Source organism: Nonomuraea longicatena (assembly GCF_039525605.1).
GTDB classification, from domain to species: Bacteria; Actinomycetota; Actinomycetes; order Streptosporangiales; family Streptosporangiaceae; genus Nonomuraea; species Nonomuraea longicatena.
This window is the reverse complement of the sequence record NZ_BAAAHQ010000039.1, coordinates 26,778-84,448: the sequence shown is the minus strand read 5'-3', so window position 1 is coordinate 84,448 and position 57,671 is coordinate 26,778. Positions and strand designations below refer to the sequence as shown.

Sequence of the window (57,671 nt, the reverse complement as noted above, 5' to 3'; positions counted from 1 at the left end):
GTCTCCCGCTCCCTGCGCGGCCGGGCCGTTCCGGCTGACCAGCAGCAGGTCGGTGACGCCGTGCACACGGACAAGGTGCCTGGCGAAAAATGCGCCCAGCGCGCCGGTCCCACCGGTGATCAGCACCGTGCCGCCCGGCCGCCACGGTGACGCCGCGCGCCCTGGCGCGAGCCGGGCCAGCCTGGGCACGGCCACCGAGCCCGCGCGCACGGCCAGTTGCGCCTCCCCCGTGGCGATCGCGGCGGGCAGCGCCGACATCGACGCCGGGTCGTCGTCGATGTCGATCAGCCGGAACCGGCCGGGCATCTCCGACTGCGCGGAGCGCAGCAGGCCCCAGACCGGAGCCGCGGCCAGGTCGATCGGCGTATCGGCGGCGTCGATCGCGCGCCGGGTCAGGAAGATCAGCGGGACCTCGGCGGAGCGCTCGTCGTCGTTCCAGGCGCGTACCAGTTCCAACGCTTGCAGGACGGCGGTCTGGGCCCGGTCGGCGACCGTGCCCGCCGCGTCGTCCTCTACGTCGTCCTCTGTGGCGAACATCAGCGGCGCGACCAGGCCGGTGAACGTCCCGGCGGCGGACAGCGCCTCGCCGACCCCGGCGAACCGCAGCGGCCACGGCAGGCCGCCGTGGCCGGTCTCCAACACGGCCGGCCCGGCCCGGCCGGTCATCCCGGCCGGGATGACCGGGGTCCACGCCACGCGGAACAGCGCCTCACCTGGACGGGCCAGTGCGGCGCCGACCTCGTCCTCGCTCGCGCGTCGGGTGACCACGGCCTCCGCACTGGCCAGCGGGGCGCCCGACGCGTCGGCCAGCAGCACCGACACCGCGCCGTTCCCGGCCGGGGTGACCCGCACTCTGGCGGCGGTGGCGCCCACCGCGTGCACGGTCACGCCACGCCACTCCGCCACGACGCCGGGGCGCCCGGTGAGCAGCGCGGCGGGGTGCAGCGCGGCGTCGAGCAACGCGGGGTGCACGCTGAACCCGTCCGCGTCGGTGTCGGCGGGCAGCCGTACCTCCGCGAACAGCTCGCCGTCGCGCCGCCACGCGGCCGGCAGCCCTGAGAAGATCGGGCCGAGGGCGAACCCGGCGTCGGCGCGGTGCCGCAGCAGCAGGTCGGCGTCCAGTGGCTCGGCGCCGGGCGGCGGCCACTCGCTCAGGTCTTCCTCGGCGTTCCGGCGGGGACTGAGCACCCCGTGGGCGGCCGGCGTCCACACGGGGCGATCCTCGTCCGCGCCGGTGTGCACGCTGATCCGCCGTCTGCCCGCGCCGTCCGGGGCGTCCACGGTGAGCTGCACGCGCAGCCTGGCCCGCTCCGGCAGCACCACCTGCTCGCACATCACCAGCTCTTCGACGTGCGGGCAGCCGACCTCGTCCCCGGCCCGCACCACCATCTCCAGCAACACCGAGGATGGGACGACCTGGCTGCCGAACAGGCGATGCTCACCCAGCCACGGCGCGACGGACGTCGACAGCGCGCCGGAGATCAGAACCTCGTCCCGGCCGGCGACCTCGACCGGGTCCCCCAGCAGCGGATGGTCCGACACCGGCCCGGCCGGGTCGTCGCCCCGCATCGCGGCGGGCGCCAGCCAGTAGCGCCGGCGCTGGAACGCGTAGCTGGGCAGCGGGCCTGCCGTCGCACCGGCCGGGGCCAGGTAGGCGGCCCAGTCGACCGCGATCCCCGCCGCCCACAGCCGGCCCACCGCGTCGACCAGCTCCAGAGGCTCGGAACCGCTGGTCCGGGTGCCGGCGACCGCCGTGACCCCGGCCCTGCCGTCGAGGCCGTCGCCGACCAGCGCGGTCAGTGCGGCTCCAGGGCCGACCTCCAGCGTCGCCGTGACACCCTGGTCGGCGAGGCGGTGCACGGCATCGAGGAAGCGCACCGGCCTGCGCGCCTGGTCGATCCAGTACTCGGGGGAGCACAGCGTGTCCGCGTCCGCGACCTCACCGGTGACCGTGGAGATGATCGGGATGGCCGGCGCGGTGAAGGTGACCGCGCGCACGACTTCGCCGAACTCGGCCAGCATCGGCTCCATCAGGGGGGAGTGGAAGGCGTGGCTGACGGCGAGCCGCTTGGTCGAGCGGCCCCAGGACGCCACAGTGGCGGCGATCCCGGTGACCACGTCCTCGTCTCCGGAAACGACTACAGCCGACGGCCCGTTGACCGCGGCGATGCCGACGCGGCTCTCGTAGCCCTTCAGCAGCGGCGAGACCTCGTCCGGGGTGGCCCGCAGCGCGACCATGACCCCGCCGGCGGGCAGCCGCTGCATCAGCCTGCCCCGTGCGGTGACCACAGCGGCGCCGTCGTGCAGCGACAGCACCCCGGCCAGGTGCGCGGCGGCCAGCTCGCCGATGGAATGGCCGACCAGCACGCCCGGCCGCATCCCCCACGACATCACCAGCCGTGCGGTGGCCACCTCGAAGGCGAACAGCGCCGGTTGGGCGTAGCGGGTCTCGCCGAGCCGGTCGCCTTCGGCGATCACCTGCCGCAGCGGGCGGTCCAGGTGCGGGTCGACGGCGGCGCACACCGCGTCGAACGCCTCGGCGAACACCGGGAACGCCGCGCACAGCTCCAGACCCATGCCGGCGCGCTGCGACCCCTGGCCGGTGAACAGCAGCCCGAGCCCGCCCTGGCGCGCGGACGCCACCGGAACGGTCTCCGTGTCCCCGGCCAGCGCGCGCAGCCCGGTCAGCAGGCCCTCGCGGTCGGTGCCCACCACGACCGCGCGATGGTCCAGCGCGGCGCGGGTCGTGGCCAGCGACTGCGCGATCCGCTCGGCCGACAGCGCCGGGTTCCGCTCGGCGAACGACAGCAGCCGCTCCGCCTGGGCCCTGGTCGCGCGCGGGGACTTCGCCGACAGCGGCCACGGCACCACCGGCAGGGGCGCCTCCCGCCCGGGCTCCCCGCCGCTGTCCGGCGCCTGCTCCAGGATCACGTGCGCGTTGGTGCCGCTGACCCCGAAGGACGACACCGCCGCTCGGCGCGGCCTGCCCGTCTCCGGCCACGGCCGCTGCTCGGTGAGCAGCTCGACGCCGCCGCGGGCCCAGTCGACCAGCGGCGTGGGCTCGTCGACGTGCATCGTCCTGGGCAGCACCCCGTGCCGGATCGCCTGCACGATCTTGATGACGCCGCCGATGCCGGACGCGGCCACAGCGTGGCCGATGTTGGACTTCAGCGACCCCAGCCACAGCGGCCGGGCCGCGTCGTGCGCGGCACCGTAGGTGGCCAGCAACGCCTGCGCCTCGATCGGGTCGCCCAGCCTGGTCCCGGTGCCGTGCGCCTCCACCGCGTCGACATCGGACGCCGTCAGCCGGGCCTCGGCCAGCGCCCTGCGGATGACCCGCTCCTGCGACGGCCCGTTGGGCGCGGTGAGCCCGTTGGACGCGCCGTCCTGGTTGATCGCGGAGCCGCGCAGCACCGCAAGTACCCGGTGCCCGTTGCGCTCGGCGTCCGACAGCCGCTCCAGCAGGACCAGGCCGACACCCTCGGACCAACTGGTGCCGTCGGCCGCCGCGGCGAACGACTTGCACCGGCCGTCGGCGGCGAGGCCGCGCTGGCGGGAGAAATCCACGAACCCGCCGGGGGTCGCGCTGATCGTCACGCCGCCCGCCAGCGCCAGGCTCGACTCACCGGAGCGCACGGACTGGGCGGCGATGTGCAGCGCGACCAGTGACGACGAGCACGCGGTGTCGACGGTGACCGCGGGTCCCTCGAAACCGAACGAGTACGCGACCCGGCCGGACACCACGCTGGTGAGCTTCCCGGTGATCAGGTAGCCCTCCAGCTCGGCCGGTCCACGCAGGCCGAGGTAGGTCTGCTCGACCGCGCCGACGAACACGCCGACGTCGTCGCCCTTGAGCCCGGTCGGGTCGATGCCCGCCGCCTCGAAGGTTTCCCACGCGGCCTCCAGCACCACCCGCTGCTGCGGGTCCATCGACACCGCCTCGCGCGGGGAGATCCCGAAGAACTCCGCGTCGAACTCGGTGGCGCCGTCGAGGAACCCGCCCGAGCGGGTGTAGGTCGTGCCGGGGGCTTCCGGGTCCTCGTCGAACAGCCGGTCCAGGTCCCAGCCCCGGTCGGTCGGGAACTCCGAGATCGCGTCCCGGCCGTCGAGCACGAGCTGCCAGAGGTCGTCGGCCGATGCGATCCCGCCGGGGTAGCGACAGGCCATACCCACGATCGCCACCGGCTCCTGCCGTCCGGACTCCAGCTCGGTGATGCGGTGTCGCGCCTTCTGCAAGTCCGCCGTGACCCATTTCAGGTAATCGGCGAGCTTCTTCTCATCCGCCATGGTCTTCTCTCAACCTTTCGTCAGGACGCGATCAGCCGTCGGCTCTGCCCAGTTGGTTGTCGATGAACGCCAGCAGCTCCTCGGTGGACGCCTCCTCGATGGCCGTGTCCGATACGGTGGCGGCGATCCCGGAGCTGTCGGACGACTCCATCCATCGGGAGAGGATCGTCTGCAGGCGCACGGTGATCGTGTCCCTGCGCCCGTCGTCCTGACCGACGGAGAACAGCACGTCCTCCAGCGTGTCCAGCTCCGCGAGCACCGGCGATGCGAGCTGCGCCGCGCTGTCCGGGGCGATCGCGTCGAGCAGGAACGCGGTCAGCGCGGCGGGCGTCGGGTGGTCGAACACGACCGTGGCGGGCAGCCGCACGCCCACCGCCGCGCTGAGCCGGTTGCGCAGCTCGACCGCGGTCAGCGAGTCGAAGCCCAGCTCCAGGAACGGCCGCCTGGGATCGACGGCGTCCGCGTCGCGGAGGCCGAGAACCACCGCCACCTGGCTGCCGACCAGTCTCTGGACGGTCGCCTCGTGCCTTTCGGCGGGCAGCCCTGCCAGCCGCTCGGCCAGGGACATCCCGTCGTCGTCGCCGGCCCGCTGAGCTTGAGCGGCGGGCGGGACCAGACCGCGCAGCAGCGGGGCCACGTCGTCGCCGGAGCGCAGTGCGTCCAGGTCGAAGGGGCTCGCGGTCAGCGCGGCGTCGGGCAGTCCGAGCGCGGCGTCGAGCACGGCCAGCCCGTGCTCGACCCCGACCGGGACGAACCCGTCGCGGCGGAAGCGGGCCAGGTCGGCGTCGGTCACCCCGGAGCCGATGCCGCCGTCGACCTCCCACAGGCCCCAGCCCAGCGCGGTCGCCCGCAGGCCGCGGGCCACCCGGTGCCGGGCCAGGCCGTCCAGGAACGCGTTGGCCGCGGCGTAGTTGGCCTGCCCCGCACCGCCGAACACGCCGAGGAGCGAGGAGAAGAGGACGAACGCGGACAACTCCATGCCCTCGGTCAGCTCGTGCAGGTGCCATGCGCCGTCCACCTTGGACCGCAGTACGTACTCCAGTTGGCTGGGTTCCAGCGCGGTCACCAGGTTGCTGTCCAGCACTCCGGCCGCGTGCACCACAGCGGTCAGCGGGTGCTCGGCCGGGATGTCCGCCAGCAGCGCGGCCAGCGCGTCGCGGTCGGCGACGTCGCACGCGACGATCTCCACGAACGCGCCGTGCCCGGCCAGCGCGCGCCGCAGCGGCTCGGCGCCCGCGGCGTCCGGACCGGACCGGCTCACCAGCAGCAGGCGCCGCACGCCGTGCTCGGCCACGAGGTGGCGGGCGACCTCCGCGCCCAGCGCCCCGGTGCCTCCGGTGATCAGCACCGTACCCGAGGTCGTCCAGGCGCCCTGGCCGCCGTCCGGGGCACCGCCGTCGACCCGGCCCAGGCGGGGCGCCAGGACCTGGCCGCTGCGCAGGGCGACGGCGGGCTCGTCGGTGTCGAGCAGCGCGGCCAGCAGCGCGAGGTCTGCGGTTCCGGTGTCGGTGTCCACCAGGACGATCCGGCCCCGGTTCTCCGACTGGGCCGAGCGGACCAGACCCCACAGCGCGGCGGTGGCCGGGTCGCAGCGGTCGGACCCGGCCGCGGCCACGGCCCCCCGTGTGAGCACCACCAGCCGGGTCTCGGCCAACCGCTGGTCGGCCAGCCACGTGCGCAGCGACGCCAGTACGCCCGACGTGACCGCGTGCGTCCGCGCCGCGACGTCGTCGCCGGCCTCGGCCTCGGCGCTCAGCAGCAGCACCTCGGCGGGCAGGCCGGAGTCGGCGAAAGCGGCGATGTCGGCGAACACCGGCAGGTCGGTCCGAGTGCCGCCGACGGCGGCCCAGGTGACCGGCGGCGTGCCAGAGGTCAGCGGCAGCGCGATCCACTCCAGACGGTGCAGCGACCGTGCCGGGCCGGGGCCGCCGATCAGGTCGGCGGATGTCCGGTCGCGCCAGATGACCGAGTCCACACCGGCGACCGGGTCCCCGCCGGCGTCGGTCAGCAGCACCGATGCGCTGTTCTCCCCGGTCGGTGTGACCAGCGCCCGCACCACCGTGGCGCCGGTGGCGTACAGCCGCACCCCGCGCCACGCCGAGGCCAGGTGGCCACGGGTGACGCCCGCGAGCGACAGGGCCTCGTGCAGCAGGGTCGGGTGCAGGCAGAACCCGCCCGCGTCCCGGGTGTGCTCGTCGGCGAGCCGCACTTCGACCGCGGTCGCGGCGTCGATGTGCTGTTGCGAGCTCACCGCTGCGGGTTTGGCGGCGAGCAGACCGGTCGCCACCGTGACCCACTCCTCATCGGTGGCTTTGGCGTGCACGGACACCGCGCGCGCGCCGTTCTCGTCCGCCTCGCCGACGCGGGCCTGCACCGACGCGAAGCCCGACTCCGGCACCGCCAGCTCGGCCGGCACCGTCAGCTCGGTCACGACCGGGCAGCCGACCTCACGACCGGCCCAGGCGACCGCCTCCACCAGGGCTGACGCGGGCAGCACCACGGCGTCGGACACGGTGTGCTCGGCCAGCCACGGGTGCGTCCCCAGTGAGACCTCACCGGTGAACAGCACCTCGTCGGTGTCGGCCAACGAGACGGCCGCGCCCAGCAGCGGGTGGTCGCCCGGCCTCGGGCCGTACGCCGCCGGCCCGCCGGCGGCCTCCAGCCAGTAGCGCTCACGCTGGAACGGGTACGTGGGCAGGTCGACGACCTTCGCCCCGATCCCGGCGAAGAACGCCGCCCAGTCCACCCGTACGCCCCTGGTGTGCAGCAGACCCAGCGTCCCGACCAGGGTGCGCGGCTCGTCGTGGCCGTTGCGCATGGCCGGGACCGGCACCGCGTGCTCCACCCCGGCTGCGGCCATCGCCGTCAGCACCCCGTCCGGGCCCAGCTCCAGCATCGTGCTGACGCCCTTGGCCTCCAGCGTGCGCACGGCGTCCAGGAACCTCACGGGCAGGCGCACCTGGTCCACCCAGTAGTCGGTGGTGGACCACCGGTCGCCGGACTCGACCTCGCCGGTCACCGTCGACACGATCCGGATGTTCGGGCGGTGGAAGGTCAGTCCCTGGGCGATGGCCCGGAACTCCTCCAACATCGGGTCCATCCTCGGCGAGTGCGACGCGCGGCTGATGGCCAGCCGCTTGGTGTTGCGCCCGCGCGCCTTCCAGAGCGCGGCGACGGCCTCCGTGGCGTCGGTGTCGCCGGAGACGACGACCGACCGAGGGCTGTTGATGGTGCCGATGACCGCCCTGCCGGACGCCGGCAGCGTCTCGGCGATCTCCTGCTCCGTGGCCTGGATCGCGATCATCGCGCCGCCCTCGGGCAGACCGCGCATGAGCCGACCGCGCGAGGTGACCAGTGTCGCCGCGTCCGGCAGGGACAGCACCCCGGCGACGTGCGCGGCGATCAGCTCGCCTGCGGAGTGGCCGACGACGAAGTCCGGGTGCACGCCCCACGCCGCGAGCTGACGGAACAGCGCGACCCCGACGGCGAACAGTGCGGCCAGCGTGTAGTCGATCTGGTCCAGCTCGTCGCCGGTCTCGATGACCTCCCTCAACGGCCTGGGCAGGCCCTTGTCCAACTCGTCGGCCACCTCGTGGAACGCGTCCCGGAACACCGGGAACGCCGCGCAGAGCTGCTTGGCCATGCCCACGCGCTGCGCGCCGCCGCCGGTGAACATGAATGCGGTCAGGCCCTCGGCGCGGACCCCGCGCACCGCGTTGGGGCCGTCGGTGGCCAGCTCGGACAGGCCGCGCAGCAGCTCGTCGCGGTCGGCGGCCACGACCACGCCCCGGTGAGTGAGAGCGGACCGGGTGGTGGCCAGGGACAGGGCGACGTCGAGCCGGTCGACGTCGCCCTCGGCCAGCAGTTCGCCGATCTGGGCCGCGTGGGCGCGCAGACCCGCGACAGAGCTGCCCGAAAGCAGCCACGGCAGCACCGGCGGCTCGATCACGGGCACGCCGGCCGGGACCGGGGCATCGGTGTCGACCGGGGCCGGCTGCTCGATGATCACATGCGCGTTGGTGCCGCTGATGCCGAACGACGACACCGCCGCCCGGCGCGGCCGGCTCCCACGCTCCCACACCCGCTGCTCGGTCAGCAGCGCGAGCGCGCCCGACGACCAGTCCACGTGCGGGGACGGCGTCTCGGCGTGCAGCGTGCGCGGCAGCGTCCCGTGCCGCATCGCCTCGACCATCTTGATGACGCCGCCGACCCCGGCCGCCGCCTGGGAGTGGCCGATGTTGGACTTCAGCGACCCCAGCCACAGCGGCCGGGCCGCGTCGTGCGCGGCACCGTAGGTGGCCAGCAACGCCTGCGCCTCGATCGGGTCGCCCAACGGGGTGCCGGTGCCGTGTGCCTCGACGACGTCGATGTCGGCCGGATCCAGGCCCGCGTTCGCCAGCGCCTGCTGGATCACGCGCTCCTGCGACGGCCCGTTGGGCGCGGTGAGCCCGTTGGACGCGCCGTCCTGGTTGATCGCGGAGCCGCGCAGCACCGCAAGTACCCGGTGCCCGTTGCGCTCGGCGTCCGACAGCCGCTCCAGCAGCAGCAGGCCGACCCCCTCGCTCCACACCGTGCCGTCGGCGTCGGCGGAGAACGACTTGCACCGGCCGGAGGGAGACAGCCCGCGCTGCCTGCTGAACTCGACGAACGAGCCGGGCCCGGCCATCACCGTCACCCCGCCCGCCAGCACCAGGTCCGACTCGCCCGAGCGCAGCGCCTGCCCGGCCAGGTGCAGGGCCACCAGCGAGGACGAGCACGCCGTGTCGACGGTGACCGCGGGGCCTTCCAGCCCGTAGGTGTAGGCCAGGCGACCGGAGATCACGCTGGAGGTGTTGCCCACCAGCAGGAAGCCCTCGTACTCGGGTGGCACGGACGGCAGGTGCGCGGCGTAGTCGTCGTACATCGCCCCGACGAACACGCCGGTGTTGCTGCCGCGCAGGGTCGCCGGGTCGATCGCGGCGCTCTCGAAGGCGTTCCACGCCGTCTCCAGCAGCAACCGCTGCTGCGGGTCGGTGGCGGTGGCCTCGCGCGGGGAGATGCCGAAGAAGTCGCGGTCGAACAGGTCGGCTTCGTGCAGGAAGCCGCCTTCCCTGACGTAGGAGCTGCCGGTCGCCTCCGGGTCGGGGTCGTAGAGCCGTTCGAGATCCCAGCCCCGGTTGGTCGGGAACCCGCTGATGGCGTCGGTGCCGTCGGCGACCAGCCGCCACAGGTCCGCAGGCGAGCGGACCCCGCCCGGGTAGTGGCATGCCATTCCGATGATCGCGATCGGATCGTCGTCGGCGACGGTGGCCCTGATGCCGGCACCGGCCGCACCGGTGCCGCCCATCTGACCCAGCAGGTACGCGGTCAGCGCTTCCGGGCTCGGGTGGTCGAACACGACGGTGGACGGCAGCCGCACCCCTGTCGCGGCGCCGAGCTGGTTTCGCAGCTCGACGGCGGTCAGTGAGTCGAAGCCCTGGTCCTTGAACGCCCGAGCCGACTCGACGGCCGAGCCGGAGGCGTGGCCCAGTGCCAGCGCCGCCGTGCCCCGCACCAGCTCCAGCACAGCCGGTGCCCGCTCGCCTTCGGGCAGCGCGGCGATCCGTGCGGCCCAGTCGTCCTGGGCCATCCGGCGTTCCACCCGCCTGGGCCGGACCAGGCCGTGCCAGAGGCGCGGGCGATCGCCGCCGCCCGCCAGGTCCAGCGCGGCGGGCACGATCAGGGGGTCGGCCGAGCCGAGCACCTCGTCGAACATCGCCAAGCCCTGCGCCCGCGTCAGCGGGACCACACCGGAACGGGTCCAGCGCAGTACGTCCGCCTCGGACAGGGCCGCGCCCATGCCCTCCGCGTCCGCGCCCCACAGGCCCCAGGCCAGCGAGGTCGCGGCCAGCCCGTCGGCGGCCCGGTGTGCCGCCAGCGCGTCGAGATAGGTGTTCGCGGCGGCGTAGTTGCCCTGTCCGGCCGTGCCCATGATCCCGGAGACCGACGAGAACAGGACGAACGCGGCCAGGTCGTCGTCGGCGGTCAGGGTGTGCAGGTTCCACGCGCCGTCGACCTTGGGCCGCAGCACGGTCGTGATCTGCTCATCGGTCAGTGCCGTGATCGTCGCGTCGTCCAGGACGCCCGCGGTGTGCACCACGGCGGTCAGCGGGTGCTCGGCCGGGACCAGGGCCAGGGCGGCGGCGAGTGCGTCCCGGTCGGCGGCGTCGGCCGAGGCGACCCGGACCCGCGCGCCCAGCGCCGTCAGGTCGTCGACCAGCGCGGCGCAGCCGGGACTGTCCTCGCCGCGCCTGCTGACCAGCAGCAGGTGCCGCACGTCGTGTGCGGCGACCAGGTGCCGGGCCACCAGGGCGCCCAGCCCGCCGGTGCCTCCGGTGATCAGGACGGTGCCGTCGCGGTCGATCACCCGCCCGGTCCGGGTGCCCGCGGTCCTGGACAGGCGGGCGGCGTGCAACCTGCCCGAGCGAATGGCCACCTGCGGTTCCCCGCTCGCCGCCGCCGCGAGGACGAGGGCGTCGTCCGAGCCGTCCGTGTCGACCAGCACCAGGCGGCCGGGGTGCTCCGTCTGCGCCGAGCGGACCAGGCCCCACACTGGCGCGTGCGCCAGGTCGTCGACCCGGTCGCCGGGCAGCGCGGCGACCGCGCCGCTGGTCACCAGCACCAGCGTGGCGTCGGCGAACCGCTGGTCGGCCAGCCACTCCCGCACCAGCGCCAGTGCCACGGCGGTGGCCTCGTGCGCGTCGGCCGGGGAGTCGCCACCGGCGGTCAGCGTGGTGACGACGACGTCGGCGCGTTCGGTGGCGGCCAGCGTGGCGGCCAGGTCGGCTCGGGTCAGCGCCGGGGTGTCAGAGGTCGCGATCGCGGGCCAGGTGACGCCGAACAGCGAGGTGCCCTTGCCCGCCTTGCCGATCACGGCGCGGGAAACCCCGCGCAGGGTCAGTGACTCGACGGTGACCACCGGCGCGCCGGTGGTGTCGGTCAGCTCCAGCCGGACGGTGTCCCTGCCGACCGGCGACACCCGTACCCGTGCCGCGGTGGCCCCGCTGGTGTGCAGGGTGACACCTTCCCAGGTGAACGGCAGTCGGATCTCGTCACGGTCGCGTGCCGCGCCGGGCAACAGCGGGTGCAGCGCCGCGTCGAACAGCGCGGGGTGCAGTCCGAACCGGTCGTCGCGGTCGGCGTCCGGCAGCACGATCTCGGCCAGGACGTCCGTTCCCGCCCGCCACACCGACCGCAGCCCTCGGAACACCGGGCCGTAGTCGTAGCCGAGTTCGGCCAGCGCCGGGTAGGCGTCGTCGACCGGCTCGGCCACCGCGCCCGCAGGCGGCCAGGAGAGCACTGCTGCGGCAGGGCTCTCCTGGGCGGGTCCCAGCAGGCCCGTGGCGTGCTCGGTCCACGCGGCGGCCGGGTCGTCGCCGTTCGGCCGGGCGTGGACGGTGACCCGGTGGGAGCCGGATTCGCCCGCGGCGGCCACCCTGACCTGCACCCGTACCGGCTCTCCCTCGGGCAGCGGCAGCGGAGCCCGCAGCGTCAGCTCCGCGACCCGCTCGGCGCCCGTGTGCTCGCAGGCGGCGAACGCCAGCTCCAGGAACGCGGTCGCGGGCAACAGGGCCACACCCTCGATGACGTGGTCGGCGAGCCACGGGTGCGTCTTGGCCGAGAGCACGCCGGTCAGTACCACGCTCTCGTCGTCGGCCACCTCCACCAGGCCGCCGAGCAGCGGGTGCCCGGCCGGGTCGAGGCCGAGACCGCGCGCGTCGGGGCGCGAGCCCGAGGTCAGCCAGAAGTGCTCGCGTTGGAACGCGTACGTCGGCAGGCCGACGGGGACGGCCTCCGGGAAGAACGGTGTGAGGTCGAGTCGGGGACCGGCGACGTGTACGCCCGCCAGCCCGGCGACGAAGGTGTCGACCTCCGGCTTGTCCGTGCGTGCCAGTGGCACGGCGATCGCGGTGGCACCGGCGGCCTCGACGGTCTCCCGTGCCAGCGCGCTCAGCACCGCGTCCGGGCCGATCTCGGCGAACACCGTCGCGCCCAGGCCGGTCGCCGTCAGCACGGCGTCGTGGAACCGCACCGCCGAGCGGATCTGGTCGACCCAGTAGCCGGCGGTCGTGATCCGTTCCGGCGTCACGACCGCGCCGGTGACGGCGGAGATGACCGGGATGGCGGGGGCGTGGAACGTCAGGCTCTCGGCGACCGCGCGGAACTCGTCGAGGATGCCGTCCATGTGCGGCGAGTGGAACGCGTGGCTGACCCGCAGCGGGCGCACCCGGTGGCCCCTGTCCTTCCACTGCCGGGCGACGCGGCTCGCGACCTCCGCGTCACCCGCGATCACCACCGCCCTCGGGCCGTTCACCGCGGCGATGTCGACCAGCCCGGCGTGGTCGGCGATCGAGGCGGAGACGGCGTCGGGCTCGGCCTCGATGGCGATCATCGCGCCGTCCGGCCGCGCGGCCTGCATCAGCCGGCCCCTGGCGGCGACCAGCGTCGCGGCGTCCTCGGCGGAGAGCACCCCGGCCACATGCGCGGCGGCCAGTTCGCCGATCGAGTGCCCGACCACCAGGTCCGGCACCAGGCCGTGGTGAGCGGCCAGGCGGTGAAGCGCCACCTCGAACGCGAACAGGGCGGGCTGGGTGTAGCCGGTCTGGTCCAGGTCCTTCCCGCTCCCGATGACCTCGCGCAGCCGGCGGTCCAGGTGCGGGTCGAGGTGCGCGGCGATCTCGTCGAACGCTTCGGCGAACACCGGGAACGCGGCGCGCAGCTCCTCGCCCATGCCGACTCGCTGGGCGCCCTGGCCGGTGAACATCAGCAGGGTCTTGCCGGGCAGCGCTGTGCCGCGCACCACGGTGGGCGCGGCCTGCCCGCCCGCGAGGGCGGCCAGCCCGTCGAGCCGGTCCGGTCCGGTCGAACCGAGCACCACCGCGCGGTGGGCGAACGGGGTGCGCGTGGTCGCCAGCGCGAGACCGATGTCGGCCGGGTGCGCGTCCGGCCGCGTGAGCACGAACTCGCGCAGCCGTGCGGCCTGGGCGCGCAGGCCCTCGCCGGTCGGCGCGGACAGGACCCACGGCGCCCTCGACGCGTCACCGCCGCCCGGCCGGTCCGCCTCCGGCTCCACCTCGATGATGGCGTGGGCGTTGGTGCCGCTGATCCCGAACGACGACACCGCCGCGCGGCGCGGCCCCCCCGTCACCGGCCAGGCGCGGTTCGCGGTGACCACCGAGACCGCGCCCGACGACCAGTCCACGCGCGGGGTCGGCTCGTCGACGTGCAGGGTGGCCGGGACGACGCCGTGGCGCATCGCCTGCACCAGCTTGATCACACCGCCGACACCGGCCGCGGCCTGAGCGTGGCCGATGTTGGACTTGAGCGACCCGAGCAGTACCGGCTCCCGGCCACCCCGGTCGGCGCCGTAGGTCGCCAGCAGCGCCGCCGCCTCGATCGGGTCGCCCAGGCTGGTGCCGGTGCCGTGCGCCTCGACCACGTCGACGTCGGCGCCGGTCAGGCGGGCGTCGGCGAGGGCCTGGCGGATCACCCGCCGCTGCGCCAGGCCGCTCGGTGCGGTCAGTCCGTTGGAGGCACCATCGGAGTTGACCGCCGAGCCGCGCACCACGGCGAGCACCTGGTGCCCGTTGCGGCGGGCATCGGACAGCCGCTCGACCACGAGCAGGCCGACACCCTCGGCCCACGCGGTGCCGTCGGCGGCGGCGGCGAAGGCCTTGCAGCGGCCGTCGGCAGCGAGGCCCTGCTGCCGGGAGAACTCCAGGAACATGCCCGGCGTCGACATCACCGCCACACCGCCCGCGATCGCCAGCGACGTCTCGCCCCGGCGCAGCGACTGAACGGCCAGGTGCAGCGCCACCAGGGACGACGAGCACGCGGTGTCCACCGTGATGGCGGGACCGAGCAACCCCAGCTGGTAGGCGATACGGCCGGACATGACGCTGGCCGTCCCGCCGGTCAGCAGGTGCCCCTCCACGCTCGCCGGCGCGTCGTCCATCCGGGGGCCGTAGTCGAACGTCGTGGCGCCGATGAAGACCCCGGTCCGGGAGCCACGCAGGTCACGAGGGAGAAGACCGGCCCGCTCCAGCGCTTCCCACGTGGTCTCCAGCAGCAGCCGCTGTTGCGGGTCCATCGCCTGCGCCTCGCGCGGGGAGATGTCGAAGAACCTGGCGTCGAAGCGGCCCGCGTCGTGCAGGAAACCGCCCTCGCGCACCGAACTCTTGCCGGACGCGCCGGGGTCGGGGTCGACGAGGTCCTCGGCCCAGCCCCGGTCGGTGGGGAAACCGGAGATGGCGTCGCCGTTGCCGACGACCAGCCCCCACAGGTCGTCGGGCGAGGCGACCCCGCCGGGGTAGCGGCACGCCATCCCGACGATCGCGATCGGCTCGTCGTCCGAGCCGACGGTGACGACCTCATCGACGTCGGTGTCCCCGCCACTGAGCCGGGCGTCGAGGTGAGCGGCCAGCGCGGTCGGCGTGGGGTGGTCGAACAGGGTGCTCGACGGCAGGCTCAGCCCGGTGGCCTCCGCGAGGCCGTCACTGAGTTCCACGGTCATCAGCGAGCTGAAGCCGAGGTCACGGAAAGGCAGGTCGACCTCGACCGCCTTGCCGGGGGCCAGGCCCAGGACGGCGGCGACGTGCGCGGTCACCAGGTCGGCCGTGTGGCTGATCGGGCGGCTGGTCGGGCCGGTGGTCGGGCTGGTGGTCGGGCTGGTGACCGGGCGCGCGGCAGGCGCGCGGCTGACGCGCGGCGCGGCGGGGGCGGCGCTGTCGGCCACGCCGTCGGTGACCCAGTGGTGCTCGCGCTGGAAGGCATAGGTGGGCAGGTCGAGCCGGCGGGCCCTCGTGCCCGCGAAGACCGAGTCCCACTCCAACTCGACCCCGGACACGACCAGCCGGGAGACCGAGGCCATGACGGTACGAGCCTCCGGCCTGCCCTTGCGCAGCACCGACCCCGCCCGCACCGCCGACCGGTCGACGACGCTGTCGGCGACCAGGGCCGAGCACACGTCGTCCGGGCCGAACTCGATGACCGTGCGCACCCCCGCCGCCTCCAGGGCGCGCGCGGCGTCGCTGAAGCGGACGGTCGCGCGGACCTGCTCCACCCAGTACTCCGGGGACGCCAGCAGTTCGGCGGGGGCGACCTGTCCGGTCACCGTGGAGACCACCGTGATCCGTGGCGGATGGAACTCCAGGCCGGACACGACATCGCGGAAGGCGTCGAGCATCGCGTCCATGCGGTGGGAGTGGAAGGCGTGGCTCACCGAGAGCCGCTTGGTCTTGTGCCCGGCCTGCCGCAGCCGCGTGGCGGCGTGGAGCACGGCGTCCTCGTCACCGGAGAGCACGACCGCGTCCGGGCCGTTGACGGCGGCGAGCGCCACGGTGTCGGACAGGTACTCGGCGACCTGCTGCTCCGTCGCCCCCACGGCAACCATCGCGCCGCCGTCGGGCAGTGCCTGCATCATGCGTCCGCGTGCGGAGACGAGGGCGGCGGCGTCGGACAGGGACAGCACGCCCGCGACGTGGGCGGCGGCGATCTCGCCGATGGAGTGACCCATCACGAGGTCTGGTCGCAGGTTCCACGACTCGAACAGCCGGAACAGCGCCACCTCGACCGCGAACAGCGCGGGCTGGGTGTAGCCGGTCTGGTCCAGGTCCGTTCCGCTCTCGATCACCTCGCGCAACGGGCGGTCCAGGTGCGGGTCGATGAGCGCCGCGACCTCGTCGAAAGACCGCGCGTAGACCGGGAACGCGGCGTGCAGCTCCATGCCCATGCCGACCCGCTGGGCGCCCTGACCGGTGAACACGGCCGCAGTCGTGCCCCCCGACGTGACGCCGGTGACGAGCCCGGCGGCAGGGGTGTCCGCCGCCAGCGCACGCAGACCGGCGAGCAGTTCCTCGCGGTCCGCGGCGACGACGGCGGCGCGGTGGGGGAACCGGGTGCGCGTGGTCAGGGCGGACCAGCCGACGGACGCGACGTCGGCGTCGCCCGCCTCGACGGCGGCCCTGAGCCGCTCGGCCTGCGCGCGGAGCGCCTGCGGGGTGCGGCCGGAGACGACCACCGGCAGCGGTGCCGCGACGCCGGGCTCGCCGGGCCGGGCGGGCTCGGCGGTCGGCGCCTCCGCGACGACGACGTGGCAGTTCGTGCCGCCCATCCCGAAGGAACTGACCCCCGCGACGAGCCTGCGGTCCGGGTGCGGCCAGGGGGAGTGGCTCGTGACGACGGAGATGTTCAGCTCGCCGAACGGGATGGCCGGGTTCGGCGTCTCGTGGTTGAGGCTCGCGGGCAGCTCCCGGTTGCTGATCGCCAGCACGGTCTTCACCAGGCCGGTGATGCCCGCCGCGGCCTCCAGGTGGCCGATGTTGGTCTTCACCGAGCCGACGATCAGCGGGTCGCCGGACAGCTTGCGCGTGCCGATCGACGCTCCCAGCGCGGTGGCCTCGATCGGGTCACCCACCGGGGTACCGGTCCCGTGCAGCTCGACGTACTGCACGTCGTCGGGGGACACGCCCGCTCTGCGGTGCGCCGTCCGCACCACCTGCTCCTGTGCGAGCGCGCTCGGCACCGTCAGACCGGAGGTCGCGCCGTCGTTGTTCACCGCGCTGCCCAGCAGCACGCCGTGCACCCGGTCGCCATCGGCGATGGCCGCCCGCAGCGGTTTGAGCACGACCACGGCGGCCCCCTCGCCGCGCGCGTAGCCGTTGGCCCTGGCGTCGAAGGTGTGGCAGCGGCCGTCGGGGGACAGCCCGCCGAACCGCTCGGCGCCGAGCACGGTCTCGGCCAGGATGTTGAGGTTCACACCTGCGGCCAGCGCCAGTGCGGAGTCCCCCGAGCGCAGGGACTCGCAGGCCAGGTGCACCGCGACCAGTGACGACGACTGGCTGGTGTCGACGGTCAGGCTCGCGCCGCGCAGACCGAGGGCGTAGGAGATGCGGTTGGCGATGACGCCCCGGTGCACGCCCGCGTTGGTGTGCTGGGTGATCGCGGGCGAGCCCTGGCGGTAGACCAGAGCGGCGTAGTCCTCGCGCGCGGTGCCGACGTAGACCGAGGTCGGGCTGCCCTCCAGGTCGGCGGCGACGATTCCGGCGTCCTCCAGTGCGGACCAGGCCAACTCCAGCAGCAGGCGCTGCTGCGGGTCCATGACCCGCGCTTCGCGTGGCGAGATACCGAAGAAGGCGGCGTCGAAATCGGCTACCGAGTCCAGGAAACCGCCTCTGCGCACCGGGTCGCCCGCGTCGGCGGAGATCGGTTCCCAGCGATGCTCGGGCATGTCGGTCAGCGCGTCGCGCCCGGACCGCAGCAGGTCCCAGAACGCGGCGATGTCAGGTGCCCCTGGTAGCAGGCAGGACATCCCGACGACCGCGATCGCCTCGTCTTCTTGAGTGCCGTGGAATTGCTGACCACTCGTCATGGAAATCGGCTGCCCTCCGCTTGCCGGAAACCGGACGGGTTTTCCCAACCCAAACCCGTACGACACTAGCCACAGCGGGCGGTTTACGACCCACTGCCGGTCTTCTGCCGGTAAGGGGCTGATTGAACAATCGGTTACCGGGGGTTTCGCGAACACGACCCCGTAGAGCGACCGATAAATTCCCGGCAGGAATTCTTCATGTCGGCCGTAGCGCCGGCTATTACCGGAGCTAGACCAGATATAGGCCGTGATTCACCGGACGTTGGTTACGGTCGCCTCCGAGAACCTCACGTGGACAGGGGACGAAGATGAATCCAGTGGCCGACAAGCCCGAGCTGGCCGAGCCGTACATGTTCGCCTGGCTGGCATCTCTGGGACTCGGTGTCGAATACACCAGGTCGAAGAAGGACTCCCTGTACTACCGCGACGCCGGTGGTGCCGAGATTGAGGTGCTCGACCTCGTCGGCGGCTATGGGTCGACCATTCTCGGGCACAACAACCCGGAGCTCATCGAGTACACGAAATCACTGCTGGACAGCGATACCCCGATCCACGCACAGTTTTCCCGGCATCCTTACGCGAACAATCTCGCGTGGACGCTGAACACCATCGCGCACCGCGAGTTCGACACCGACGAGAACTACGCGGTGATCTTCGCCAACAGCGGGGCCGAGGCCAACGAGGTCGCCATCAAGCACGCCGAGATGGACCGCATGCTCAAGATCGGTGAGGCGCTCGCCGAGGTCGAAGCCCACATCGAGGCCGCCGTCGCGGCGGTGGCCTCCGGCGCGACCGTGGACGCCTCCCCCCTGCGGGGGTCGGACATCGACGAGGTCGTCGCCGCCCTGCGCGCCGCCAACGCCGAGCGCGCCGCCACGCCGCCGGTCTACCTGGCTCCCGTGGGCTCCTTCCACGGCAAGCTCGCGGGCACGATTCAGCTCACCCACAACTTCGCCTACCGCACACCGTTCATCGCCATGGCCGCGCAGTGCCGGTTCGTGCCGCTCGACCAGCCCGACGTCATCTCGGACGCGATCGCCGCCGAGAGCCGGACCCTGTTCGACCTCGCCGTCGACGGCGACGCCATCCGGGTCGTCGAGCGTCCGCTGCCGGTGATCAGCGCGTTCGTCCTGGAGCCCATCCAGGGTGAGGCGGGCATCCGCATCCTGGACGCCGGCGCCGTCGCCCGCCTGCGTGAGCTGCTCGACGCCGCCGACATCCCCGTCATCGTGGACGAGGTGCAGAGCGGCATGGGCCGCTCTGGCGCGTTCTTCGCCGCGTCACATCTGGGACTGCGCGGCGACTACATCACTCTGGCGAAGAGCTTGGGCGGCGGTATCGCCAAGGCGGCGGTCACACTGATCCGGTCGTCGCGCTACCGCGCCGACTTCGAGCTGGTGCACACCTCGACGTTCGCCAAGGACAGCCTTTCCACCCTCATCGCCCTGCGCGCCGTGGAACTGCTGGAGGCCGACGGCGGCGCGGTGTACCGGCTGGCGGCCCAGCGGGGAGACAAGCTGCTCGCCATGCTGCGCGCGCTGCGCGACGAGTTCGGCGACGTCGTCAAGGACGTCCGAGGCAAGGGGCTGATGGTGGGTCTGGAGTTCCACGACCTGTCCGGTTCGGCCTCCGAAATCCTCGCCGAGCAGGCCAGAGGCGGTCTGATCGGCTACATGTTCTCCGGCTACCTCCTGCGCGAACACAACATGCGCGTCTTCCCCACCGCCAGTGCCACCAGCACCCTGCGCTTCGAACCGTCCGTCTACATCACCGACGAGGAGATCACCCGCACGGAGAAAGGTCTGCGCGCGCTGATCACCCTGATTCGGGCCGAGGACGGCAAGACCCTGCTCGGCTGAAGCGCTGCGCCGGTGCCTGGGGCGGTCGCCGTGGGGGAGGTGTCCGAACTGGCGGTCTCCCATCTGGCCGACCGGCGACCCACGGATTCGGGCGATCAAGGAACTGGCAGGTAGAAGGCCCGGTTTCGAGTAGGGCGGGTGGGACTTGAACCCACGACCCACGGATTATGAGTCCGATGCTCTGACCGGCTGAGCTACCGCCCCTGGATTCAGTTGTGACGTGCGATCGGCGCCGGAGACGGCCGATGAGCACCCTTAGCGTAGAGCATCGGGTGCGTCCGTGGCCCGTACACCGGAGAAGACCGGCCCCGGGCCCGGGCGGGGGCCACGGACGCCCAGGCGGTCAGCCCAGGTCGGCCGGGTCCACGGCGTTGGCCATCGCGCGGTATCCGGCGTCGTTGAGGTGCAGCCGGTCGGCGGCCAGGTAGTCGGGGTTGACCTGGTCCTCGTCGGCCGGAGAGGCCAGTGCCCGGTCCAGGTCCACGACCGCGTCGTACGCCCCGGACGTCCGGATCCAGGCGTTCACCGCCTCCCGCTTCGCCTCGGTGGTCGGCGTGTGGTAGCGCGAGCCCTTCGTGGGCGGCAGCGTGGCGCCCAGCACGCGCAGCCCCTTGGTCTTGGCCTGGCGGATCAGGTCGCGGTGCCCGGCGATGATCTGGTCGGCGGAGACCTCGGTGAACGGCGCGTTGATGGGCGCCTGGACCTCGCTCATGCCGATGTCGTTGAGCCCCTCCAGGATGATGACCGTCCGTACGCCGGGCTGGCCGAGGACGTCGCGCCGGAAGCGGGAGACCCCCTTGTCGCCCAGGCGCGCGGAGTCGACGGTGACGCGGTTGCCGCCGATGCCCTGGTTCACCACGCCTCGCGGCTTACCGGCCGCGGCCAGGCGCTCGGCCAGTTCGTCGGGGTAGCGGTTGTCGGAACCGGGGGTGGAGCCGTACCCGTCGGTCAGTGAGTCGCCGAAGGCGACGACGGTGCCGCGGCGGGAGGCCGCGCCGATGACGTCGACCCCGCTCAGGTAGTACCAGGAGACGGTGGTCTGGGTGAAGGCGGCGGCCGAGGGGTCGGCGCGGTGGTCGGTGGCGATGGCCTGGGCGTGGTAGGTCGCGGGGCCGGTGGGCGCGGACAGGTAGAGGGTGACGGCGACGGAGTCCAGGTCGGACAGCTTGATCGGGACGGCGTCGGTGGCGAGTTCCGCGCCGGCGGGCACGGTGAAGGCGCGCTTGCCGCCGGAGGTGAGGTGCCGCAGCGTCGAGCCCTGTACGGCGGCGCCCCCCGAGGCGCGGGCGACGGTGGCGCCGGCGATCTTCAGCGGGGTGCTGCCGAAGACGTTGGACAGCCGGATCCTGGCCGTCGAGCCGCCCGCGCTGATGCGTACCACCTGGCGGATCGTCTGGTCGGCGAAGCCCTCCTCCGCCCAGTTCGGCGTGTAGCTGGTGCTGGGACGCTGCGGGGAGGCGGTCCAGGTGGCGCTCCATCCTCCGGGCTTGGCCGCCGCCGGGTTCGGGGCGGCCAGCAGGACGGCGAGGCCGACGGCGAGGACGGACGACAGCCGAGGTATGACTTTCATGAAACTTCTCCTGAGTCGGGTGGGACAGGAGAGCATCGTCGCCGTTCAGGCGGTGTGCCGCGTCGTACGCGGGTGTTGTCTTTCTCCTACGGCGGAGGGTGTAGACGCTGGGGTGGAAATACTTCTACCCGTGGACTTGTGAGCTGCGGAATCCTGACTCGGCCTGCGGGTACGGTCATGACCATGGCCGTCAAACTGGTGTATGAGACGCATGCGACGTCGGTGGACAACGAGGCTGGAGTCGCGACGGGCTGGCTGCCCGGCGAGTTGTCACCGCTCGGCAGGGAGCAGGCTGTCGAGTTGGGCCGCAGACGACGCGACGTCGACCACGTGTACTGCTCCGACCTGCGCCGCGCCGCCCAGACGGCCGAGATCGCCTTCGACGGCGTCAAGGAGGTCCGGCAGGACTCGCGGCTGCGCGAGTGCGACTACGGCGTCTACAACGGGCGGCCGGTCTCGGAACTCGCCGCGCTGCGCGGCGCGCATGTGGACCTGCCGTGGCCGGGCGGCCAGAGCTACCGGCAGGTGGTCGCCGAGATGGCCGCCTTCCTGGAGGAGGTGATGAAGCGCTGGCCGGGCGCGACGGTGCTGGTGGTGGCGCACACCGCCAACCTGTGGGCGCTGGAGAACCTGCTCATGGGTACGCCGCTGGAGGACCTGGTGACGATTCCCTTCGAGTGGCGGCCGGGCTGGGTGTTCGACCTGGCCTAGTGAGCCGGGCTCCGCGCGATCGGCCCGGGGAGCGGGCTCACGGAGCGGTGCCGAAGCCCGGATTCCTGACGAGCCAGTCCTGGTAGAGCGAGCTGTGCCGTACTGCCTCGGCGTGGGCCGCCTTGGCCTGCGCGAGCACCCACGCCGCGTCAGGGGCGGTGGGGTGGCGGCCGAGGAACTGCCGCCAGCGTAACGGGACGTCCACGAGCGGCACCATGACCAGCCCGGCGGGCGCCTGGTGGGTCGCCTGGCACAGGACGACCGCCCGGCCGACCTGCGCGAGGTGGGCGCAGGTGGACATGTCGGTCTCGTAGATCGTTCCGGGGGTGAACCCGGCGCGGGCGCACGCCATGGCGAAGCAGTCGGCGAAGCACCCGTCGCCGGGCGTCATCGCCCACTGCTCGCCGGCGAGTTCGGCGAGCTTGACCTCCTTCTCCCCGGCGAGGTGGTGACCGGGCCCGAGCAGCACGAACACCGGGTCGGTGCTCACGGTCTCCCACTCCAGCGTGCCGCCGGGCACGCCGGTGTCGCCGCAGGCGCCGACCAGGACGTAGTCGAGGCGGCCGAGTTCGGCCATCCCACTCAGCTCGTACGCCGACAGCGACGTGTGCGTGGTGACGGGACGCTCGGCCGCCAGCCGGTCGACCAGTCCGCCGAGCACGCAGCCGTTGGTGGCGCCGACCCGGTAGCGGATCGAGGGGGAGGTGGCGAAGCGCAGCGCCTCCTCCTGCAGTTCCCTGGCGGCGGGCAGGAGCACGCGGGCGCGGTCGAGCACGAGCTCGCCGAGCTGGGTGGGCCTGGCGCCCCGCCGATCGCGTTCGAACAGGGCGCCGCCGAGCGCCCGTTCGATGCGTTTGAGCTGGGCGGTGAGTGCGGGCTGGGCCAGACCGAGGAAGTTCGCCGCCTTGCTCACGCTACCCGCGTCGGCGACGGCGCGGACGATTCTGAGGTGCCTGAGCTCAAGGTCCATACGGGGACGGTAAGACGAGGGTTCCGGACGAGCAATGGGGATAAGTCAGGAAATATGACAGATATTGTCGGACGGAAGTCGGGTAGGGGACCTTCATGACGATGATGGGCATTGATCCGCGCACGCTCACAGAGGAAGACCTGCTGCGTGAGCTGCGCCACCTTCACAAGACTCGCCACGAGACCTTCCTGCACGGACCCGACGACGCGCTCGCCCACCACACCTCGCGCACCAGCGTGCTGGAGGCGGAGTACCTGCGCCGCCATCCGGTCCGCGACATCGACCCGAACAGGCTGCGACCATGAACATCCACGACGTCCACGCGATGTCCGGCGCCGACACCGTCGTCTACGAGGCGGTCGCGGCCCTCACGGTCGAGGGCCGCAGCGCCGACCTCGAAGCGGTCACGCACGCCACGGGGCTGGCAGAGGACGTGGTCCGCGAGAGCCTCGCCCACCTGGTGGCCCACGGCCACGTGCTGCCGGCGGGCGAGGCGTACACGCTCGGCCGCCACGACTTCGAGGTCGACTACTGAGCGACGCCGCCGTGACGTCGAGGTCGCCTACCGAGCGATGCCGCCACGACGTTGAAGTCGACTGCTGAGCGACGCCGCCTTGATTTCCCAATCGGCTACCGAGCGACCGCGAGCGACCGCGCCAGGTGCCTGCCCGTGTGCGTGGCCGTCCGCGCCAGCTCCGCCGGCGTGCCGGTGAAGACCACCCGCCCCCTCGCCGCCAGCCTCATCGCCGGGTCGTCACCCAGCAACTGGCCAACGAGCCCGGCGCCACCTACGAAAGCGGCACCTTTACCCGGTTGGTGCCCCGCCTGCCCGCGCTGCTCGCGGCGGCATACCCGCCGCGCTGAGCTGCGCCTCCAGATCCGGCGCCCCGCGCCGGTTGTCGATCTCCAGATGAGGTACGGCCGGCGGCTCGTCCACCCGCACCGCCGAGAGGAACCCCGCGAAGTCGGCCAGCTTGCCCGCGTCGCGCTCCAGCCCCCTCGCGACCAGCCGCTCCCGCAGCGTCGGGCCGTCCGAACGCACCCACACCAGGCGCACCGGCGGCCCGCCCAGCGCCCGCACCCACTCCCGCCACAGCGTCGCCGAGTGCACCTGCGAGGTGAACGGCCCGTCGAGCACCACCGGGCACCCGTGCGCGCGGATCTGCCCGGCCAGCGCGCTCAGCCCGGCGTACTCGTGGTGCTTGACATGCGCGTCGTACCACGGGCCCTCGCGTTCACCCGGCGGGCGCCCGTACGCTCGCAGGATCTCGGCGACGATCCCGCCGTACACGCCGTCCTTGTCGAGCAGCGCGGGCACCGGCGACAGCCGTGCGAGCAGCGCGGCGGCCACGGTCGACTTGCCCGCGCCAGGCGGGCCGCTGATCACCCAGACTGGAACCACAAGGTCTGAGCGTACGCGGATCCGCGTACACCGCAGCCGCTCCCGGTCGGACGTGCGCGGGGCCCCCGCCGAGCAGACTCAGGCGCATGCTCTCCGTCGTCTCTCGCGTGTTCCGCGCCCCGGACCTGCGCAGGAAGATCCTCTTCACGCTCGGGATCGTGGTCCTTTTCCGCTTCGGGCAGATACTGCCCTCACCCGGCGTGGACGTGGCGGCGGTGAAACGCTGCCTCGGCGGCACCCGGGGCGGGCTCGCCGAGATGGTGCAACTGCTCAGCGGCGGCGCGATGCTGCAGCTCTCGGTGTTCGCGCTCGGCGTCATGCCCTACATCACGGCCAGCATCATCATGCAGCTCATGGCCGTCACCGTGCCCCGGCTGGAGGCGCTGCGCAAAGAGGGCAAGCAATCGCAGATCACCCAGTACACCCGCTACCTCACCGTCGCCCTCGCCGTCCTCAACGCCACCACCGTCGTCGCACTGGCCAGGACCGGGCAGCTGTTCCCCGGCTGCGCCGAGCGGGTGCTGCGCGATGAGAGCCTGCTCGGCGTCGGCGTGCTCGTGGCCGTCATGGTCGCCGGGTCCTGCGTGGTCATGTGGCTCGGCGAACTGGTCACCGACCGGGGCATCGGCAACGGCATGTCCATCCTGATCTTCACCCAGGTGGTCGCGGTCTTCCCGTCGTACATGTCGACGATCTTCACGATCAGCCCGGCCGGCGGCGTGGTCATGCTCGTCACCGGCGTCTTCCTCGTGGCCGTCGTGGTCTTCGTCGAGCAGGCGCAGCGGCGGGTGCCCGTCCAGTACGCCAAGCGCCTGGTCGGCCGCCGTTCCTATGGCGGCACCAGCACCTACATCCCGTTCAAGGTCAACCAGGCGGGCATCGTGCCGGTCATCTTCACCACCTCGCTGCTGTTCGTGCCGACGCTGTTCGCCAACCAGCTGCCGTGGCTGGCGCCGTACCTCACCGGTGACCACCCGCTCTACATGACCGTCTTCTTCCTCCTCGTCGTCGGATTCACCTACTTCTACGTCTCGATCACTGCGAACCCGGTCGAGATGGCCGACAACATCAAGCGGTACGGCGGATTCGTCCCCGGAGTACGGCCCGGCCGGGCGACCGCGCAGTACCTGGGCTTCGTGCTGTCCCGGCTGACCGCGCCCGGAGCCCTCTACCTCGGCGTGCTGGCGCTGCTGCCGCTCATCGCCTTCGCACTGCTGCGCGACCCCTCGACCCAGCAGAACTTCCCCTTCGGCGGGGCCAGCATCCTGATCATGGTGAGCGTCGGGCTGGAGACCGTGAAGCAGATCGAGGCGCAGCTCCAGCAGCGCAACTACGAGGGACTGCTGCGCTAGCTCAGATCGCCAGGCCCGCGCGCATCGCGAACACCACGAGCTGGGCGCGGTCGCGGGCGTGCAGCTTGACCATGGCCCGGCTGACGTGCGTGCGGACCGTCTCCGGGCTGATCACCAGCTCTTTGGCGATCTCCTCGTTGGACATCCCCGTCGCCACCCACGCGGCCAGTTCGCGCTCGCGCGGCGTCAGCGTCTCGATGCCGGGGACCGGTTCCGCGCTCGCGTGCCTGCCGAAGCGGGAGATGACCGTACGGGTGACCGACGGCGACAGCAGCGCCTCACCGGCGGCGACCACGCGGATCGCGGACACCAGCTCGTCGGGGGCGCTGTCCTTCAGCAGGAAGCCGCTCGCGCCCGCCTGGAGGGCGGCGAAGACGTACTCGTCCACCGCGAACGTCGTCACCACCACGATCCGCACGCCGCGCAGGCTCTCGTCGGCCGCTATGGCGCGCAGGGTCTGGAGACCGTCCATGCCGGGCATCCGGATGTCGAGCAGCAGTACGTCGGGGCGGGTGGCGGCGATCAGCCGCAGGGCGGCGGCGCCGTCCTGCGCCTCGCCCACGAAGGCGAGGCCGGGTTCGCGCTCGACGAGCGCCCGCAGGCCCATCCGCACCACGGCCTGGTCGTCGGCCACGGCGACCCGGATCGGGGGCGCCGCCCCGGTCGCCGGTTCCGTCACGTGCGCTCGACGTGGGGGAAGCGGGCCACCACCCGGAAACCGCCGCCCTCGCGCGGGCCCGCCGCGAACGCGCCTCCGGCGGCGGTGACCCGGGCGCGCATGGTGCTCAGGCCGCGTCCCTCCCGGGCGCCGTTCCATCCGGCGCCCCGGTCGGCCACCTCCACCACGAACGCGCGGGGGTCGCTGGCCACGCGTACCGACGCCCTGGTCGGGCCCGCGTGGCGCAGCACGTTCGTGAGCGACTCGCGGACCACCCGGTAGACCGCGCCCTCCAGATGGGCGGGCACGTCGGGGTCGGCGGGCTCGACGTCGACGGGCAGGCCCGCCGCCCGCACCCCGTCGAGCAGCGCGGGCAGGTCGCTCGGCGGGCCGCCCTCGATGCCGTCGAGCGCGGTGCGCAGGTGGGTGAGCGCCTTGCGGCTGGTCTCCTTGATGGCCAGCAGGGACGCCCTGGCCTGCTCGGGGTCGTCGTCGAGGGCGACGAGCGCGAGCCCGGCCTGCATGGCGATGGCCGCCAGCCCGTGTCCGGCGGCGTCGTGCACCTCCCCGGCGATCCTGGCGCGTTCGGCGGCCAGCATCTCGGCGGCGAGCCGATGCGCTCCACCCGGGCCGCCGGGCGGGGTGAGGTCGCAGGGCCCGCCTTCGAGGGCGCCGGGCGGGTCGAGGCGGCAGGAGACGTCGGGGCCCACCGGTGTGCCCCAGTAGCCGGACAGGTCCGAATGGTCGTACCGGATCGAGCGTGCCTCGGACGGCCGCCGCTCCTCGGCGTGCGCGGGCGTGAGGTCGGCGGGCGGAAGCGCCGCCTCGGCAGCCTCGGCCGCGGCGGCGCGGGCCTGCGCCAGACCGCTGAACGACCAGGGGACGGCCAGCCACCCCGCCCACGCGAGCATGAAGACGACCGGGATGTCGCTCAGGCGCGAGAGTCCGGACTGCTTGCTCACACGGCGATCCTAGCCCGTGCGCCCGGCCTGGGAAGAGCCGTGCGGGCCGGTGGGATCAGGCCGTGAGCCAGCGCAGCGGGTTGACCTGGGTGATCTTGCGGAACGTCTCGTCGCCGACACCCGCCGCCCGCAGCAGCGGCGGCAGCGCGTCGAGCGCGTGGGAGTACCCGTGGCCGTCGTAGCGCCGCAACTGCGCCACCCGGCTCACTCCCGAACTGACCAGCACCCGGTCGGCATGTCCGTCCTCGATCAGCCCGGCCACCGTCCGCGCCGCCTGCCCGGCCCCTTGCGGCAGGGTGCAGACGCTCACGTACGCCCCGGCCTCGGCGATCTTGCGGGCCGCCCCGGGATCGGTGCCCGCGTAGCCCACGCTCACCCGGCCGGGGTCGAGCCCCTCGGACAGCAGGATCTCCAGCAGCGCCGTACCGTTGACGCCGTGCGTCGCGACCGGCAGCCGCGACGACAGGGAGGCGCGGGCGGCGGCGCGCAGGCAGCGCTCCTCGGCGGCCGTGGGCTCCTCGCCCCAGGTGCCGACCTCGCCGATCACTCCGGGCAGCGCTCCGGACTCGTCGAGTCCCGAGGTGATCTCGTCCATCAGCCGCCGCGTCAGTTCCTCGACGCTCGCCGTGCCGACCTGGGCGAACGGCTCGGCGAACAGCCCGGTGGCGGCGATGACGGGCACCCGGCTGCCCGCCGCCATACGGGCGAGGGCGGCGGTGTCGCGGCCCATGCCGGTGCAGGTCAGGTCGACCACGAGGCCGACACCGTGGTCCTGGCGCAGCGCGCGCAGTTCGTCGGTGACCGGGCGCTCCTCGTCGAGCCACCGGTAGGGATCGGAGTCGATTCCGACGGCCCAGCGCAGGTCGGTGCGCAGGTGTTCGTGGGGGAGCACGGCACCGGTGACCGCTGCGGCACGCATGGGGCCGGTTACGGTACGAAGCATTACCTCGGGCATGTGCGACATTAACCGATTTTTGCCCGCTGATGCCGCTCTACCGGCGAAGATCTACCCGAAGTGTTCGCCGGAGTCTTCCTCCGGACGCCGTATCCTGGTGGCGTCCGTCAACAGCCCACGGGGGGATCGTGGCCATCCACAACTCAGAGACCGGCGACGCCGACGAGCTCAAGGGCGCGGCGGAGGAGCGGTCCGGCATGCCGCCGCGAGGCGGCATCCACGGGTGGCTGGACGGCATCAGGTCGACCCGCACCGGCGCGCTCACCCTGAAGATCGTCATCGGCGTGCTGGGCGGCGTCATGGTGATCGGCGGGCTCATCATGGTGCCCTTCCCCGGCCCCGGGTGGCTGGTGGTGTTCGCGGGGCTCGCGGTGCTCGCCACGGAGTTCCACTGGGCGCACAAGGTGCTGGAGTTCGGCAAGCGCACCCTGCACGCCTGGACCGAGTGGTACAAGCGGCAGGGCTGGACCGTCCGCATCCTGGTGCTGGTCGTGACCGTGATCGCGGCCACCGTGATCGTCTACGTCGGCATGCGGAGCATCGGCATCGACCTCATCGAGACGGCCAGGGGGCTGATCTACAGATAGAGGCCGGTGCCGTGGTCGGTCTCCTGGGTGGCCACGGCGTGCAGGTCGCGCTCGCGCACCACCAGGTAGGTCTGGGAGTGGAGATCGACCTCCAGCCGGTCCTCGGGGCTGAGCAGCACCTTGTCGCCGAGCTTCACGCCGCGCACGTTGGCGCCCACTCCGCAGACCTCGCCCCACACCAGGCGGTTCTCGTCCTTGACCGTCGCGGGGATCACGATGCCGGAGCCGCTGCGCCGTTCCTCGACCGTGGTCTCCAGCCGGATCAGCACCCGGTCGTGGAGCATCTGGATCTCGAACTTTGGTTCTACCACACCGGAAGTTTACGTCCATCGCGCGTGCGGGTGGCACGGTAGGCGCGCGTTCCCCATGATGGGGCGCCCATGACCGGCCATCGGGAAGCGCCCGACATTTCATGTTAAAAACGGCTGCTTTTCCTGGGTCGTCGCAGGTCGGAACCATGTCGCGGCAATCCTTCGCCGGATGTCGGCGGGGTCGGCTATAAATTCACTGGCGCGGTGCGGCGCCGCCGTTGCGAAACCGGAATAAGAGGGTGGTCTGACATGGGAAATGGCATGCGGTGACGGTGATTCCGAGCGGCCGGACCTGGACCTCCGGGCTGCCGCCGTACGTCGCCAGGAGCGGGGTCCGGCTGGTCGAGGTGGGCGACATCGCGGTCGGTACCTGCGTGCCCGCCTACTTCCGGCTCGATCGCGCGCAATCCTGGCGCCGGCTGCTCGCCGAACCTCCCCGGATGGTCGTGCTCGACCTCGGCGAGCATCGCGACCCCGGCTACCGGCCGGTGATCGCGGGCCTCGCGGCGGCCGGGAGCGAGGTGCTGGCGCGGGTCGACACCGACTTCGGCCTGCGGCCCGTCGCCGACGTACGCGCCGACCTGCGCAGAGCGCACGCCTGGTACGGCCTGCGCGGCGCCTTCCTCGACCAGGTCGCCGCCGGAGCCGGGCGCCTCGACCACTACCGCAGGCTCGTCGACGGCGCGAGCGGCACGGTCGTGCTCAACCCCGGCGTCTACCCCGACCCCGGGTACGCCGCGCTGGCCGACGTGCTGGTGACCTTCGAGGGGCCGCTGGCGGCCTACCGCGCCATCCGCGAGCCGTCGTGGGCCAGGGCGCTGGCCAGGAGCAGGTTCTGCCATCTGATCCACGGGGTGGCAGAGCGCGCCAGGGCCGTCACCCTGCGCAAGGCGGCCCGTCTCGCCGGAACCGTCCACCTGAGCGACAACCCCGGCTGGGCCGAACTGCCCGCCTATTACGGCCGTCCGATCGCGGGCGGACGAACGTCATGACCCCCGGGACGGCGGCCTCGGAGGGCACCCCGGCAGCCGGGCGTTCCTGACGCCAGGGACGCGGGCGCGTCCCGGCAGCCGAGTGACGCCGGGGCGCTCGGTCACCGGAACCGGAGCGACGCGAACACCGGGCGGTGGTCCGAGCCCCCGACGTCGTGCGCGGAGAAGCCGGTGACGGCGAGCTCCGGAGAGGCGAGCACGTGGTCGATGGCGACCCTCGGCAGGAACTCCCAGTCGCCCCGGGTCGGCCACGTCGGCTCGAACCCCTTGCCGGTGGCGTCGGCCGCGTCCCGGTACCCGCTGTCGAGCAGCGCCCGCAGCCGTCCGTGGTCGAGGGTCGCGTTGAAGTCGCCCGCCAGCACCCGGGGCATCCCGCCCGCGCGCGGCAGCGCGTCCAGCCCCTGCGCCCAGCACGGCACCGGCGCCGACGGATTGGGCGCGCACGGGTGCACGGACACGACCTCGACCTCGCGCCCGCCCGGCGTCGTGAACACGGCCCGCGCCTGCCGGAAACCGAACTCGATCACCGGCAGCTCCCGCAGCGGCCCCGCCGCGTAGAGCCCGGAGCCTCCGGCGCGCGGCGCGGAACGGTCGACGGTGTGCGGCAGCAGCGTGCGCAGCCCGGCCCGGTCGAGCCTGCCGAGGGCGCCCGGGGTGAGCTCCTGCAGCGTCAGCACGTGCGGTCGCATCCGCCGTACCAGCGCGACGACCTCGCCGGCGTCGGCCTGGCCGAAGGCGAGGTTGACGGCCAGCACCCGCAGTTCCTCGCCTCCGGCGGCGGGCCCGCCGCCGGGGAAGGCACGCGGCAGCACCGCGACCCCCAGCGCGAGCACGCTCGCGGCGGCGACCGCCGTCGCCGCCCGGCGCCGCAGGAACGCCGCCACCACGAGCGGGACGAGCGCGACGACCAAGACATACGGCGTGTACGCCACCAGGGGCGTCCACAACCAGTGCGGATCGGCCCCGGTCAGCCGGAGCAACGCCCACAGCGCGAACGGTACGACGAGAGCCCAGATCATGATCCCGACCATGACACTGTATTGTCACCGGACCCGGATACGGTTCACGCATGCGCGATGTGGAAGCCCTCGTCCTCGACGCGATCGACGACGCCGAGACCGTGGCCCTGCTGGCCGACCTGGTCCGCGTGCCGAGCGTGACCGGCACGGCCGCCGAGTCCGAACTGCAGCACGTTCTCGCCGGTCACCTCGCGCAGGCGGGCCTCGACGTCGACCTGTGGCGCCTCGACCTCGACGACCTGCGCGGCCGTCCCGGCTTCCCCGGCACGGAGGCGCCCAGGCAGGAAGGCTACGGTCTGGTCGCCGTGACACCGGGCGAGGGCAGGCCCGCGCTGATCCTTCAGGGCCACGTGGACGTGGTGCCGACCGGCGACCCGGCCGGATGGCGGGGCGAGGACCCGTTCGCCGCCCGGATCAGCGGCGACGTCCTGCACGGGCGCGGCGCCTGCGACATGAAGGCGGGGCTCGCGGCCAACATCGCCGTCGTCCGGGCGCTGCGGCGCGCGGGCGTGCGCCTGGCCCGGCCGCTCGCGCTGCACTGCGTGGCCGGTGAGGAGGACGGCGGCCTCGGTGCCTTCGCCACCCTCGCCAGAGGCCACACCGGCGCGGCGGCGGTGATCACCGAGCCGACCGGCGGCACCGTGATCACCGCCAACGCGGGCGCGCTCACCTTCCGGCTGGAGATCGCCGGGCGGGCCGCCCACGGCGCCACCCGCCACGAGGGGGTGAGCGCGATCGAGGCGTTCCTGCCGGTGTTCGCGGCGCTCAGGCGGCTGGAGGCCGAACGCAACCGCGACCTGCCCGCCCTGTTCGACGGCAACCCGCTGCCCTACCCGATCGAGGTCGGCACCGTTCGCGCGGGCGACTGGGCGAGCACCGTGCCCGACCTGCTCGTCGCCGAGGGGCGGCTCGGGGTTCGCCTCGACGAGGATCCGCCGGCGGCACGGGCCGCCCTCGAACAGGCCCTGGCCGAGACCGGCGACCCGTGGCTGCGCGCGCACCCGGCGACGCTCACCTGGCCGGGCGGGCAGTTCGCCAGTGGTCGGCTGCCCGACGGGCACCCGCTGCTCGCCGAGGTCGGCGCGGCCGTGGCCGACGTACGCGGGAGCACACCCGCGCAGGCGGCGGCGCCGTACGGGAGCGACCTTCGCCTCTACGCCGCAGGCGGCATCCCCACCCTCCACTACGGTCCCGGCGACGTGGCCTTCGCGCACGCGCCGCGCGAGCAGGTGGCGCTGGCCGAGCTGCGCGAGGTCACCCGCGCCCTGGCGCTCCTGGCCGTCAGACGGTGTGAGGCCCACGTGTAGACGCGGCGCGGTGTCAGACGGCGCCTGCGTCTGCGGTGACAGCCGTGCCTAAGGCGACGCGCGCACCTCGACGATCTCGGCCAGTGGGAACTCCAGATAGTCGCCCGCTTCCTCGCACCACGCGTCCAGCACGCCGCCGCGCAGTTCGCCGTGGCTGATGGTCGCGGTCAGTCCGTCGGCGAGCGTGACCCCGGCCCGCACCCCCCGGTCGACCACGAACCCGAGCAGCGACTGCTGCGCCGTCGGCAGCCGGGTGGCCAGCCGTCCGATGATCGCCCAGGTGCGCCCGCTGCGGTCGGCGGGCTCGGCCGCCTCGATCAGCCGCCTGGCGTGCTCGCGCGGGTCGGGCACGGGCTCGGCGAGCACGTGCGCGGGCACGTCCGGATCGGGCAGTTCGGCCACCTGCCCGCCGGGCAGCAGGATGAGCCTGCCGTTCGCGGGCTCCTCGCCCCGGGTGCGCCTGATCGCGATCTCCCCGGTGTCGGCGACGGGCACGGGGGAGTAGCCGTGCTCGCGCAGCGTCGACAGGGTGCGCTCGGGCGGCGCCGAACTGACCAGCACGGTCGGGGCGAGCAGCCGCAGCCCGAGCCGGTTCAGCCGCCGGTGCGCGGCCAGCTCCGCCAGCAGCGCCGAGTCGGCGGCCTGCACCACGCAGCCGACCGAGACGACCGTCACCTCGCCGTGTCGGCGGGCGACGTCGCGTACGAGGTATTCGAGGGTCTGCGGGACCGTTCCGACCTCGGACAGCTCACCGAGGAGCTCGTCGGCGTCGTAGCCCCGGTCGAGCGCCCGCCGCAGGCTCTCGGGGGTGAAGCGCCACACGGAGGCGGCGCCGCGCGACTCGCGCTCGGCCGTCCGGTCGAGCAGCGCGGCGAGCTCGGCCGAGGGCGGGCCGGTGACCACGGCGGTCAGGTCGGGGCCGAACAACGCGCTCCTGCGCACGCTGGCCAGCGCCCGGGTGGACACCTCGACCAACTGCGGGTCGTGCTCGACCCGCGGGACCGTGTCGTCGTTCTCGTCACCGGCGCATCCGGACAGATCGGCCAGCGCCCGGCCGAGGTCGGTGAGCGCGTCGCCCGCCAGCAGCCCGAGCAGCCGGGCCTCGTCGAGGACGGCGCCCGCGCACTCGGCCAGCAGCGCCCGGTCGAGCAGCGGGGCGTGCCAGTGCACGTCGCGCACCAGGCCCGCCCGGTCGGCGAAGGCGGTGCCGGACGGCAGGTGGGCCAGGCAGGACAGCACCGCCCTGCGCACCCGGGCGACGGACCCGCCCGCCTGGTCGTCGCCGAGGACGGTGCCGTAGCGGCCGTCGGTCCTGCGCAGGGACGAGCGCTCCATGCGCCACCACGCCGACAGCAGCGCGCGCAGCCGGGCCGAGCCCTCGTCGAGCCGCCAGCGGTCGAAGCGCTCGGTGGGCACCAGCCCGCTCGACGCCTCGTCCCAGGCCAGCAGCCGCGCCACCGCGCAGATCTCCAGCAGCAGCCGGGTCTCGTCCTCGTCGCAGCCGGTCTCCTTGGCCACCCGGCGTACCTCGCGCACGCCGACGCCGCCGGTCTTCAGCAGCGGCAGCGGCGACTTGGAGGCGTTGTCGAGCAGGGCCGCGCAGCGTTCGACCACGTGCGGGGCGGCGAGCGTCATGAGGTGGTCGACCTCGGCCGGATCGACCGGGAGGGTCGCGACCTCGGGCGGGCGCGGGGTGAAGGACGGCCGGTAGCCGGGCCCGCGCACGGCCAGCGCCACCTCGCGGGGCATCTCGGCGACGTTCCAGTTGGGGCGGTAGAGGAGCCCGTGGTCGGCGGCCCACTTCTCGGCGCTGCCCGGGATGACGAAGCGGTTGCCGTCGACGTCGCGGACCGGGCCGTCCCAGGCGAAGGAGTCGAGCAGGTCCCGCGCGCCCGAGGGGGCCTCGGCGAGCACGGCGGTCAGGTGTGCGGGGTCGGACAGGACCTCGCTCGCCCGCGCGATCGTGCGGCGCTTGTTGCCGTTGTACGGCACGCCCAGCTTGCGGGCCAGGGCGCGTAGCGCGTCGTTGCTGATGGTCCAGGCGTTGAGGTAGTGCTCCAGCCGCTCGCCGAGCCCGAGCGGGGCCGCCCACCAGCGGGCGGCCGCCTCGGACAGGTGGATCACGCCGCGCTCGTCCGGCCAGGCGAGGGCGTGGTCGTAGAGGTGGTCGAGCCAGTCGAGCGTGTCCTTCTCCGGCACACCGAGGAAGCTGGCCAGCCTGCCGGGCGTGGGTTCCGCGACGACCAGGCAGACCTCGGCCAGTTGCAGGCACGGCAGAGGCAGGGCGCGCAGCGCCTCCATCGCGGCGAAGCCGTTGCCCAGCCGCTGCGCCAGCGTGCCCAGCCGCCGAGGCCAGGGGGCCGCGAGGGCGTCGGGCCGGTTGGCGAGCACGCGGCCGAGGCGGTCTTCGTCGAGTGTCCGCAGCCAGCCGAGGAGGTGATCATCCATCTGTCAGCACTCTCATGGGGGTCGCGCGGGACTCACCGTGAGCCATGACCAACCACGGTAGTGCAGATGACACTCCGTCAGGAGAGGACTGCCCAGACGATCTTTCCGTGTGGTGCGAGCGCCGACCAGCCCCACCGACGGCTGAGCGAGTCGACGATGTGGAGGCCGAGTCCGCCCGCGTCCAGGGGGCCCGGGTAGCGCAGCACCGGCACCGAGGCGCCGGGGTCGGTGAACGCGCAGGTCACCAGGTGCCCTCGGCGTACGAGGGACATGTGGACGGGACGCTGGCAGCCCGGCTCGCCGAGGCGCAGACCGTGGCGGAGGGCGTTGGTGGCCAGCTCGGACACCACGAGCTCCATGTTCTCCGCGAGCTCGCACAGTCCCCAGCCCGACAGGGTGCCGAGCGTGAAGCTGCGTGCGCTGTGCACGGACGGCGCGGTGGGAGGTAACACAAACGTGGCGCTCGCGTGGGGGCCTGGGACCAGTAGGTCACGAGCGGCGTCCGGCCACCATCCAAGGGGCGGCCACCAGTCGAACGTGGTCCACTGGCCGTGCGCCAGGGTGGAATGCACGGTGATCATTCTGGGGCAAACTCGCGTGCAGGTGCAAGGGCGAATGCACGTGCAGAAGCCCCATGCACGCGCTACCGTTAGGTCATCAAATGGTCAATCACCATGAAAGGGGATCTTGTCTGCGGCCCATGATCTTTCGGCCGCGAAGTGACAGACTGTGTGACAAGAGTCGACCAAGGAGCAGCACGTGTCCATCGATCCGCCGGGTTCAGCCTCCACAGTTCGGCGCATCATGCTCGGTGCCAGCCTCAGGCGCCTTCGCGAGGCCAGCGGGCTCGACCGCGGCCAGGCCGGGTTCCACATCAGGGCCTCGGAGTCGAAGATCAGCCGGATGGAGCTGGGTCGCGTCGGATTCAAGACACGTGACGTCGAGGACCTGCTCACGCTGTACGGCGTCAGCGACGACGCCGAACGGAGAGCGCTGCTGGAAATGGTCCGCGAGGCCAACACCCCCGGGTGGTGGCACAAGTACTCGTCCGTTCTGCCCGGCTGGTTCACCACGTACGTGGGGCTGGAGGAGGCCGCCAGCGTGATCCGCACCTATGAGGTGCAGCACGTGCCCGGCTTGTTGCAGACGGCGAACTACGCGCGGTCCGTGTACCGGCTCGGCAACCCGGATGCGACCCCCGATGACATCGAAAGCCGCGTGCATCTGCGCATGCAGCGGCAGGAGCGTTTCACGCAGAAGGACGGGCCGCGCCTGTGGGCGGTCATCGACGAGGCGACGCTCAAGAGGACCATCGGGGGCAGAGGCATCATGGCCGAGCAGCTTCAGCACCTGCTGGAAGTGGCCGCCCTCCCCAACATCACGATCCAGGTGATGCCCTTCAGGTTCGGTATGCACGCCGCAGAAGGGGGCGCGTTCAGCATCCTGCGGTTTCCCGAGTCCGACCTGTCGGACGTCGTTTACGTCGAGCAGCTCTGGGGTGCTCTGTACCTCGACAAGCGTGAGGACGTCGATCCGTACCTCACCGCCATGGAGCAGCTGTGCGTGGAGAGCACCACGCCAGGGGGCACTGTGGAGCTTCTCGGCGGTCTTCTCAGAAAGATCTAGATGAAGCACACCTACAACGGCATGTCCGCCGCCGACCTCACCCAGGTCGCCTGGCGCAAGAGCCGCTACAGCAATTCGCAGGGCAACTGCGTGGAGCTCGCCGAGCTCCCGGACGGGGGGATTGCCGTTCGCAACTCGCGCTTTCCCAACGGCCCGGCCCTTATCTACACCCGCGACGAGATCCGGGCGCTGATGCTCGGGGTGAAGGCCGGAGAATTCGACGGCCTGCTGGTGTAACGCCGTGTTCACCCCCGGCGCGGCCGCGTAACAGCGACGCGCCGGGGGCGAAATCACCGGGATTCTTCTTGCTGTGACGATCGGGTCATGCTCGATCAGCTGACCCTCTATCCGATCGCGGACGACGTGCTCCTCGCCCCAGGCGGCAGAGTCGTCGTCCGCACGTACGGCGTCGCGCCCGCCGACGGGCGTGTCGCCTACCGGACCTGGGTGACCGGGATCCGCGAGCAGCCGCGCTACTGGCGCTGGAGCCGTTTCGAGGAGGCCGCCGCCGGCCACCGCAGGGTGCTCGAATGGCTCACCGGCCGGGGCCCGCTGCCGGTCTGAACCTCACGAGGCGTTCCGGCCCGGGATCGGCCGGGGTGTGAATCTCACACATGGGCGTTCCGGCTCAGGACCGGCTCGGGTCCGCGCCTCACACTGGGGCGTTCCAGCTCAGCAACACCGGCTCGGCGTGTTCGAAGCCGAGCCGCGAGTACGTGCCGGTGTCCAGGCGGAAGAACCGGCCGTCCTCGGGCGCCAGCCCCAGCCAGCGGGCGGCCAGCACCCGCAGGAAATGGCCGTGCGCCACCAGCGCCACCTCGCCCTCGGCGGCCCGCGCCCGCGCGATCACCCGGTCGGCCCGGGCGCCCACCTGCTCGGCGCTCTCACCCGGATGCTCGGCGTCGCCGGGGATCACCCCGTCGCGCCACAGGTACCAGCCGGGCCGGTCCTGCCGGATCACCGGCGTGGTGATGCCCTCGTAGCCGCCGTAGTCCCACTCCCACAGGTCCGCGTCCACCTCGTAGTCCGTCAGCCCGGCCGACTCGGCGGTCCTGCGCGCCCGCTGGGCGGGGCTCACCAGCACCAGGTCGAACGTCTTGCCCTTCACCAGCGGGGCGAGGGCGGCGGCCTGGGCCTCGCCGTACGGGGTCAGGGGCAGGTCGGTGCGGCCGGTGTGCCTGCCGTTCTTGCTCCACTCGGTCTCGCCGTGCCTGAGCAGCAACATCTCCTTCACCCCGCCATCCTTCCAGGTGCCGTCCGGTCGTCTTCTCCCCGGCCGGACCAGGACTGCCGGTCAAGCCGGTTAAATGGTGGCCATGAAGCCTATTCGCGTTGGTTTGGTGGGAGCGGGCCCGTGGGCGGAGACGGCGCACGCGCCGATGCTCGCCAAGAGCCCCGACCTCGAGTTCGCCGGAGTGTGGGCGCGCAGGCCGGAGGCCGCCGCCGCCCTCGGGGCGCCGGTGTACGAGCGGGTCGAGGAACTGTTCGACGCCTGCGACGCGGTCTGCTTCTGCGTGCCCCCCGGCGTACAGGCCGAACTGGCCGTCAAGGCGGCGCGGGCGGGCAAGGCGCTGCTGCTGGAGAAGCCGCTCGCCGACAGCCTTGAGGCGGCCGAACGCGTCGCCGCCGCCGTCGCCGAGGCCGGAGTCCCGTCCCAGATGATCCTCACCATGCGCTACGGCCGCAGCACCCGAGACTTCCTCGACCGGTGCGCCGCGATCCGGCCGTTCGGCGGGCACGCGCTCGCCGTCAGCGACGTGATCACCGCCGACGGGCACCCGTTCGGCACTCCGTGGCGGTTGCGGCGCGGGGCCCTGCTCGACCTCGGGCCGCACGTCGTCGACCTGCTCGACGCCGCGCTCGGCCGGGTCGTGTCGGTGCGCGCCCACGGTGACCCGCTCGGCTGGGTCGGCCTGCTGCTCGAACACGAGGGCGGCGCCGTCAGCGAGGCGTCGATCTCGATGGCGGCCACCGGCGACGAGGTGCCGTGGCGGGTCGCGGTTTTCGGCCGCGAGGGCACCGCCGAACTCGGCCCCGCCGTGCCTGACGACGACCCGCTGGGCGTGGTGGCGGCGGAGTTCGCCAGGACCGTGCGCGACGGCGGCGGCCACCCGCTCGACGCCGCCCACGGACTGCGGCTCCAGCGCATCATCGCCGAGGCGGAGAGTCAAGTCACCTCCCCTTGACGCTGGAGCATTCCATGGGGGTTGATACCGTCTGTCCGACGCGTGGTGCCGCAGCGAAGTCCGGTGGGATTCCGGCGCTGTCCCGCAACTGTGAAAGCCAGGTCGCCTGCCACCGCGCCGACGTCGTCAACCCTCGTGGAAAAGGGTGATCCGTCGCACTACGCGGGTCTCTCGGTTCCGACCGTGAAAGGACAACTCGTGAGGCCCGTACGCACGGCCGTCGCGGGCACGGTGCTGGCAACGCTCGTCCTGGCCGGATGCGGCCAGACGCAGTCCGCCTCGGCGCCGTCCCCCACCCCCAGTTCCGCCCCCGCAACCGGCTCCTTCCCGGTGACCGTCGAGGCCGCCAACGGCAAGGTCACCGTCGCGCGGCGGCCGGAGCGGATCGTCTCGCTGTCGCCCACCTCGACCGAGATCCTCTTCGCCGTCGGCGCGGGATCGCAGGTCGTGGCCGCCGACGAGCTGTCCAACTTCCCGCCGGAGGCGCCGAAGTCCGAACTGTCGGGCTTCAAGCCGAACGTCGAGGCGATCATCGCCAAGAAGCCCGACCTCGTCGTGGCCTCCGACGACAAGGTCGTCGCGGAACTCACCAAACTGAACGTCCCCGTCCTGGTCGAGTCCGCCGCCGTCAAGGTCGAGGACACCTACGACCAGATCACCGACCTCGGCGCCGCCACCGGCAACCTCGCCAAGGCCGAGGAGGTCGCGAGCGGGATCAAGACGGAACTCGACCGGCTCGCCGCCGCCGCGCCCAAGGACAAGAAGCTCACCTACTTCCACGAACTCGACCAGACCCCCTTCTCCGCCACCTCCAACACCTTCGTCGGGCAGATCTACGCGATGTTCGGCCTCACCAACATCGCCGACAAAGCGCCCGACGCGGCCTCCGGCTACCCCAAACTCTCACCCGAGTACGTCGCGAAGGCCGACCCCGACCTGATCTTCCTCGCCGACGTCAAGTGCTGTCAGCAGAGCAAGGACACCCTCGCCAAGCGGCCCGGCTGGAAGAACCTCAAGGCGATCCGCGACGACCAGGTGATCGAACTCGACGACGACATCGCCTCCCGCTGGGGCCCGCGCATCGTGGACCTCGCCAGGACCATCGGCGCCGCTGTGGACAAGGTGGCCGCGAAGTAGTGCGAGGCACGCCGGTCAGGGCCGCGGGGGCGCGGCCGCTGTGGGTGGCGGGCGCGCTCGTCGTGCTCGCCCTCTGCATGATCGCCGGCCTGCTCGGCGGCGCGGCCGGGATCGCGCCCTGGCAGGTCGTGCTCCAGGTGGCCGACTGGCTGCCGTTCGTCTCCGCCGACGCCGGGCTGACCCCGCTCGAACAGGGCCTGCTGTACGAGATCAGGCTCCCGCGCGTCCTGGTCGCCGCCACCGTCGGCGGGCTGCTCGCCATGGCCGGAGCCGCCTATCAGGGCGTCTTCCGCAACCCGCTCGCCGACCCTTACCTCCTCGGCGCCGCAGCCGGGGCCGGGCTCACGACCACGCTGCTCATCGTGCTCGTGCCCGCGCCCAGCCTCGGCATCCCCCCTGTCGCCTTCCTCGGCGCCGTCGGCGGCGTCTTCCTCGCCTATGCCCTGGGCAACACGGCCGGGCGCGCGGGCGGCACCGCCACCCTGGTCCTCGCCGGGGTGGCCGTCACCTCCTTCCTCACCGCCATCCAGACGTTCGTGCAGCAGTTCAAGGTCGAGGAACTCCAGCGGATCTACGCGTGGATCCTCGGGGACGTCGGCGGCGGATGGGACAAGTTCTGGCTGGTGCTGCCGTACGCCGCGGTGTCGTCCGTCGTGCTGCTGCTGCACGGGCGGCTGCTCGACGTGCTGTCGGTCGGCGACGACGAGGCCACCACGCTCGGCCTGCGCGCCTCCTGGGTACGGTTCGCGATCCTCCTGGCCGCCTCCCTCGCCACCGCGGCCGCCGTCGCGGTCAGCGGGCTGATCGGGTTCGTCGGCATCGTGGTGCCCCACGTGGTGCGGCGGCTGGCGGGCGGGTCGTACCGGGTGGTGCTGCCGCTCTCGCTGATCGGCGGCGGCGCCTTCCTCGTTCTCGCCGACCTGCTCGCCCGTACGGTGATCGCGCCCGCCGAACTGCCGATCGGGGTCGTCACCATGTTCGTGGGCGCGCCGTTCTTCGTCGTCGTCCTGCGCATGAGCAGACAGGGGGCGCTCACGTGATCCCCGAGGCGCGGGGCAGGGGTGCCGCATGATCCGGGCCGCCGGGGTGTCGGTCAGGCTCGGCGAGCGCGAGGTGCTGTCCGAGGTCGATCTGCTCGTGTCGCGCGGTCAATGGCTGGCGGTCATCGGGCCGAACGGCGCGGGCAAGTCCACCCTGCTCAAGGCCATCATGGGCATCGTCGGCCACAGCGGATCCCTGCTCGTCGCCGACGCACCCGCCGCCGCCCTGAAGCCCAGGGCCAGGGCCCGCCTGCTGGCGTACGCGCCGCAGGCGCCCGCACTGCCGCCCGACATGACCGTCTTCGACTACGCGCTGCTGGGCCGCACGCCGTACATTCCGTACTTCGGCCGGGACAGCCGCCACGACCGCGACGTCGTCGGCGCCGTACTGGAGCGGCTCGACCTCGGCGACTTCGCGAGCCGTCGCGTCGGATCGCTGTCCGGCGGCGAACGCCAGCGCGTCGTCCTGGCCCGAGCCCTCGCCCAGGAGGCGCCGATCCTCGTCCTGGACGAGCCCACCACGGCCCTCGACCTCGGCCACCAGCAGCAGGTGCTCGAACTCGTGGACCGCCTGCGCCGCGCCGACGGCCTCACGGTCGTCACGACGCTCCACGACCTGACCGTCGCGGGACAGTACGCCGACGCGCTCCTCCTGCTGGCGCGCGGCCAGGCCGTCGCCCACGGCTCTCCCGCCCAGGTGCTGACGGAGACCCTGGTGGGCAGGCACTTCGACGCCCAGGTCAAGGTCGAACCCGGCCCGGACGGCCGCCCGGTCGTCCACCTGGTCCGGGGCGAGGTCCGGGGCGAGCGCCCATGACCTCCACCCCACGGCTGAGCTACCGGGAGGAGGACGGGGCGAGGCTCGGGGCGCTGGAGTGGGAGCTCGGGCCCGGCTGGCGGGCGATCTCCTCCGCCGTCCTCGGCGGTGGTATCGGTCCGTGCTCCTGGGTTCTGAACGCCCAGGTCGTCGCCGGATACTCGCGGATGGACCCGGTCGAGCACCTTCGCGAGCTCGGCCCGGCCGGCGACGGCGTCGGCATGATGACGGCCGCCTCCGTCGACCGGTACGTCGTCGCCCGCGACGGCGGCGCCGAGGCGTGTGCCACGGTCGGGCTCCGCGTCCCCACCTGGGCCGCGGCTCCCGAGGGCGTCCCCGATCCGGAGCTGGCGCCGATCCGCGTCGGGACGGTCAACATCCTGGTGCGCGTGCCGGTCGCCATGACCGACGGGGCGCTGGTCAACACGGTGATGACCGTCACGGAGGCCAAGACCCAGGCGCTGCTGGAAGCCGGGTTCGAGGGCACGGGGACCGCGTCGGACGCGGTGTGTGTCGCCGTACGGGCCGAGGGGGCGGAGGAGCTGTTCGGCGGTCCCCGTTCCACCTGGGGTGCCCGTGTCGCGCGGGCCGTCCACGCGGCGGTGCTCCAGGGGGCGGAGGACTGGGCCGCCGCGCACGCGGCCGGCGGCCCGTTCACGGCCGGAGCGCGGACTCGGGCCCGCTGACGCGGGCGAGCGCGTCGGCGGCGGGTGGCCGATGACCGGGCAGGGCGACGGCGTGCCCGCGGTCTATGGCTTCGAGTGGATCTTCGACTGCAGGAGGACTGGCGCGACCACACCCACCTATGTGTATATTTTCCGTCAATAGGTGACTTTAGCGGGAGATATTTCATGCACTCCTTCCCCAAGGTGCTCTTCGACGAGGCCCACAGCGAGTCGTGGACGATCCGGCGCGACGTCGCCGAGGCCGTGAACCCCGGCCACCCCGACGACAACAGCTACGCCCGTGCCGCCGCCCTGCTGCGCCACCTGGGGCACACGGTCACCGCCCACACCGACGGCCCGCTGGACCCGGGAACGCTCAAGAGCCAGGACGTCCTGGTCATCGCGCACCCCTCGGGCGAGCGCTGGGAGCGCACCACCGGCACCGGCAGCCCGGTCTTCACCCCCGCCGAACTCGACGCGATCACCGACTACGTCGCGGGCGGCGGCGGCCTGGTGGTCCTCGCGGAGGAGGAGCAGGACAAGTACGGCAACAACCTCGCCGACCTGCTCTCCCGCTTCGGCCTCGGCATCACCCACACCACCGTGCGCGACCCCGGCAACGCCCACCGCGACGTCGCCACCTGGGTCCTCGCCGACCCGGCCACCGGCGACGGGCTGCTCGCCGGGGTGGGCCGCGCCTGCTTCTATCGCTCCGGCGTGCTCACACCCGCTGAGGGCGCCACCGTCCTGTTCGCGACCTCCCCGGCCGCCGCCCCCGCGCGGGCGCCGCTCGCCGTCGCCGTCGAGTACGGCAAGGGCCGCGTCGTCGCCTTCGCCGACTCCGACCTGTTCGGCGACGACTCCATCGACGACTACGATCACCGCAGGCTCTGGGGCAACGTGGTGACCTGGGCCGCCCGCGTCCCCGGCGACGAGCGCGGCGCCACCGCCCGCGACGCCGCGAAGGCCGAGGGCTTCACCCGCCTCAAGGACCTCGTGGAGGAACTGCGCCCCCTTCAGATCAAGGACGGCTCCGTCCCCGCGCAGAAGGAGCGGGCGGGCGAACTGGTCGCGGCCATCGCCGACCAGGTCGGCACGCTGGCGCCGCACTTCCCGCACGACGCCGCCTACCTCGCCGCCGTGCAGGCAGACCTGCGCGCCTGGACGGCGGGCGGCCTCGGCGTGCCGGACTTCCTCGACTCCCTCGAACGCTTCCACCCGGACACCCAGCGCGTGGACGGCCTGGAGCACCTGGTCGTCTTCCCGATGTACACCCAGAACGGCAACCTCGACCGCAACCTGGAAGCCGTCTGGATCCGCACCATCTGGCCCGACTGGCTGGCCAGGCTGGAGGCGGGCGGCTACGACAACCCGATGTTCGTGCCGATCGCCTTCGAGGACTTCACCTCGGGATACGACACCCACTCGGCCGTGCTGTTCCCGGAGACCGTCGCCGTGCGCCAGGCCCCGGCCCGCTTCACCTGGGGCGGCATCTTCGCCGACCGCGAGGCCGCACGCTTCCGCGCCGTCGCCTCCGCCGCGGCCGCCACGCTCAAACTGGACCTGCCGCCGGACGCCGCCCGCCTGCTGGCCTCGCAGCGCCTGGCCCAGGACACCTTCGTCATGTGGGACCTCATCCACGACCGCACCCACAGCCACGGTGACCTGCCCTTCGACCCGTTCATGATCAAGCAGCGGATGCCGTACTGGCTGTACTCGCTCGAAGAGCTGCGCTGCGACCTGACCGCGTTCGGCGAGGCCGTACGGCTGGAGCGCGAAGGCGTCCCGCACGCCCGCTACGTCCAGCACGCGGTGCTGTTCGACCGGCTCTTCCGCTTCCCGATCACCGGCGACAGGGTGCGCAACTACGACGGCCTCGGCGGCCAGCTCCTGTTCGCCTACCTGCACCGCAACGACATCGTGCGCTGGACGGACAACCGGCTCGCCATCGACTGGGACCGGGTCGCGGACGGCGTCGCCGACCTGCGCGGCGAGGTCGAGAAGCTCTACCGCGACAGCATCGACCGCTCCAAGCTCGCCCACTGGCTGGCCGCTTACGACCTGGTCGGCGCCTATGTCGAGCCGAACCCGGCCTCCACGTGGGCCAAGGGCGTGCAGGCGCTTCCCGAGGAGCAGAAGGCCAAGGTCGACGCGGTATTGTCGGATGAGTTCCCCCTGAGCATGTTCTATGAGGCGTTGCGCCGTAAGCTCGCAGACGTCGTCGAGTCGACCAAGGGGATCCGCGCATGATCGTCCTCATCACCGGCGCGGCCGGGCCCACCGGGCAGGCCGTGGCCGAGCACTTCACCGAGCAGGGCCACACCGTGATCGGCGTGGACAAACAGCCCGCCGACGGGGTGATCGGCCTCGACCTGCTCGACCGCGCGGCCGTGGAGGCCCTCGCCGCCCGGGTGAAGGCCGAGCACGGTGGCGTCGACGGCGTCGTCCACCTCGTGGGCGGCTGGCGCGGCGCCAAGGACTTCGCCCACACCGAGCTCGACGACTGGAGCTTCCTGCACGACCTGCTCGTGCGCACCCTCCAGCACGTGTCGCTGGCCTTCGAGCCGCTGCTGCGCGACAGCGCGGACGGCCGGTTCGCGATCGTCTCCGCGAAGGCCGCCGAGCACCCCACGTCGGGCGGCGCCTGCTACGCCGCCGCCAAGGCCGCCGCGGAAGCGTGGACCATGTCGCTGGCCGACTCCCTGCGCGGCACCTCCTCCGCCGCCGTCATCCTGGTGGTGAAGGCACTGGTCAACGACGCCATGCGGGCGGCCAAGCCGGGCGCGGCCTTCGCCGGGTTCACCGACGTGCGCGACCTGGCCCAGGCCGTCGCCGGCCTCTACGAGCGCCCGGCCTCCGAGATCAACGGCACCCGATTGGACCTCACCACGTGACACCCCGGCACGACCCCGACCTGAAGGCGTTCGCCAGCGACAACTACGCGGGGGTGCACCCCGAGATCCTCCAGGCGATCGCCGAGGCCAACGGCGGCCACCAGGTCTCCTACGGCGACGACGTCTACACCGAGGCGCTCCAGGACGTCTTCCGCCGCCACTTCGGCGACTCCGCCACGACCTACCCGGTCTTCAACGGCACCGCGGCCAACGTGGTGTCGCTGCGTTCGATGCTCCAGCCCTGGGAGGCGGTCGTCTGCGCGGAGACCGCCCACATCAACGCCGACGAGGGCGGGGCGCCCGAGGTCGTCGGCGGCATCAAACTGCACACCGTGCCCACGCCGGACGGCAAGCTCACCCCCGAGCTGATCGACCGTCAGGCGTGGGGCTTCGGCGACGTGCACCGCGCCCAGCCCAGGGTGGTGTCGATCTCCAACTCCACCGAGCTCGGCACCGTGTACACGCCGGAGGAGGTGCGCGCGATCTGCGACCACGCGCACGAACGCGGCCTGCTCGTGCACCTCGACGGCTCGCGCCTCACCAACGCCGCCGCCGCGCTGGAGGTGCCCCTGCGCGCGCTGAGCACCGACGCGGGCGTGGACGTCCTCTCCTTCGGCGGCACCAAGATCGGCCTGCTGTACGGCGAAGCCGTCGTCGTCCTCAACCCCGAGGCCGCACGCGGCGTCGACTACATCCGCAAGACCTACATGCAGCTGTCGTCGAAGATGCGTTTCGTCTCCGCCCAGTTCGAGGCGCTGCTGTCGGGCGAGTTGTGGCTGCGCAACGCCCGCCGGGCCAACGCCATGGCCGCCCGCCTGGCCGCGGCGGTGGAAGAGATCCCCGGCGTGCGGCTGTCACGTCCGGCGCAGGCCAACGCGGTCTTCGTCGTCCTGCCGCCGGACGTCACCGGGCGCCTGCAGAAGCGCTTCCGCTTCTACACCTGGAGCGAGGCCACGGGCGAGGTGCGATGGATGTGCTCCTTCGACACCACACCGGCCGACGTCGACGCCTTCGCCGCCGCCGTGGCGGAGGAGATGGCGGGCTAGAGCCCGGCCGTGTGGTGGTGGGGGATGTCCCACACCGGAGGCAGGTCCGGCGTCGCCCAGGCGGGGTCGGGCCTGAAGTCGGTCCACCGGCCGTCGAACGGCGGCAGCCCCAGCTGGGCGGTGGAGGCGAGTTCCCTGGCCCGCAGCCGGATCTGGCGGGCCTCCACCGCGCTGCACAGCCCCTGCTCGACGACGGCGCGCAGTTCGTCCTCGTCCTTCCACGCGGTGGTGCGGTCGGGGGTGATGAGGATGTCGAGGATCCGGTCGGCGGTGTCGATGCCGTAGACCGGGTCCGGCTCGGCGGTCTCCCATCGCACCCGGGGCGCCTCCAGCGTGCCGTACCAGCGGGAGAAGGTGCCGTTCTCGTGGAAGAACCAGGAGATCGACCAGTCCCGGTCGGGCGGGACGAGCCGCAGGACGCCGGGACCGCGCCACACCCCGAGTTCGCGCAGGGCCGGAATCGTGAACCGCTCCTCCAGCTTGATGTCCTTGAGTTGCCCGCCGCTCGCGGGGCAGGTGCTGATCTTCGGCGCGCCCGACGGAATCCACAGCGCGAGTCCGTCGGGTGAATCCTCCACGACGATTCCGACGTCGACGAAACGCGCTTTTCCATTTCTTCCGTAGCGATACAGCACGGTTGACCCGGATTTCCAGCTACGTACAGGAACCATGATGAACTCCCAGCCTGGAATGGGAGCGAGGGAGCTCCTGACCGTACTCCCTCGCGACACAAGGGACACGGGAAAGGTCGTTCCCCGGATTCGGTAATTCGCCGGGCCGGTGCGCTTGTATTTGCGGACCCGGCGTTCTTGTGGAACGCCCCTCAGCCCTTCGCGCACCGCCGTATCCCGGCCAAATCCACACAATATGTATTGTCATCGAGGCTGTCAAGGTTTCTGCCACCGAAAAGTCGAGACAGAACGCCGCAGGTCAAAGGCATCATAAAGGCGAATGCGGGCGCCGTTTAACGCGTTTTTCGGTCGCCGTTCACGCGGTCGCCGAGAATTGCCGCCGTGAATTAGGCCGGACCCGGCCGGAGCGCAGGTCCGAAAGTGCCAGCCGGGCCGCGTGGAGCCCGCCCATGCCGTGCGCGCCGCCGCCCGGAGGGGTCGCCGCCGAGCACAGGTACACCCCCGGCAGCGGTGTCCGCCACGGCGTCGCCGACCACACCGGCCGCCGGAAGAACTGGCCCAGCGAGGCGGCCCCACCTCCGATGTCGCCGCCGACCAGGTTCGGATCGAACCGCTCCAGGGCGGAGGTGGTCATCGTGTGCCGCGCCAGCACCCGGTCACGGAAACCGGGAGCGTACCGTTCGATCTGCGCCTCGATCGCGCCGGTCATGTCCACCTCGGAACCGTTCGGAACATGGCAGTAGCCCCACAGCGTGTGCCCGCCGCGCCCGGCGTCGGCGGCGTACGGCTGCACCAGCAGCACGTACGGCCGGGGCGAGTGCCGCCCGGCCACCGTCTCGGCCTCGGCGAGCGCGATCTCCTCCAGCGTCCCGCCCAGATGGACGGTCCCCGCCCCCGCCACGGCCGGATCGCGCCACGGCACCGGCCCGTCCAGTGCCCAGTCGAGCTTGAACACCCCCGGCCCGTAGCGGTAGCGCCCCAGCCGGTCGCGGTAGCCCCTGGGCAGGTCGGCCATGGACCGCAACTGGCGCGGCGTGACGTCCAGCAGGACGACGGGCGCGTCGAGTTCGCGCAGGTCGCGCACCCGATGCCCGCTCACGGTCGCGCCGCCCGCCGCGCGCAGGCGCTCGACCAGCGCGTCGGCCAGCACCTGCGAACCGCCTCTGACCAGCGGCCAGCCCACCAGATGCGCGGTGGCGGCCAGCAGCAGGCCGTACCCGGCGGTGATCGGGGACCTGAGGTCGAGCACCGAGTGCGCGGCCATGCCGGCGAGCACCGCCCGCCCCTCGACGGTCCTGAACAGCGTGCGCCCGAGCACGGTCGCGGGCAGCGCGCCCAGTGCGCCGAAACGGGCGGCGGCGAGCGGCGCCCGGGGCGGGCTGAGCGGCGACAGCAGGGTCTCGACCAGCGGGAACCCGGCCCGCGCCGTCGCTCCGACGCTCGCCAGCCAGGCCCGCCCGTCGCGGCCGAGCCCCTGCGCGGTGCGCTCGGCGTCGCGGTGGACCAGGACGGCGGGCCGGTCGTCGAGCGGGTGGGCGGCGGGGACGGGCGGATGGGTGAACTCGACCGGCAGCGGGCCGAGCCTCCGGAAGGCGGGGGAGGCCAGCGCCATCGCCATCACGGTCGCGCCCAGGTCGTGGACCCGGCCGGGCAGGGTCAGCTCGGCCGAGCGGAGCCCGCCGCCGAACGTGCCGGCGGCCTCCACCAGCAGCACCCGGAGCCCGGCGGAGGCCAGGGTGACGGCACCGATCAGTCCGTTCGGGCCGGAGCCCACCACCGCCGCGTCGTATGTCACAAGATCGACGGTAGCGGCTGCGCCCCTCGGTGGCGGAGAAGGTCGGTCATCAGCTTGATCTCGCCCTTCTGGCTGTCGACGATCTTCTGGGCCATGTTCATGACCTCGTCGCGGGTGGACAGCGGCAGGAGCGCCTCCGCCATCTGCACGCCGCCCTCGTGGTGGCGGATCATCAGTTGCAGGAAGTACACCTCGGCGTAGCGGCCCGTGAGGCCCTTGAGCCGGGCGAGCTCCGTGCGGCTGGCCATCCCCGGCATCACGCCGACCTGCGGCGGCTTCGGCTGCCTGCTCGCCTGCGGGGTCGGCGGCGCGGTGGCCGCCTGTGAAGCCTCGGCGGGCGACGGCTGCCCAGTGGCCTGGGCAGTGGCCCGTGCGCCGGCTTGCTCGCTCGGCCGCGCCGTGGGCTGCTCGGTGGTCTGCGCTCCCGAGCGCCCTGCCGACTGCCCTGCCGACTGCCCTGCCGACTGTCCGGCCGATTGACCCGCCGACTGCGACGGCTGCGCCGTCGCCCGGCCGGAAGCCTCCGGGGAAGGCCGCCCAGTCGGCTGCCCAGTCGGCTGCGCGGCCGGCCGCCCGCTTGGCTGCCCGGTGGGCTGCACAGTGGGCTGCACAGAAGTCTGTGCTGCGGGCTCCTCGGTGGACCGCATCGCGGACTGCGCCACAGTCTGCTCCGGCGGGCGGCCGACCGGCAGTGCGATCGCGTCGGTGTCGTCGGCGGGCTGCGACGGCTGCTGGGCGGCGTGCCCGTGGCCGGACATCCAGGCCATCGGCCGCAGATCCGTCGTCTGGGGCAACCCCCACTGCTGCAGCCAGCCCAGGAACATGCCGCGCTGGTTGGCCTGCGTGTAGATGATGTCGAACGCCAGATTACGGATATCGGGGGTCGTGGTCGTCTTGTCGCGGATCGTGAACGACATGGTGACCGCCTGCGCATGGTGGGCCGCCATGTCACGGGCGAAGCCGGCGTCCGCGGAGGTCTCCGACGGCGTACCCGTCCGGCCGGTGACGAAGAAGGCGGCCCCCGCGAGGGCGACGATCGCCACGGAGAGGAACACGAGCTGCTTCTTGAGGGAACTGTCCATGTCGTTTTACAGCCTACCCACGGAAGGTGTGAGCCCGCCGTTAAGCTTCTTATTCTCCATATACGTCCGGAGGGCATAGGCTGACCCGCAGTTGGCACCCCGATGGAGGATCGATGTCGAAGGAGAAGTCGCAGGCGCGGCGCGAGCATCTGGACAAGATGCGGGCCGTGCAGAAGCGAAAAGAGCGTCGCAGCGCACTGCTCATGTGGGGAGCCGGAGGCGCCATCATCGTGCTGCTCGTCGGGGTCGTCGGCTTCTACCTGGTCCGGGAGTCGGCGGCGACGTCGCTCGACGGGGTGACGAAGGTCAAGTACGAGGCCGGCCAGCACGTCTGGGAGAAGGTCTCGTACAAGGAGACGCCTCCCGTCGGCGGTGAGCACAACACCTACTGGCAGCAGTGCGACATCTACGACAAGCCAGTCCACCCCGAGCACGCGGTCCACTCGCTGGAGCACGGCGCGATCTGGATCACCTACCAGCCCAACCTGCCCAAGGACCAGCTCGACAAGCTGCGACAGGTGGCCGAGAGCACGGGCGACCGCGAGTACATCCTGATGAGCCCCTTCGAGGGCCTGTCCTCGCCGATCGTGGCCTCCGCCTGGGGCAACCAGCACGCCTTCCAGAAGGCCGACGACCCCAAGCTGCCCGCCTTCGTCAAGAAGTACCAGAACGGCCCCGACACGCCTGAGCCCGGCGCCCTCTGCGGCGGTGCGAACGCGATCACGACCACGGCCGACCAGCAGCCGCTGCCGCCCGCGCCCCAGCAGGCGCCGCAGCAGCCGTCCACGGCCCCGTCCGCCTCGCCGTCCGAGTCGAAGAAGTAGTCGGAGAAACAGGGTCCCTCAGCCCAGCACCTCCACCAGGGGCACCCACCTGAGCCCGTGCGCCTCGCCCACGGGCTCGCTGGTGAGGTGTCCCTCGTGCGTGCTGAGGCCGAGCGCCAGCGCCCGGTCCTCGCGGGCCGCCCGCGCCCAGCCCTTGTCCGCGATGGCCAGCGCGTACGGCAGGGTGACGTTCGTCAGCGCGTACGTCGAGGTGTTCGGCACCGCCCCCGGCATGTTGGCCACGCAGTAGAACAGCGACTCGTGCACCCAGTACGTCGGGTCGGCGTGCGTGGTCGGGCGTGAGTCCTCGAAGCAGCCGCCCTGGTCGATGGAGATGTCCACGAGCACCGAGCCCGGCTTCATGCGGCCGACCAGCTCGTTGGTCACCAGCTTGGGCGCCTTGGCGCCCGGCACCAGCACCGCCCCGATGACCAGGTCGGCCTCCAGCACGGCGTGCTCGATCTCCAGCGTGTTGGACGCCACCGTCTGCAGATGCCCCTGGTAGATCACGTCGGCCTGGCGCAGCTTGTCGATGTTCAGGTCGAGCAGCAGCACCTCGGCCTGCATGCCGAGCGCGATGGCGGCGGCGTTCATGCCGGACACGCCCGCACCGATCACCACCACGTTCGCCGCCCGCACGCCGGACACGCCGCCCATGAGCACGCCTCTGCCGCCCTGCGAGCGCATCAGGTGGTAGGCGCCGACCTGGGGGGCCAGCCGGCCCGCGACCTCCGACATGGGCGCCAGCAGTGGCAGCGCCCCGCTCGGCGCCTGCACGGTCTCGTAGGCGATGCCCGTGACGCCGGAGTCGAGCATCGCCCTGGTGCACGGCTCCGAGGCCGCCAGGTGCAGGTACGTGAACAGCACCTGGCCCCTGCGCATGCGGTGGTACTCCTCCGCCACCGGCTCCTTGACCTTCAGGACCAGCTCGGCCGCGCCCCAGACGGCGTCCGCGTCCGGCAGGACCGTCGCGCCGGCCGCCTCGTAGTCCGGGTCGGGGATCAGGGAGCCGACGCCAGCGTCGCGCTCGACGTAGACCTCGTGCCCGTGGCGTACCAGCTCATGCACGCCCGCAGGGGTGAGAGCCACACGGAACTCGTTGTTCTTGACCTCGCGGGGAACGCCGACCTTCATGACGACAACTCTCGTTTCACCGCACTTCCCGAGTCATCGCCATCGTGTAAGCGTCGTCCCATTCTTCAGCACACAGTCCAGAAAAGCCGGACGGGCCGCGACGGATTACCCCGCTTCCACGGGACCCCGATAAGCTCACCGGCAGTCCGGGACAGCCAGGATGGGCAGGATGGGACAGTCGTCCATGACCATGGAGAACCAACCGGTCGCCGACCAGCCGGAGGAGCCGCCGGAGCAGCGGGCCAGCCGGCTCACCACGATCGTGCTGATCGTCTCGCTCGTCCTGGTGATCGTGATTGCGGGTGTGCTGGGCGCGGTCGCGGTGATCATGACGAGGAGCCCCGACACCCCGCTCCTCGGCGCCAAGGCGCCGCAACAGCTCGCCAACCCGATCCACTTCGCGCCCGTCCGCGACGAGCGCACCGCGCCGTGTCCCGACGCCGAGGCCGCGCTCGACGAGCAGCAGACCACCTGCTACCTGCTGGAGGACGGCGTCACGGTCAAGTCCGTGCAGCGCATCGAGGCCCTGCGGCAGCCCGACGGCACCTACGCGGTCCGCATCGCGATGGCGCCCGCCTTCAAGGAGCGGGTCTCGGCCATCGTGCACGAACTCGCCGGTGCCCAGCGGCAACTCGCCGTCGTGACGCTGCCGGGCAACACCGTGGTGGCGGCTCCGTTCGTCAGCGAACCCATGAGCGGCGACAGCCTCAGCCTCGCCCCGATGACCAAGGCCGACGCCGAGGCGCTGGCCGCCAAGCTCATCGGGGGCGCGGGCGGGCCGGCGCTGTCCACCCGGCCGCCGGCCACCGACCCGACCGGCGCCCCTCCAGTCGGCCCCCCGCCGACCGGCGGCATCCCGGTTCCCAGCTCCGGCGCCCAGGTGCCGGACACCGGCAGCACCGCCCCCGTCGGTCAGCAGCCCGTGGGCGGCCGGCCGACCGGTGGCACCCCGACGTCCGAGCTCACCGCCCGCGACCAGAAGTACGCCGACTGCAAGGCGGTCAGGGCGGCGGGGCGCGGCCCCTACACCAAGGGCAGGCACCCGGAGTTCCACTACTACGAGGACGTCAACGACAACGGGGTGGCCTGCGACTCCGGCGACGTCTAGACGGTCAGCCCGCCGAGCCCGAAGTACAGGGCGAAGATCACCGACACGACCCACAGCAGCCACGGGATCTCGGAGAAACGGCCCTTGGCCGCCTTGATCAGCGTGTAGGCGATGACCCCCGCGCCGATCCCGTTGGTGATGCTGTAGGTGAACGGCATCAGGGCGATGGTGAGGAACGCCGGGATCGCGAAATCGATGTCGTCCCACGGCACCTTGCGCGCCTGCGCCATCATCAGCGCGCCCACCAGCACCAGCGCGGGCGTCGCCGCGGCGGGCGGCACCACGGCGGCCAGCGGCGTGAACAGCAGCGTCAGCGCCAGCAGCGCGCCCGTCGCCACGCTCGCCAGGCCGGTGCGCGCCCCCTCGCCGACACCCGTCGCCGACTCCACGAAGACGGTGTTGGCCGAGGCGCTCAGCGAGCCGCCCACCACGCCCGCGACGCCGTCCACGGTCAGGATCTGCGCCAGCCTCGGCACCCGGCCCTGTTCGTCGACCAGCCCGGCCTCGTCGCTGACGCCGATGATGGTGCCCATCGCGTCGAAGAAGCCGGACAGCACCAGCGTGAACAGCACCACGGTCGCGGTCAGCACCCCGGCACGGGCGAACCCGCCGAACACGTCCACCTGCCCGACGAGCCCGAAGTCGGGTACCGCGATCAGCGACTCCGGCAGCGTCGGCACCACCAGGCCCCACTCCTTCGGCGGGACGGTGGCCAGCGCGTGCACCGCGATCGCCGCGATCGTGGCGACCACGATGCCGATGAGGATCGCGCCCGGCACCCTGCGCACGTACAGCACGATCATGAGCAGCAGCCCGAAGCAGAACACGGCCATCGGCCAGGTGCCCAGGTGGCCGTTCGGCCCCAGCTGCAGCGGCGTGCCCACCCCCCGGGTCACGACGCCGGAGTTGACCAGCCCGATCAGCGCGATGAACATGCCGATGCCGACGCTGATCGCGTGCTTCAGCGCCAGCGGGATCGCGTTCATGATGAGCGTGCGCATCCCGGTGACCGCCAGCAGGATGATCACCAGTCCGCCGAGCACGACCAGGCCCATCGCCTGGGCCCACGTCATGTGCGGCGCCGCCTGGTAGGCCACCACGGCGTTCAGCCCGAGCCCGGCCGCGAGGCCGAACGGGGCGTTGCCGACGAAGGCCATCAGCAGCGTGCACAGCGCCGCTGCCAGCGCGGTCGAGGTGGTGAGCTGGACGATCGTGAGCCGCGCGTGCGTGACGTCCTCGGCCGCCGCCAGGATGATCGGGTTGAGCAGGATGATGTAGGCCATCGCCATGAAGGTGGTGACGCCGCCCCGCACCTCGCGGCCGACGGTGGTCCCCCGCGCCGACAGCCCGAACATCCGCTCCAGCACGGCCCGCCCCCCTATCGCGACCGAGGGGGATAGCCGGTTGCTACCCGTCGGTGGAGCCGGTCACTCCTTCTCGTGGCGCCCGCCGCCGACCAGCTCGACGAACTCCTCCAGCCCGATACGCCCGTCGCCGTCGCTGTCGGCCGACCTCACGAACAGCTCGATCTCGTTCCTGTCGAGACCGCGCGTGCCGAGTGCCGCGTTGACCCGGTGGATCTCCTCCACGGTGATGAGCCCGTCACCGTCACTGTCGAAACGGGCGAACTCCGCCCGCACCTCGTCTGCGATGTTTCCCATTCGCCCAGGTTAGCGAAGGGCGATGTCCTCCGGCCGGACGGGCACCCGGGTCAGCGGCAGCCCGGTGGCGTCCCGGACCGCGGCCGCGATGGCGGGCGTGGACGACAGCGTGGGCGGCTCGCCCGCCCCCCGCAGCCCGTACGGCGCCGCCGGATCCGGATACTCCAGGATCCGGAGCCTCATGGGCGGCATGTCGAGAATGGTGGGCATCAGGTAGTCGGTGAACGACGCGTTCAGCACCCGCCCGTCGCGCACCTGTATCTCCTCCATCAGCGCCAGCCCCAGCCCCTGCGCCGAACCGCCGTGGATCTGCCCCTCCAGCGCCTGCGGGTTCATGATCCGCCCCACATCCTGCACGGCCGCGAGCTCCACCACCTTCACCAGGCCCAGTTCGGTGTCCACGTCCACCACGGCCCGGTGCACGCACAGCGCGAGCTGCGTGTGCGAGTCGCCCTGCCCCGTCACCGGGTCCATCGGGAACGTCGGCCGGTGCCGGTACTCCCGGGTCTCCTCGATCGGCCCGAACTTCTCCAGCGCCTCCCGCGCGGGCAGCCCCTGGAAGCGCTCCCGAACCGCCTCGCAGGCCGCCTTCACCGCGCCGCCCGTCACGTACGACTGCCGCGACGCCGACGACGAGCCCGCCGACCCCACGGCCGTGTCCGCCGTCGCCACCGTGACCGCGTCGACGCCGAGTTCCGTGCGCGCGATCTGCGCCTGTACGGTCACCAGCCCCTGCCCCACCTCGGCGGCGGCGGTGTGGACCGTCACGTGCGGCTCGCCGCCGACCAGTTCGGCGCGCACCCGGGCCGTCGAGTAGTCGTCGAAGCCCTCGGAGAAGCAGATGTTCTTGATGCCGACGCCGTAGCCGACGCCGCGCCGTACGGACTCGCCCCGGGTGGTCTGGGAGACGCCGCCGGGCAGTTCACGCAGGTCGCCGCCGGTGGGTCCGGGCATGGGCATCTCCTCCAAAGTCCGCAGCATCTCCGCCAGCGGGGCCGGTGAGTCGATGACCTGCCCCGTGATGAGCCGCGAGCCCTGTGACACCGCGTTGCGCACCCGGACCTCCACGGGCGACAGGCCGCACGCCGCCGCCAGCCGGTCCATCTGCGACTCGTAGGCGTAGCACGCCTGCACCGCGCCGAAGCCGCGCATCGCCCCGCACGGCGGGTTGTTGGTGTAGACGCCGGTCGCGACCACCCGCACGTTCGGCACCTCGTACGGCCCCACCCCCAGCGACGCCGCGTTGCCGACGACGGCGGGGGAGGAGGAGCAGTAGGCGCCGCCGTCCAGCAGGATGTCGGCCTTGACGTAGACGAGCCTGCCGTCGCGGGTGGCGCCGTGCTCGTAGCGCAGCACGGCGGGGTGCCGGTGGACGTGGCCGAAGAACGACTCCTCCCGGCCGTACACGATCTTGACGGGCCGGTTCAGCCGCAACGCCAGCATGCAGGCGTGCGCCTGCATCGACAGGTCCTCGCGGGCGCCGAACGCGCCGCCGACGCCCGACAGCGTCAGCCGCACCTTCTCCGGCGGCAGGCCGAGGCACGGTGCGAGCTGGTCGCGGTCCACGTGCAGCCACTGGGTGGCGATGTACAGATCGACGCCGCCGTCCTCCGAGGGCACCGCGAGTCCGGACTCCGGTCCGAGGAACGCCTGGTCCTGCATGCCGACCGTGTACTCGCCGCGCACCACCACCTCGGCCGTGAAGGTCTCGCCCCTGACGACCGGCTGCCTGCGGACCACGTTGCCGCCCGGCTGCACCCGGGGCGCGCCGGGGTCGCCAGCCGCCTGGCGCGGATCGGTCACCGCCGGGCGCACCTCGTACTCGACGACGACGGCCGCCGCCGCCCGGCGCGCGGTCTCCGGATGGTCGGCCGCCACCAGCGCCACCGGCTCGCCCTGGTAGCGCACCTGGTCGATGGCGAGCACCGGCTGGTCCTTGTGCTCCAGACCGTAGAACTTCTCGCCCGGCACGTCCTCGTGCGTGAGGACCGCGTGCACGCCGGGGATCCGCAGCGCCGGGCCCACGTCGATGGACCTGATCCACGCCGACGCGTGCGGGCTGCGCAGCGTCGCGCCCCACACCATGCCGTCGAGCCACAGGTCGGAGGCGTAGGCGAACTCGCCCGTCACCTTCAGCGCCGCGTCCGGCCGCCGCGCGCTCTCCCCGACACCCTGGCGTACGGCGCCGACAGTCTCCGTCATCCTCCGAGTACAGCACCGGCCCCCGGCACGCTCTATGCGCGGCAGGTGAAATCGAGGTCAGCGCTTGGCGCGCCCGGTTGTATATTCCTCCAAGTGCGCATCAGTGACCTGCTGGCCATCGACGACCTCGGCTTGCGGCTGCTGACCGGCGACCCCTCGCGCGAGTTCGGCACCGTGCACATCACCGACCTGCCCGACCCCGGCCGCTATCTGTCCGGCGGGGAACTCGTGCTCACCGGCCTGATCTGGCGTCAGGGTCCCGCCGACACCCCGCGTTTCGTCGCCGCCCTGCGCGAGGCGGGGGCCGCCGCGCTCGGCGTCGGCCAGGCGTGGCTCGGCCACGTGCCCGGCGACCTCGTCGCCGCCTGCACCGCCGCCGGGCTGCCGTTGATCGAGGTGCCCACCGCCGTCTCCTTCCGCACGATCGGCGAACTCGCCGCCCCGCGCCTGTCCGGTGACGTCCGCGAGGCGCTCGGCCGGCACCGGCGTCTCGTCGCCGCCGTCGCGGAAGGCGCCGATCTGCCCGAACTGGTCGCCCTCACAGCCGCCGAACTCGGCGTCACCGGCGCCGTAGTCTCCGCCTGCGGCGATCTCGTCGCCGGCGAGGCCGACGATCCCGTCCGGCTGGCCCGCGCCTACCTTGCCGCCCCCCGCCTGCCGGTCGTCAGCGGCGGCCGCACCCTGTTCGCCGTCGGGCGCGGCCACCGCGCCGCCTCCTGGGTCCTCGCCTGCGACGGAGATCTGCTCGACCGGGCCGACCTCGGCTACGAACTGGCCGCCTGCGTCGCGCTCGAACGCATCCGCCTCGAAGCCGGGCGCCGGGTCGAACGCCGTCTGACCGGGGAACTCGTCGCCGCCGCCGTCGCCGAGGCCGACGCCGCCGAGCTCAATGCCAGGCTCGGCACCTGCGGCGTCGACGCGGCCGAGCCGTACACGGTGGTGAGCGCCACCGCCCTGCTCGACGGCCCGGCCGCGCGGCGCGGACCCGGTCCTGCCGCGCTCGGCGGCCAGACACTGGAGGAACTGCTCTCCCGCGAGGTCGTGG

At 72.6% G+C, this 57,671-nt stretch carries 42 protein-coding genes and 1 tRNA gene (1 of these 43 only partly in view); 22 read left to right on the top strand and 21 right to left on the bottom strand.

Annotated features, from left to right (window positions below; all coding sequences use genetic code 11):
* Both ABD120_RS30660 and ABD120_RS30655 read right to left on the bottom strand, forming a co-directional pair.
* Positions 1 to 4,287 carry the 5' portion of a type I polyketide synthase gene (locus ABD120_RS30660; protein WP_343953662.1) on the bottom strand. It extends 2,154 nt beyond the left edge of the window, so 4,287 of the gene's 6,441 nt are visible here — the first part of the coding sequence; the start codon lies at positions 4,285 to 4,287; its stop codon lies off the left edge, out of view.
* Between the two features lie 31 nt (positions 4,288 to 4,318).
* Entirely contained in the window at positions 4,319 to 17,674 is a 13,356-nt protein-coding gene (locus tag ABD120_RS30655; RefSeq protein WP_343953661.1) for an SDR family NAD(P)-dependent oxidoreductase, read from the bottom strand.
* Positions 17,675 to 17,982: 308 nt separating this feature from the next.
* Between ABD120_RS30655 and ABD120_RS30650 the strand changes: the two genes are divergently transcribed.
* Complete coding sequence (locus ABD120_RS30650) at positions 17,983 to 19,533, top strand: aspartate aminotransferase family protein (RefSeq protein WP_343953660.1); 1,551 nt, start codon at positions 17,983 to 17,985, stop codon at positions 19,531 to 19,533.
* 130 nt (positions 19,534 to 19,663) lie between these two features.
* On the opposite strand, the gene ABD120_RS30645 is transcribed toward ABD120_RS30650, so the two are convergent.
* Both ABD120_RS30645 and ABD120_RS30640 read right to left on the bottom strand, forming a co-directional pair.
* A tRNA-Ile gene (locus ABD120_RS30645) sits at positions 19,664 to 19,737 on the bottom strand.
* Between the two features lie 139 nt (positions 19,738 to 19,876).
* On the bottom strand, positions 19,877 to 21,103 hold the full coding sequence (locus tag ABD120_RS30640; RefSeq protein ID WP_343953659.1) for an SGNH/GDSL hydrolase family protein: 1,227 nt from the start codon (positions 21,101 to 21,103) through the stop codon (positions 19,877 to 19,879).
* A 183-nt stretch (positions 21,104 to 21,286) separates the two neighbouring features.
* Here ABD120_RS30640 and ABD120_RS30635 point away from each other — a divergent pair, with 183 nt between their 5' ends.
* Positions 21,287 to 21,814: a histidine phosphatase family protein gene (locus ABD120_RS30635; protein ID WP_343953658.1), complete on the top strand. Its 528-nt coding sequence runs from the start codon at positions 21,287 to 21,289 to the stop codon at positions 21,812 to 21,814.
* A gap of 37 nt (positions 21,815 to 21,851) precedes the next feature.
* On the opposite strand, the gene ABD120_RS30630 is transcribed toward ABD120_RS30635, so the two are convergent.
* Complete coding sequence (locus ABD120_RS30630) at positions 21,852 to 22,784, bottom strand: LysR family transcriptional regulator (protein ID WP_343953657.1); 933 nt, start codon at positions 22,782 to 22,784, stop codon at positions 21,852 to 21,854.
* A 101-nt stretch (positions 22,785 to 22,885) separates the two neighbouring features.
* Here ABD120_RS30630 and ABD120_RS30625 point away from each other — a divergent pair, with 101 nt between their 5' ends.
* Positions 22,886 to 23,089: a DUF6158 family protein gene (locus ABD120_RS30625; RefSeq protein WP_343953656.1), complete on the top strand. Its 204-nt coding sequence runs from the start codon at positions 22,886 to 22,888 to the stop codon at positions 23,087 to 23,089.
* Positions 23,086 to 23,319 (top strand): hypothetical protein, encoded by a 234-nt coding sequence (locus ABD120_RS30620; protein ID WP_343953655.1) that lies wholly within the window; start codon positions 23,086 to 23,088, stop codon positions 23,317 to 23,319. Before ABD120_RS30625 ends, ABD120_RS30620 begins: the two co-directional genes overlap by 4 nt.
* A 270-nt stretch (positions 23,320 to 23,589) precedes the next feature.
* Here the strand turns inward: ABD120_RS30620 and ABD120_RS30615 are convergent, their stop codons facing one another.
* Positions 23,590 to 24,186, bottom strand: a complete 597-nt coding sequence (locus tag ABD120_RS30615) for a P-loop nucleotide/nucleoside kinase family protein (protein ID WP_343953654.1) — start codon at positions 24,184 to 24,186, stop codon at positions 23,590 to 23,592.
* 86 nt (positions 24,187 to 24,272) lie between these two features.
* On the opposite strand from ABD120_RS30615, the gene secY reads away from it, so the two are divergent.
* On the top strand, positions 24,273 to 25,538 hold the full coding sequence (secY, locus tag ABD120_RS30610; protein WP_343953653.1) for a preprotein translocase subunit SecY: 1,266 nt from the start codon (positions 24,273 to 24,275) through the stop codon (positions 25,536 to 25,538).
* 1 nt (position 25,539) lies between these two features.
* Here the strand turns inward: secY and ABD120_RS30605 are convergent, their stop codons facing one another.
* Genes ABD120_RS30605 through ABD120_RS30595 form a run of 3 tightly spaced genes read right to left on the bottom strand, consistent with a single transcriptional unit; the run spans position 25,540 to position 28,077 of the window.
* Positions 25,540 to 26,217, bottom strand: coding sequence for a response regulator (locus ABD120_RS30605; protein ID WP_343953652.1), 678 nt, complete (start codon positions 26,215 to 26,217; stop codon positions 25,540 to 25,542).
* On the bottom strand, positions 26,214 to 27,158 hold the full coding sequence (locus ABD120_RS30600; protein ID WP_343953651.1) for a sensor histidine kinase: 945 nt from the start codon (positions 27,156 to 27,158) through the stop codon (positions 26,214 to 26,216). Before ABD120_RS30600 ends, ABD120_RS30605 begins: the two co-directional genes overlap by 4 nt.
* Positions 27,159 to 27,213: 55 nt before the next feature.
* Positions 27,214 to 28,077: a phosphotriesterase family protein gene (locus ABD120_RS30595; protein WP_343953649.1), complete on the bottom strand. Its 864-nt coding sequence runs from the start codon at positions 28,075 to 28,077 to the stop codon at positions 27,214 to 27,216.
* A gap of 164 nt (positions 28,078 to 28,241) precedes the next feature.
* Here ABD120_RS30595 and ABD120_RS30590 point away from each other — a divergent pair, with 164 nt between their 5' ends.
* Entirely contained in the window at positions 28,242 to 28,700 is a 459-nt protein-coding gene (locus tag ABD120_RS30590; protein WP_343953648.1) for a TIGR02611 family protein, read from the top strand.
* Here the strand turns inward: ABD120_RS30590 and ABD120_RS30585 are convergent.
* On the bottom strand, positions 28,691 to 29,011 hold the full coding sequence (locus tag ABD120_RS30585) for a GroES family chaperonin (RefSeq protein ID WP_343953647.1): 321 nt from the start codon (positions 29,009 to 29,011) through the stop codon (positions 28,691 to 28,693). The two genes, ABD120_RS30590 and ABD120_RS30585, sit on opposite strands and share 10 nt — an antisense overlap.
* A 266-nt stretch (positions 29,012 to 29,277) precedes the next feature.
* On the opposite strand from ABD120_RS30585, the gene ABD120_RS30580 reads away from it, so the two are divergent.
* A complete protein-coding gene (locus ABD120_RS30580; protein ID WP_343953646.1) occupies positions 29,278 to 30,003 on the top strand; it encodes a spherulation-specific family 4 protein in 726 nt (241 codons plus the stop codon).
* 101 nt (positions 30,004 to 30,104) lie between these two features.
* On the opposite strand, the gene ABD120_RS30575 is transcribed toward ABD120_RS30580, so the two are convergent.
* A complete protein-coding gene (locus ABD120_RS30575; RefSeq protein ID WP_343953645.1) occupies positions 30,105 to 31,022 on the bottom strand; it encodes an endonuclease/exonuclease/phosphatase family protein in 918 nt (305 codons plus the stop codon).
* A gap of 50 nt (positions 31,023 to 31,072) precedes the next feature.
* Here ABD120_RS30575 and ABD120_RS30570 point away from each other — a divergent pair, with 50 nt between their 5' ends.
* A complete protein-coding gene (locus ABD120_RS30570; protein ID WP_343953644.1) occupies positions 31,073 to 32,329 on the top strand; it encodes an ArgE/DapE family deacylase in 1,257 nt (418 codons plus the stop codon).
* 48 nt (positions 32,330 to 32,377) lie between these two features.
* Here the strand turns inward: ABD120_RS30570 and ABD120_RS30565 are convergent, their stop codons facing one another.
* Together ABD120_RS30565 and ABD120_RS30560 are read right to left on the bottom strand one after the other, a co-directional pair.
* Positions 32,378 to 34,777, bottom strand: coding sequence for a helicase-associated domain-containing protein (locus tag ABD120_RS30565; RefSeq protein ID WP_343953642.1), 2,400 nt, complete (start codon positions 34,775 to 34,777; stop codon positions 32,378 to 32,380).
* A 77-nt stretch (positions 34,778 to 34,854) separates the two neighbouring features.
* Positions 34,855 to 35,205 carry an ATP-binding protein gene (locus ABD120_RS30560; RefSeq protein WP_343953641.1) on the bottom strand — a complete coding sequence of 117 codons (351 nt, stop codon included), beginning with the start codon at positions 35,203 to 35,205 and terminating at the stop codon, positions 34,855 to 34,857.
* A gap of 376 nt (positions 35,206 to 35,581) precedes the next feature.
* On the opposite strand from ABD120_RS30560, the gene ABD120_RS30555 reads away from it, so the two are divergent.
* The 3 genes from ABD120_RS30555 to ABD120_RS30545 all read left to right on the top strand — a co-directional run bounded on the left by ABD120_RS30555 (position 35,582) and on the right by ABD120_RS30545 (position 36,967).
* Positions 35,582 to 36,403, top strand: coding sequence for a helix-turn-helix domain-containing protein (locus ABD120_RS30555; RefSeq protein WP_343953669.1), 822 nt, complete (start codon positions 35,582 to 35,584; stop codon positions 36,401 to 36,403).
* Positions 36,404 to 36,640 carry a DUF397 domain-containing protein gene (locus tag ABD120_RS30550; RefSeq protein ID WP_343953640.1) on the top strand — a complete coding sequence of 79 codons (237 nt, stop codon included), beginning with the start codon at positions 36,404 to 36,406 and terminating at the stop codon, positions 36,638 to 36,640.
* A gap of 87 nt (positions 36,641 to 36,727) precedes the next feature.
* Complete coding sequence (locus ABD120_RS30545; RefSeq protein ID WP_343953639.1) at positions 36,728 to 36,967, top strand: hypothetical protein; 240 nt, start codon at positions 36,728 to 36,730, stop codon at positions 36,965 to 36,967.
* Between the two features lie 88 nt (positions 36,968 to 37,055).
* Here the strand turns inward: ABD120_RS30545 and ABD120_RS30540 are convergent, their stop codons facing one another.
* Positions 37,056 to 37,637 carry a histidine phosphatase family protein gene (locus ABD120_RS30540; RefSeq protein ID WP_343953638.1) on the bottom strand — a complete coding sequence of 194 codons (582 nt, stop codon included), beginning with the start codon at positions 37,635 to 37,637 and terminating at the stop codon, positions 37,056 to 37,058.
* Between the two features lie 73 nt (positions 37,638 to 37,710).
* On the opposite strand from ABD120_RS30540, the gene ABD120_RS30535 reads away from it, so the two are divergent.
* The 8 genes from ABD120_RS30535 (at position 37,711) to ABD120_RS30500 (ending at position 46,188) form a co-directional block, all read left to right on the top strand.
* The gene (locus ABD120_RS30535; RefSeq protein ID WP_343953637.1) at positions 37,711 to 38,589 is read left to right on the top strand and encodes a Gfo/Idh/MocA family protein; all 879 of its coding nucleotides are present in this window, start codon (positions 37,711 to 37,713) and stop codon (positions 38,587 to 38,589) included.
* Positions 38,590 to 38,787: 198 nt separating this feature from the next.
* Entirely contained in the window at positions 38,788 to 39,726 is a 939-nt protein-coding gene (locus tag ABD120_RS30530; RefSeq protein WP_343953636.1) for an ABC transporter substrate-binding protein, read from the top strand.
* Positions 39,726 to 40,766, top strand: a complete 1,041-nt coding sequence (locus ABD120_RS30525) for a FecCD family ABC transporter permease (protein WP_343953635.1) — start codon at positions 39,726 to 39,728, stop codon at positions 40,764 to 40,766. Before ABD120_RS30530 ends, ABD120_RS30525 begins: the two co-directional genes overlap by 1 nt.
* Positions 40,767 to 40,794: 28 nt before the next feature.
* On the top strand, positions 40,795 to 41,583 hold the full coding sequence (locus ABD120_RS30520; protein WP_343953633.1) for an ABC transporter ATP-binding protein: 789 nt from the start codon (positions 40,795 to 40,797) through the stop codon (positions 41,581 to 41,583).
* Positions 41,580 to 42,269, top strand: a complete 690-nt coding sequence (locus ABD120_RS30515) for an adenosylcobinamide amidohydrolase (RefSeq protein ID WP_343953632.1) — start codon at positions 41,580 to 41,582, stop codon at positions 42,267 to 42,269. Before ABD120_RS30520 ends, ABD120_RS30515 begins: the two co-directional genes overlap by 4 nt.
* A gap of 165 nt (positions 42,270 to 42,434) precedes the next feature.
* Positions 42,435 to 44,498, top strand: a complete 2,064-nt coding sequence (locus ABD120_RS30510) for a DUF6421 family protein (RefSeq protein ID WP_343953631.1) — start codon at positions 42,435 to 42,437, stop codon at positions 44,496 to 44,498.
* Positions 44,495 to 45,142, top strand: coding sequence for an SDR family NAD(P)-dependent oxidoreductase (locus tag ABD120_RS30505; RefSeq protein WP_343953630.1), 648 nt, complete (start codon positions 44,495 to 44,497; stop codon positions 45,140 to 45,142). The genes ABD120_RS30510 and ABD120_RS30505 overlap by 4 nt, the downstream gene beginning before the upstream one ends.
* On the top strand, positions 45,139 to 46,188 hold the full coding sequence (locus ABD120_RS30500) for a threonine aldolase family protein (protein ID WP_343953629.1): 1,050 nt from the start codon (positions 45,139 to 45,141) through the stop codon (positions 46,186 to 46,188). Before ABD120_RS30505 ends, ABD120_RS30500 begins: the two co-directional genes overlap by 4 nt.
* Here the strand turns inward: ABD120_RS30500 and ABD120_RS30495 are convergent.
* The 3 genes from ABD120_RS30495 to ABD120_RS30485 form a co-directional block, all read right to left on the bottom strand.
* Positions 46,185 to 46,766: a ribonuclease FAU-1 family protein gene (locus tag ABD120_RS30495; protein WP_343953628.1), complete on the bottom strand. Its 582-nt coding sequence runs from the start codon at positions 46,764 to 46,766 to the stop codon at positions 46,185 to 46,187. The genes ABD120_RS30500 and ABD120_RS30495 overlap by 4 nt on opposite strands.
* Positions 46,767 to 47,175: 409 nt before the next feature.
* Entirely contained in the window at positions 47,176 to 48,615 is a 1,440-nt protein-coding gene (locus ABD120_RS30490) for a phytoene desaturase family protein (RefSeq protein WP_343953627.1), read from the bottom strand.
* Entirely contained in the window at positions 48,612 to 49,697 is a 1,086-nt protein-coding gene (locus ABD120_RS30485) for a DUF305 domain-containing protein (RefSeq protein ID WP_343953626.1), read from the bottom strand. Before ABD120_RS30485 ends, ABD120_RS30490 begins: the two co-directional genes overlap by 4 nt.
* 113 nt (positions 49,698 to 49,810) lie before the next feature.
* Here ABD120_RS30485 and ABD120_RS30480 point away from each other — a divergent pair, with 113 nt between their 5' ends.
* Positions 49,811 to 50,521 (top strand): thioredoxin-like domain-containing protein, encoded by a 711-nt coding sequence (locus ABD120_RS30480; protein WP_343953625.1) that lies wholly within the window; start codon positions 49,811 to 49,813, stop codon positions 50,519 to 50,521.
* Between the two features lie 18 nt (positions 50,522 to 50,539).
* On the opposite strand, the gene ald is transcribed toward ABD120_RS30480, so the two are convergent.
* A complete protein-coding gene (gene ald, locus ABD120_RS30475; RefSeq protein WP_343953624.1) occupies positions 50,540 to 51,655 on the bottom strand; it encodes an alanine dehydrogenase in 1,116 nt (371 codons plus the stop codon).
* A 169-nt stretch (positions 51,656 to 51,824) separates the two neighbouring features.
* Here ald and ABD120_RS30470 point away from each other — a divergent pair, with 169 nt between their 5' ends.
* Positions 51,825 to 52,763, top strand: coding sequence for an excalibur calcium-binding domain-containing protein (locus tag ABD120_RS30470; protein ID WP_343953623.1), 939 nt, complete (start codon positions 51,825 to 51,827; stop codon positions 52,761 to 52,763).
* On the opposite strand, the gene ABD120_RS30465 is transcribed toward ABD120_RS30470, so the two are convergent.
* From ABD120_RS30465 to ABD120_RS30455, 3 genes are read right to left on the bottom strand one after another with little or no spacing between them, the layout of a single operon-like run.
* On the bottom strand, positions 52,760 to 54,130 hold the full coding sequence (locus tag ABD120_RS30465; protein WP_425564069.1) for an NCS2 family permease: 1,371 nt from the start codon (positions 54,128 to 54,130) through the stop codon (positions 52,760 to 52,762). The two genes, ABD120_RS30470 and ABD120_RS30465, sit on opposite strands and share 4 nt — an antisense overlap.
* A gap of 60 nt (positions 54,131 to 54,190) precedes the next feature.
* Positions 54,191 to 54,424: an EF-hand domain-containing protein gene (locus tag ABD120_RS30460; protein ID WP_343953622.1), complete on the bottom strand. Its 234-nt coding sequence runs from the start codon at positions 54,422 to 54,424 to the stop codon at positions 54,191 to 54,193.
* A gap of 9 nt (positions 54,425 to 54,433) precedes the next feature.
* Positions 54,434 to 56,626, bottom strand: coding sequence for a xanthine dehydrogenase family protein molybdopterin-binding subunit (locus ABD120_RS30455; RefSeq protein WP_343953621.1), 2,193 nt, complete (start codon positions 56,624 to 56,626; stop codon positions 54,434 to 54,436).
* Positions 56,627 to 56,719: 93 nt separating this feature from the next.
* Here ABD120_RS30455 and ABD120_RS30450 point away from each other — a divergent pair.
* A partial coding sequence (locus ABD120_RS30450; protein WP_343953620.1) for a PucR family transcriptional regulator ligand-binding domain-containing protein occupies positions 56,720 to 57,671 on the top strand: 952 nt, incomplete at its 3' end.

Bases quoted from the DNA above. Each gene is read 5' to 3' on its own strand.
- ABD120_RS30655 (WP_343953661.1), bottom strand. From the start codon at position 17,674: ATGACGAGTGGTCAGCAATTCCACGGCACTCAAGAAGACGAGGCGATC.
- ABD120_RS30650 (WP_343953660.1), top strand. From the start codon at position 17,983: ATGAATCCAGTGGCCGACAAGCCCGAGCTGGCCGAGCCGTACATGTTC.
- ABD120_RS30640 (WP_343953659.1), bottom strand. From the start codon at position 21,103: ATGAAAGTCATACCTCGGCTGTCGTCCGTCCTCGCCGTCGGCCTCGCC.
- ABD120_RS30635 (WP_343953658.1), top strand. From the start codon at position 21,287: ATGGCCGTCAAACTGGTGTATGAGACGCATGCGACGTCGGTGGACAAC.
- ABD120_RS30630 (WP_343953657.1), bottom strand. From the start codon at position 22,784: ATGGACCTTGAGCTCAGGCACCTCAGAATCGTCCGCGCCGTCGCCGAC.
- ABD120_RS30625 (WP_343953656.1), top strand. From the start codon at position 22,886: ATGATGGGCATTGATCCGCGCACGCTCACAGAGGAAGACCTGCTGCGT.
- ABD120_RS30620 (WP_343953655.1), top strand. From the start codon at position 23,086: ATGAACATCCACGACGTCCACGCGATGTCCGGCGCCGACACCGTCGTC.
- secY (WP_343953653.1), top strand. From the start codon at position 24,273: ATGCTCTCCGTCGTCTCTCGCGTGTTCCGCGCCCCGGACCTGCGCAGG.
- ABD120_RS30595 (WP_343953649.1), bottom strand. From the start codon at position 28,077: ATGCGTGCCGCAGCGGTCACCGGTGCCGTGCTCCCCCACGAACACCTG.
- ABD120_RS30575 (WP_343953645.1), bottom strand. From the start codon at position 31,022: ATGATCTGGGCTCTCGTCGTACCGTTCGCGCTGTGGGCGTTGCTCCGG.
- ABD120_RS30570 (WP_343953644.1), top strand. From the start codon at position 31,073: ATGCGCGATGTGGAAGCCCTCGTCCTCGACGCGATCGACGACGCCGAG.
- ABD120_RS30565 (WP_343953642.1), bottom strand. From the start codon at position 34,777: ATGGATGATCACCTCCTCGGCTGGCTGCGGACACTCGACGAAGACCGC.
- ABD120_RS30555 (WP_343953669.1), top strand. From the start codon at position 35,582: ATGCTCGGTGCCAGCCTCAGGCGCCTTCGCGAGGCCAGCGGGCTCGAC.
- ABD120_RS30550 (WP_343953640.1), top strand. From the start codon at position 36,404: ATGAAGCACACCTACAACGGCATGTCCGCCGCCGACCTCACCCAGGTC.
- ABD120_RS30545 (WP_343953639.1), top strand. From the start codon at position 36,728: ATGCTCGATCAGCTGACCCTCTATCCGATCGCGGACGACGTGCTCCTC.
- ABD120_RS30535 (WP_343953637.1), top strand. From the start codon at position 37,711: ATGGTGGCCATGAAGCCTATTCGCGTTGGTTTGGTGGGAGCGGGCCCG.
- ABD120_RS30520 (WP_343953633.1), top strand. From the start codon at position 40,795: ATGATCCGGGCCGCCGGGGTGTCGGTCAGGCTCGGCGAGCGCGAGGTG.
- ABD120_RS30515 (WP_343953632.1), top strand. From the start codon at position 41,580: ATGACCTCCACCCCACGGCTGAGCTACCGGGAGGAGGACGGGGCGAGG.
- ABD120_RS30510 (WP_343953631.1), top strand. From the start codon at position 42,435: ATGCACTCCTTCCCCAAGGTGCTCTTCGACGAGGCCCACAGCGAGTCG.
- ABD120_RS30505 (WP_343953630.1), top strand. From the start codon at position 44,495: ATGATCGTCCTCATCACCGGCGCGGCCGGGCCCACCGGGCAGGCCGTG.
- ABD120_RS30485 (WP_343953626.1), bottom strand. From the start codon at position 49,697: ATGGACAGTTCCCTCAAGAAGCAGCTCGTGTTCCTCTCCGTGGCGATC.
- ABD120_RS30480 (WP_343953625.1), top strand. From the start codon at position 49,811: ATGTCGAAGGAGAAGTCGCAGGCGCGGCGCGAGCATCTGGACAAGATG.
- ald (WP_343953624.1), bottom strand. From the start codon at position 51,655: ATGAAGGTCGGCGTTCCCCGCGAGGTCAAGAACAACGAGTTCCGTGTG.
- ABD120_RS30470 (WP_343953623.1), top strand. From the start codon at position 51,825: ATGGGACAGTCGTCCATGACCATGGAGAACCAACCGGTCGCCGACCAG.
- ABD120_RS30460 (WP_343953622.1), bottom strand. From the start codon at position 54,424: ATGGGAAACATCGCAGACGAGGTGCGGGCGGAGTTCGCCCGTTTCGAC.
- ABD120_RS30455 (WP_343953621.1), bottom strand. From the start codon at position 56,626: ATGACGGAGACTGTCGGCGCCGTACGCCAGGGTGTCGGGGAGAGCGCG.